Raw genomic sequence first — 56296 nt, 5'->3', positions numbered from 1 at the left:
ACCCGGCGTTGTCGGCGGAGTGACGAAGCCGTTTTCAACGCGGATCGAGCCTTTGATCATCTGATCGTGGAATGGGGTTTCAATGGTTTCGAGCAGCAGCAGGTTCGGAATCGAAGCCGCCAAATGGATGTTTGCTGCCCATTCCACCGGACCCGCATAGAGGTGCGGTGCCATTTGCGCATTGAATACCTCTGCTATCGCGGCCACTTTCTTCATTTCCCATATGCCGCCTGCACGCCCCAGCGCCGGTTGCAGGATTTCCGCAGCACCTGCACGCAGGACCGCACCAAACTCGGCTTTTGTGGTCATGCGTTCGCCGGTTGCGACTGGAATGCGGACGTTGCGTGCCACACGTGCCATGTCTTCGATCATGTCCGGCGGTGTCGGCTCCTCGAACCAAAGCGGAGAGTAGGGTTCCAGTGCTTGTCCAAGACGGATCGCACCCGCGGTGTTGAACTGACCATGGGTTCCAAAAAGCAGGTCGGCTTTGTCGCCGACTGCTTCTCGGATCGCTTTACAGAATGCCACGGACATCGAGATGTCGGACATGGCCGGCATATGCCCGCCGCGCAAGGTGTAAGGGCCTGCCGGGTCGAACTTGACGGCCGTAAAGCCGCGCCGAACCATTTCAGCGGCGCATTCCCCGGCCTGCTCGGGAGAGGTCCAGAAATCCGTCAGATTATGTTGCGGCAGCGGATAGAGGTAAGTGTAGGCGCGAATGCGTTCATTCATCTTGCCGCCGAGCAGAGCATAGACTGGGCGGTCGCGATCTTTACCCAGGATATCCCAGCACGCGATTTCCAGCCCCGAGAATGCGCCCATGACGGTTAGGTCGGGTCTTTGGGTAAAGCCACTGGAATAGGCGCGCCGGAACATCAGTTCGATGTTCTCGGGGTTTTCTCCTGCCATGTGCCGTTCGAACACGTCCCGAATGACGTGCTCCATTGCCTTTGGCCCGACGGAGGAAGCATAGCATTCCCCCCAACCCGTGATGCCGGTATCGGTGGTGACTTTCACCAGTATCCAATACCGGCCACCCCAGCCCGGTGGGGGCGGCGCGGTGACGATGATATCAAGATCCTGCAGTTTCATCGGGTGTCCTCCCCCTGAATGGCGTTAGCCCCGGTCAAACAGGATCACGTTGCGCTTGGCCGATCCGGTTTTGGTGTCTTCGATCGCGTCGTTGATCTGATCCAGCGACCATCGGCCCGAAATCAGTTCATCCAGTTTCAGTCGCCCCTGTTCGTACAGGTCGATCATCCATGGGATGTCGCGCTGAATGACAACATCACCCATTTTCGAACCGATCAGACCTTGTCCGATGGCGGCCAGAATGACTGGCTCATAACTTGCCTGAGCGCCGGAGTGGGGCATGCCGATCATGACCGCCTTGCCGCCGCGCCCCATATAGCGGGGGGCCTGATCATAAGCCGGTATCGCACCGACCGTGATCAGAACCGCATCAGCACCACGTCCGCCAAGTGCCTTGTAAGACGCTTTCCAGGGTTCTTTGAGCGTCGCCAGAACGCCATGAGTGGCGCCGAATTCTTTGGCAATCTCAAGCTTCTCTTCTGTCATATCGACGGCCACGATGCGCCGCGCGCCTGCCAGCCGTGCACCCTGAATGGCGTTCAGGCCGACGCCACCTGCTCCGATCACCACGACATCCTGACCCGGGCGCAAACCGGCGGCGTTGACCGCAGCGCCCACGCCGGTGATCACGCCGCAAGACAATAGGCTTGCCACATCCTTGGGCATGGTTTGTGGGATTTTGACAATTTGTCGGTGACTGACCACAACCTTTTCAGCAAACGCACCACAGGCCATCGCCTGTTCAAGAGGGCCACCATCGGCGGTGCGCAGCGGGCCTTTGACGGTATCGTAAGGTGTTTCGCAAATGGTTGGCTTACCGCTGGCGCACGAGGGGCAGGAGCCACAGGCGCGGATCAGTGTCACAACAACCGAATCCCCAACCTGAAAATCCCCTGCCGCATCTCCGACAGCGGTAATGATGCCTGCGGCTTCGTGCCCGTAAACGGCTGGCAGGAAACCGCCCCACGCGCCGCTGGCATAGGTGATGTCCGAGTGGCAGATGGCTACCGCGTCCAGAGTAACCTCGACCTCGCCCATCCCGGGCGGGGCGATTTGGATTTCCTCAATCACCAGTGGTTCATTAAAGGCGCGGCATACGGCGGCTTTGATGGTTTGCATGGCTTCCCCAAAATTTGCTTTGGGTCACGGTGGCGCGTCGAGCATCAAGCTGCAAGGCGGAAACCGCCATAGATGTGTCGTTGTTACACCTCGGCAGGGCGAGAGCTCAGAAAAAGGACAAATCCGACCAGCATCAGGCCCAGGGCCAGCAGGAACGGTGCCCCGGGGAGGTATATTGGCGCGCTTTCCTTCGCGAATTGGGCGAACACACTGGTCATAACCAGCGGGGAAAGGATCATGGACAGCGCATGAAGGGCTGCAAGAACCCCCTGTAACTCGCCCTGCTGAGAATCGGGCGTTGCACGGGACATCATGGCCTGTAGTGCCGGTGTCACGACTGCGCCCAATGCGGTTATTGGGATTAGCATCAACGCGATTTTGCCACTGGTCAAAAACGCCAGCAGCGCAAAGCTGATGATTTCAAAACCCATACCGGCGAATATCGTTACCCTCTCACCGAGATACCGTGTTGCGGGTCGGATCAGACCACCCTGAACTGCCGCCATGCCGATTCCGTAAATTCCCAACGAGAATCCGATGATCTGTGGGGACCAGCCAAAACGTTCGACCGTGAAATAGGACCAGATTGCCGGATAGACGTAGATCGAGACCGAGTAGAGGAAGTATACCCACAGCATCGGTCGAATGCCCGGCAGCGCCGCGATGGCCTTTAAAGAACCGGCCGGATTGGCACGACGCCAGTTGAAGGCGCGCCGGGTTTTGTCCGTCACGGTTTCCGGCATCACGAGGCAGCCCGCGATAAAGCCAAGTGCAGATAATCCGGCAGCAGCCCAAAAGGGAGCGCGCGTTCCAAATTCGCTCAACAGCCCGCCAAGCAGGGGGCCGAGAACAAAGCCTACTCCAAATGCTGCGCCAAGCAGACCAAAGTTCGCTGCCTTCTCATGTGGCTTGGAGACATCTGCCATGAACGCCGCCGCGGTCGAATGCGTGGCGGCAGTTATTCCACCGACGATGCGGCCGATCAGCAGCAGCCAGATCGATCCCGCAATTGCCATCACTACGTAATCCAACGCCATCACGAATAGCGAGACCAACAGAACTGTCCTGCGTCCGTATGCGTCTGACAGGTTTCCCAGAACCGGGCCGAACAGGAATTGCATGGTGGCAAAAGCCGTGCTCAGCACGCCGCCCCAGATCGCGGCATTGGCCAGCGATCCGCCCTGAACCTCGACGATCAGCTCGGGCATGATCGGCAAGACAAGACCGATGCCCATCGCGTCGATCATCACGGTGCAGAGTACAAACAGAAAAGGCAGGCGCATGGGAACCGGGTTCAAGTATCTTTGGGCGGACCCTAGCCCCGGTCGCATCCGGTTGAAAGAGATGCTTTTGGGCAAATTACCTCTGGTTCACCTGACGTTCCGTAAGTCGCGGAGTGTGGTTACCTGAAATCAGAAATTCCGGGTGATCTGATGGATCATTCCCGCCAGCGTCCGGGGGTGTGAAAAGAACGGAGAGTGTGACCCATCTATGTTCAAGCGCATGTCGGGAGCTGCGCAATGGCTCATTTGTTCTTCGTATTCGGTCGGAATGGTATGGTCATCCAAAGCGCGGATATAGCCTTTTTGCACTGAGGCAAATTTCTCGCTGAGCTGTAGCGGCGTATCCTGAGGCAGGATCGCCTGAGGGCACAATCTGGGCAGAGCGTAAGACGTCACTTCGGGCGGGCAATCGTGGTAGAAAAGATCATGCACGCGATCCGGCAGAACTGTGTAGGATAATCCATCTGCGGACTTTTCAACCGCGCCTTCGGTCAGCTGTCGTGGTGCTCGTTTGCGCATTTCAATCATCGAAACACCGGATTGCGGGACGTAGGCACAGACATAGATCAATGCGCGCATTGAGCCGGGTGAGGCCTCTGCAGCAGCGCTGATCGGATAGCCGCCCCATGAATGACCGACGACGATGGTTTCCGGGCTGGATGCTTTCAGAACCGCATCCCGGCAACTGTCCAATGTAACCTCGGCGATTGGGGTTGGGTCCGATCCATGACTGGGCAGATCAATCGCACGTGCGGTGTGACCGAGCGCCGTCAGTTCGGGTAGCAGATCGCGCCAGCACCAGGCGCCATGACAGGAACCATGAACCAATAAGAAATCGGCCAAAGAAACTCTCCTTCAAATATGCCCAATATCCACTAAAAATTCCTTGAGTATCTCGGCGTACCTGGCCGGCTGCTCAACACAGGGCAGATGCCCGGCTTTGCGCATCAATTCAAATCTTGAGCCGGGGATCAGGTTGATGGTCTCACGAACCAGATCAGGGGGTGTTGATCCGTCATCGCTGCCCGCGATGCCAAGCGTGGGCAGGCGTAAACCGCTGGTGGGGGTGTAGAAATCTGTGCCTGAAATTGCTGAACAACAACCCAGATACCCGTCCAGCGGCTGGCGCACCATCATGTTGCGCCAGAGCTCCATCTCTGGCGTTTCGCGGAAGGTTTTGGTGAACCAGCGTTCCATTGTGGCATCGGCAATCGCCTCGATGCCGCTTGTACGGATCGCATCAATGCGATCCTGCCAGATCGATGGGGTCGCAATTTTTGCGGCGGTGTTCGACAGCACCAGCGCCCGGACCTGATCCATGCGTTTGACGGCCAGTCCCTGAGCGATCATGCCGCCGATGGACAGGCCGACAAAGACGCAATCTCTGACTTGCAAGTGATCCAGCAGGTTCTCGGTATCGCGAACCAATGCGCCCATCGAGTAAGGCGCGGGCGGCTGCGAGGACAGACCATGGCCCCGCTTATCATAGCGGATAATTTGAAGGCCTGCGGGCAGCAGCGGCAGGATCGGATCCCATAGGCGCATGTCTGTGCCCAGTGAGTTCGCGAACACAATGGGTGCGCCATCGGGATCGCCATCGATCCGATAATGCAGTTTTACGTCCCCGAGATCGGCGATGTTCATAAATCGGCCCTTGTCTGCGCTTTTTCCGGTCGGAATGTGTGGTGCCTGTCCAGATTGCACCGGTTTCCGTCCGTTGTCAGGTCAGGAATTCCAACGCTTTAGCAAAAATTTGCGGATCAACATTCCCGCCCGAGGCAACAACAATCACCGCATCCCCCTCGATCTGATCCTTGCGGAACAGAGCCGAGGCCAGCGAGACGGCCCCGCCGGGTTCCAGTACGATTTTCAGGCGCAGGAATGCCAGCGCCATCGCATGCAGCGCTTCTTGCTCGGAAACGGCAAGACCCGGCCCACAGAGACGGTTCAGGATCGGGAAGGTGATCTGCCCGGGCTGAGGCGTCAGGATCGCATCGCAGATATTGCCGGACGTGGCGTTGTTGTTCTGAATGCTGCCTGACGCAAGCGAGCGTTTGACGTCGTCAAAACCTTCGGGTTCGCAGGGGCGGGGCCGCAGGCCGGGGGCGTGTTTGTCCAGCGCCAGCGCGATCCCGGACGTCAGGCCTCCGCCACCACAGCACACCAGAACATCGGCTTCTCTCACGCCCAGTTCCTGCGACTGGCGGGCGATCTCAAGCCCGGTTGTGCCTTGACCGGCTATGACCTGCGGTTCGTCATAAGGGCGGATCAGGGTCAGCCCGCGCTCGGCAGCCAGTGCTTCGCCAATTTCTTCCCGGCTTTCATTGGCGCGATCATAGAGGACAACTTCACCCCCCAGCGCACGGGTATTGTCGATCTTCAGCTGAGGCGCGTCCGATGGCATGATGATCACAGACGCTATCTCGTGTTTTGAGGCCGCCATTGCGACACCCTGAGCGTGATTGCCTGATGAATAAGCGATAACGCCACGCTGACGGGTAGAATCATCAAGGGCTGAAATCGCAGACCACGCACCCCGAAATTTGAAGCTGCCTGTATGCTGCAGGCATTCCGGTTTGATCAGCACTTTTCGACCTGCAATCTCATCCAGAAACGGAGAGGTCAGGATCGGCGTCTCCCGAACATGCCCTTTCAGCCGCTCGGCGGCCGCCTCGATCATCTCAATATTGCTCATGCGGCGTCCAATACTTTGCGAATGAGTTCAAGTGACTGTGGTTCATCCAGAAACGGGACGTGACCCCGATCCGGTATTTCGGCTGAAACAAGGTTGGGATGGCGTATGTGCATCTCTGCCAGTGTTGCGGCCCCCAGTACATCGGAGTTCGCCCCGCGGATCACACCAGTTGGTACGCTGCGCAGTGCGTCGAAAAGGTCCCACAGATCCGGCGGCGCGCCCGCAGCAGCCTGTTCGATTAGCGCAGTTCGCAAAGCGGGATCATAGCGCAGAGCCAGGCCATCTGTGGTTTCGCGATACTGAGCTTCGGCATGCTTGCGCCAGACAGTCAGCGGAACGCCGGGAAACTGGGGCTCCAGCGCTTGTTTCAGAATTTGTGCCGCCTCGTCATAGGTCTTTGAGACGGGTGGTTTGCCAACATATTCCATGATCCGCGCAATCCCGGTGGGCTCGATCACCGGACCAACGTCGTTCAGGATCACGCCAGACAATCGCTCAGGGTGGCTGACGGCAAGCGCCATCGCGATCAGGCCGCCGCGTGAAGTGCCGATGACCAATGCCTTGTCCAGTCCCAGGTGATCAAGCAATTCGATTGCGTCCTGGGCTTCGCGAATGATGTTGTAGTTCATGTAGTCGGGGTCGTAATCCGACTGACCGCGCCCCCGATAATCCATGGCGATCATGCGCAGATCTTTCACATGTGGTGCCAGCGATGCGAAATCCTGCGTGTTGCGCGTCAGCCCGGCCAGGCAGAGAACCGACGTGCCATTGCCGATATCCTCGAAATAAAGGCGCCTGCCGTCAGACGCAGTGAAAAATGCCATCAAAGCCCAGCCAGTTTCGGGATCGTCGTCAGGTCGGACAGTACATGTGCAGGCGTCCAAGGCAAGCGGTCCATTGGCTCACCGGCACGATTGACCCAGGCGGTCACAAAACCATACCCGCTGGCCCCCGCAGCGTCCCATCCGTTTGAGCTGACGAACAGCACTTCATCCCGGGTGCATCCAAATCGGTCCTGCACCAGATCATAAACCTTTGCATGGGGTTTGAAGACGCCGACACTCTCAACTGACAGGACATCGTCCAGCACATCCCCAATCCCGGCAGATTGTACGGCCCCGTCCAGCATTGGCGGTGAACCATTCGACAGAATAGCCGTCTGCATACCGCCCGCTTTCAGTGCCTTTAGCATTTCAGGAACTTCGGGATAGGCTTGCAACTCCCAATACAGATCCAATAGCCGCTGGCGCAGGGTCGCGTCGCCCTGCAGGCCTGTCGCCTCAAGCGCCCAGTCCAGACCATCCTGCGTCACGTCCCAGAAATCGGTATGCGCATCGGCAACGGCCCTGAGCCAGGTATATTGCAACTGCTTCAGGCGCCAGTGATTGGCCAGTTCCGGCCATTTTTTCTGCAGGGCCTCAAACCCCGGCTCTCCCGCGGCCTGACGTGCAGCCGCTGCAACATCGAACAACGTGCCATAGGCATCGAAAACACAAGTCGTGATTGCCATCTGCTTCTCCCCTGATCCGGCGCAGGTTGGCACAAGAGCTGAAGGGGTAAAAGAGCCAAGGGTTTACATTGTCGTGTGAGCCCCTAGGCTTGGCCGTTCCTTTCCTTATGAGGCCGGAGGCCAATATGACCGCAATCAAACAGGGCGACACGGTTCGCATCCATTACACCGGAACTTTGCTGGACGGTAACGTCTTTGACAGTTCCGAAGGACGCGATCCGTTGGAATTTGCGGTCGGGTCCGGGCAGATCATTCCGGGGCTGGATGCTGCGATTCCGGGAATGGAAGTTGGCGAGAAGAAACGTGTCGAAATCCCGTGCACCGAGGCATATGGCCCGATCAACCCGGCGATGCGGCAGGATATCCCGCGCGAGGGTATCCCGGATGATATCCCGCTTGAGCCTGGTACGCAGCTGCAAATGCAAACACCAGATGGGCAGGCCCTGCCGGTGACTGTGGTCGAGGCCAACGAGGCGACCGTTACGCTGGACGCAAATCACCCGTTGGCGGGACAGGATCTGATTTTTGATATCGAGATCGTTTCGGTTAACTGATCAGTCTGACCTACAGGCCCGGCAACTGGTTCAGAAACGGCCCAACCGCGTCACGCACCTGCGGTTGGGTGTAGAAGACGAACAGAATCAGCAGTGTGGAGAGGGTCAGCAGCATGATACGCGCGCGGTTGCTGCGCATCCCTGACTTGCGCCGGGATTGAGCTGCACGCGCGTTGCTTGCGATAATCTGGTCAAGTTTGTTCATAATGCCATCCCTGCCGCTGAAAGATGGTTAAATCTTGGCGGCGACAGGGAAAGATATGGTCACATCGAATCAGGCTGTGGCATGCCCAGAACGTGGAAGCCACCATCGACGCGAATGATTTCGCCCGAGGTGCAGGCGCCAGCGTCCGAAGTCAGATAAACGGCGGTGCCACCGACGGCTTCGAGCGTTGCGTTTGAGCGCATCGGAGCGTTCTGATCGCAGAACTTGTAGGTCTTGCGTGCGCCACCGATCGCAGCACCGGCCAATGTCTTCATCGGGCCGGGCGAGATCGCGTTTACGCGGATACCTTCGGGGCCAAGATCGTTGGCCAGATAACGGGTTGCCGATTCCAGTGCCGCTTTGGCAACGCCCATGACGTTGTAGTTCGGAACAACCCGGTTTGACCCCTGATAGGTCAGGGTTAGAAGCGTGCCGCCATTTTCCTTCATCATCGGATAGGCGCGGCGGGCCACTTCGATGAACGAATAAGCCGAAACGTCCATGGAATGTTTGAAGTTGGCACGGGTGGTGTTCAGGAACCGTCCGGTCAATTCGGACTTGTCCGAATAGGCGATGGCGTGCACGACAAAGTCGATGGTTGGCCAGCGCTCGGCCAGTTCACCAAATGCGCGATCCAGAGATTCGTCGTCAGTGACATCCGCATCAACCATGAAGTCGCTGCCAAGGCTTTGGGCCAGCGGTTCCAGCCGCTTGCCGAATGCCTCGCCCTGATAGGTGAATGCCAGTTCCGCACCGGCCTCGTGCATGGCCTTGGCGATGCCCCACGCAATTGAGCGGTCATTGGCCACGCCCATGATCAGGCCGCGTTTACCCTTTAGAAGATCCGACATCATTTTCACCCGTTATACTTTGACAGAACCATGGATCCGTTCGTGCCGCCAAAGCCGAAGCTATTGGTCATGACACTGTCCAAGCCTGCGTTTTCAACTACTTGAGTTGCAATTTCACCGGGCAGGATGCCTTCGGCAAGTGTGTCGACGTTGATCGACGGAGTAATAAAATCGTTGTCCAGCATGAGCAGGCAGAAGATCGCCTCAAGCGCGCCCGCCGCGCCCTGTGCGTGCCCTGTCATTGATTTTGTTGAAGAAATCGGAGGGACATTACCTTCGCCAAAGATGCGGCGAACAGCTTCGACCTCACCCACGTCCCCGACTGGTGTCGAAGTGCCGTGCGCGTTGATGTAGCCAACCTTACGTCCTTCGGGAACGGTCGAAAGCGCCAGACGCATCGCGCGCTCACCACCTTCACCGGACGGGGCCACCATGTCATGGCCATCCGAAGTAGCGGCATAGCCGGTGACTTCGGCATAGATTTTTGCGCCGCGTGCCAACGCGTGATCCAGATCTTCCAGAACGACGATGCCGCCGCCGCCAGAGATGACAAAGCCATCACGGTTCTGGTCGAACGCGCGGGAGGCCTTATCAGGAGTGTCATTGTATTTCGAAGACATAGCGCCCATGGCGTCGAACAGGCAGGACAACGTCCAGTCCAGTTCCTCACCGCCGCCCGCGAACATGACGTCCTGCTTGCCCAGCATGATCTGCTCGGCGGCGTTGCCGATGCAGTGCAGCGAAGTCGAGCAGGCCGATGTGATCGAGTAGTTGATACCCTTGATCTTGAACGCGGTCGCCAGGTTGGCGGAAATGGTCGAGCACATGCATTTCGGCACGGCAAAGGGGCCGATGCGCTTGGTCGCACCGTTTTTCAGAACTGTCTGGTGCGCGGTCAGCATCGCGCTGGTCGACGGACCGCCGGATCCAGCGACCAGACCGGTACGTGGATTCACAACCTGATCTTCGGTCAAACCTGCGTCGGCAATCGCCTGACTCATGGCGATATGGGCATAGGCCGCACCGGGGCCCATGAAACGCAAGGTGCGCTTGTCCACATGTTCCGTGACGTCGATCTTGAGCGAACCGGCGATCTGGCTGCGGAAGCCATGTTCAACCATCTGCTCATTGGCCTCGATGCCGGATTTGCCTGCTTTGAGCGAGGCGAGGACCTCTTCGGCATTGTTCCCGATGGAGGAGACTACCCCCAGACCGGTGACGACGACGCGACGCATAAGCGTACTCCTGTGTTCCGTTCCCTGTTGCTTGTCCGTCAGTTGGGGTCAGCTCTCGGACAATGCAACCTTCATGTCTTTGACCTGATAGATCACTTCACCATCGGCTTCGACCCGACCATCCGCCACACCCATGGTCAGGCGGCGTGTCTGCACGGCCTTTGTGAAATCTACATAATAGGTCAGCATCTTGCGGTCAGGGCGCACCATTCCGGTCAGTTTGACCTCACCTACACCCAGTGCGTACCCACGCCCCTGCCAGCCGCGCCAGCCCAGGTTAAAGCCTGTCAGCTGCCACAAGCCATCCAGGCCAAGGCATCCGGGCATGATCGGGTTGCCGGGGAAGTGGCAGTCAAAGAACCACAGGTCAGGTGTGATGTCGAACTCGGCCACAACATGACCTTTGCCATGCGCGCCGCCATCACCCGAAATATCGGTGATCCGGTCCATCATCAGCATCGGCGGGGCAGGCAATTGTGCGTTGCCGGGGCCGAATAATTCGCCACGGGCGCATTTCAGCAGATCGTCCTTGTCAAAGCTGCTCGGGAATTGGGCCATTCTGCCGCCTCTCCTGCCAGGGGTCCGTTTATTCAATCTGGCCTCGTCTAGCACCCGTATGCAAGGTCCTGCAAGAGCAGCGGACAACATCGTGTCGCACGTAGTGCATTCTTTGCGAATGAATTTCATTTGAAATTCCCATCAGACCGCACTTATATATATGGTCAGCAAAAACGGGTATCGGATTCATGACGCCTCAGAGCCGTAACATCGCTACAAATTGGTTGGTTGATGCAGGATTGCGTCCCACACGTCAGAGAGTTGCCCTGGCGGAGTTGCTGGTTGGCGACGGACGTCATCGCCATGTGACCGCAGAAAGCCTGTTCGAGTCGGCCAAGAAAAACGGCGACGCGGTATCGCTGGCGACTGTTTACAATACACTGCGCGCGTTCTGTGACGCCGGAGTGTTGCAGGAAATCACCGTTGATGGATCAAAAAGCTATTTTGATACCAACACTCATGATCACCCGCATTTCTTCTGGGAAGACGAAAGCCGCCTGAGCGATGCACCGTCTGATCAACTGGTCATCCAGCGTTTGCCCGAAGCGCCCGAAGGGGTCGAGATTGCCTCGGTTGATGTGGTGATCCGCCTGCGCAAAAAGCCGTAACTACTCAGTTCGCAAACATTCGATAAGCGATCGCTCAGCCGCTGCGATAAGCGAGTCGGTGGGCCCGGTGCCGTGGCGGGCCAGAACCACGGCTTCGGTCGCATCGGGGTCGGCAATGGACAGGCTGACCAAGGGCATGTGATCATAACTGAACTCACTATCCGGACTGGCATAGCTGATGCCTATCCCTTCGCCGTGAGCGGCCAGACTGCGTTGAATTTCAAGCGATTCTGCCCGGTGAGAAACGGTGGGGTTGAGGCCGCGGCTCCGGAACAGCCCAAGTACGTGCTGGGCGGACAATCCTTCTTTGGACAGGATCAGCGGATATGCTTCGAGTTCTGTGAGCGATGTCTGGTGGGACGCTGCCAGAGGATGATCTGGTGCCACAAGTGCGCGCGGACCGCTACTGAACAGTCTTTGACGTGTAAAACCGGCATCCATTCCCAGATCATAAGTGACCGCCAAATCAAACTGACCGTCGGTGAGGCCCGTAATCAGGCCTTCGAAACTCTCGACGCCATGGGTCACCACAACATCGGGGAGCGTGTCCCGAAGTGTGTGGAGGGCTTTGGCCAACAGAAATGGCGCCAGATCCACGAAACACCCAAGCCTCAATCGGCTGGCACCCGTCACTGGTTGCTTCGAATCTTCCAGCAAGGCGGCGCTGTTCAACAGGGCTTCGGCCTCTTCAATGAACTTTCGTCCCTGTGGTGTCAGCGCCATCGCCGCCCCACGCCTGCGTGAGAACAACGGGTACCCCAAATGTGATTCGACACGGGTAAGTGCATTGGACAGGGCAGGTTGTGACACGTTCAGGTGTTGCGCCGCTGAAGACAGGCTGCCATGGCGGCCAATGGCGCACACATATTCGTATTGCCGCAGTGAGATATATAACATGAAGTTAATAGTTAGTTTGAAAGATATGATTTGAACAGTGGTCACAAACATGCGCAGATCGGGTCGAGCTTTCCAAGGAGACCATCATGACCCACCCCCTTGTTTCCCAAGAGATGATCGACACCTACCAGACAGACGGCGTTGTTTTGGTCAAAGGCCTGTTCGCTGATCATGTTGAAGCATTGCGTGACGGCGTCGCCGCCAACATGGCCGAGCCCGGGCCTTATGCATCTGAAAACAAGAAAGAGGGTGAGACCGGTCGTTTCTTTGATGATTACTGCAACTGGTCGCGAATTCCGCAATTCAAAGAGGTCATTGAAACCTCGCCGGCTGCCGAAGTGGCTGCAGACCTGATGAAGTCGCAGTCCGTTCAGATGTTCCATGACCATGTGCTGGTCAAGGAACCCGGGACGTCGATGGCCACGCCGTGGCATCAGGACGGGCCTTACTACTTTGTCGAAGGGCAGCAAACGATCAGCTTCTGGTCTCCGCTTGATGCAGTCAGGAAGGCCACCCTGCGTTGCGTCGCGGGTTCACATCGTTGGGAGAAGGAAGTTCTGCCGACGCGGTGGGTGTCCGAGGAAGGGTTCTTTGCGGATGAAGGCCAGTACATTCCTGTTCCGGATCCTGACGCCGAAGGAATGAAAGTCGTGGAGTTCGAGATGGAACCCGGCGATGCGGTAGCCTTTAACTACAAGACATTGCATGGCGCGCGCGGCAATCAGTCTGACAGCCGACGCAGAGCGTTCTCGCTGCGACTTGTTGGTGATGATGCGCGATATGTAGAGCGTCCCGGCCGCACATCGCCCCCATATCCGGGCCATGACATGCAGCCGGGTCAGCGTCTGCGCGAAGACTGGTTCCCGATTTTGTTGCAGCGCTGAGGCTGATCAGAACCACTGGCCGGGTTCGATCAGACCCAAATCCATCAGCTGGCGCGAATTCCACTGGAACGGAACGGAATTGCGCCAGCGGAAGCTGGGGATATCAAAGGTCGATCCCGCATTGCTTTTCAGCGCCTTGGCTGCGCGGAACGAACAAATCGCTGCGGTCAGGTTATGGTGCCAGGGGCAGGAATAGGTGTTGTATTCCGGTTCATTGAACGTGTGATCCGGTAGCAGGGTGAGGCCCTTCTTTGCCTTGAACAACGCAATCCGATCGATGCGGCGCCGCTCATAAGGAATGTGATCCTCGAACCGCCAACGCAGGCCGCCTGACATGTCCAGCTGGCGCTCCAGCGGTTGTCCTGTCGCATCGTGTCGGGCGTGGGCATAGTAGCCGGTGCCGTCCAGCATCGCGTGATCGACATCCACACCGTTGGGGTGCGTCGTGAGGTCGTCAGCATAAAGGTCGATGACGTGGCTGAGCATCGCATTGCGGCGTTCTTCGGTGTGAAAGGCCAGCATCTCGCCGATGCTGCGGGTCTCGCAGAAGGGAAAGTAGAGATACTCGGCGTTATAGCAGTAGTACATCCAGACACCGGGAGCGGCCTGAATGATCTGGTTGATGATCTCGAAGACGACTGATCTGGGCGCGCAAGTCAGTGTGACCCGGTGAATTTGCTTTGTCACTTCCTCGGACAGTTTGAAATCCAAAGGCATGAAGGTGATCACTGATTTGAAACCGAGATCGATGTGATGTCGTAGCGTATTGTCCAGTTCTACGTCGTCCTCGACAAACACCAGTGCGATTGGCCCCTTGGCCAAGGCGCTTTGGCCGGTTTTCAGAAAGTGATCGAGGGATTCGTACTGCATCTCTTGTATTGTGTTTGAACCTTGCTGGAATTTCCGGCCAAATTCGGGTAATTGCGCCAGCATTGCAAGCGGCGTTCTAAGGGTATAGACGACGCCGACCCAGCGAATGCAAAGGCCCGTTCCATGTCCGAACCGAAAAAGCTGTTTATCAAGACCTATGGCTGTCAGATGAATGTCTATGACAGCGAGCGTATGGCCGAAGCGCTGGGCGGTCAGGGTTATGTCGAGACCAAAAGCCCTGACGACGCGGACATGATCCTGCTGAACACCTGCCATATTCGCGAAAAAGCTGCCGAGAAAATCTATTCTGAGCTGGGGCGCTTTAAGGGGCTGAAAGCTGAAAATCCTGATCTGAAGATCGGTGTTGCTGGCTGTGTTGCGCAGGCAGAAGGCCAGGAAATCATGCGCCGTCAGCCGATGGTTGATCTGGTTGTCGGACCGCAAAGCTATCACCGCCTGCCCGAGATGGAGGCGAAGACGCGCGCGGGTGAAAAGGCACTGGATACGGATTTCCCCGAAGAGGACAAGTTCGAGAAACTCAAGGGCCGTCCCAAGGCCAAGCGCGGCCCCACCGCATTTCTGACGGTTCAGGAAGGTTGCGACAAGTTCTGCGCGTTCTGTGTGGTGCCTTATACGCGTGGGGCTGAAGTCAGCCGTCCGGCAGATCGTATCCTGCTTGAGGCAAATGAGCTGGTTGAACGTGGTGTTCGGGAAATCACGCTGCTGGGGCAGAATGTGAACGCCTATCACGGTGCGGGTCCAAACGGGGATATGACCCTTGCCGGTCTGATCTGGGAACTGAACAAAGTTGATGGGCTGGAGCGTATCCGCTTTACCACTTCGCATCCCAATGACATGGCCGATGATCTGATTGAAGCGCACGCGACCTGCGATAAGCTCATGCCTTACCTGCATCTGCCGGTGCAGTCGGGATCCGATAAGATTCTGAAGCGCATGAACCGCAGCCACACCGCCGAAAGCTATCTGCGATTGATTGAGCGCATTCGCGAAGCGCGTCCGGATATCCTGATGTCGGGTGATTTCATTGTCGGCTTCCCGGAGGAAACCGAAGAAGACTTTCAGGCGACTTTGGACCTCGTGGAAGAGGTCAGATACGGTTATGCCTATTCTTTCAAGTACTCTACCCGCCCTGGAACGCCTGCGGCAGAACGGCCACAGGTGGACCAAGAAGCGGCAGATGACCGTCTGCAGCGGCTTCAGGCAATGATTACGCGCCACCAGCGTGAGATTCAGGATTCCATGGTTGGCAAGAAAGTCAGTGTTCTGTTTGAAAAGCCGGGCCGTTTACCTGGTCAGATGGTCGGGAAATCCGAATATCTTCATGCGGTTCACGTCTCGGGCGGTGAAATTGCCAAGGGCGAGTTGAGGGATGTCATGATCACAGCATCCGGTGCCAATTCCCTTGCTGGTGAGCTGTTGTAAGCTTGTAGTTATTCTCGCTTTAGACACCATACATGGTGTTTGTTTCCAATTTTTACCCTTGATTTGTTGCTTGGAACCATGTTCCGAGAATAGTTAACTTTTTTCCGGGGCGGCGTCAGCGCACAATGCGGGCGGGTCGTCGTGACCGGGTGTTTGTTTGTGATGGAGGGTACGAGTGGCAATCTTTGCGAAGGCTTTGAGGCCGAAGGGCAAGCAAGTTTTGTTCGGGGCGGCCTTGACCGTCTCGTTTGCTGGCGCGACGGTTGCCGGTGATTTGACAACTCCTGTCTCGGATCCGGTGGTTGTTGGCCCTGAACGATATTCTGATGATGTCAGTGCGTTTTATCTTGGTCTGAATGCGGGTTACGGATTTGGTGGAACTGATCGGTTCGGGTTGAGAACCGGCGGCGGTACCTTTGATATCGGAAACCTCAAGCCTTCCGGGGCCTACGGCGGCATTCGAGGAGGATGGCGCGGCGTCGTGCCAGCAACGGGCGGTCGCGACTATGTCTACGGTTTTGAGCTTGGATATGATTTTGGCTCGTTGGAAGATACGGTTTCAAGACAGATCGGTACTACGACTGTCACGGGCGGGTCTGAGATATCGGATGTGCTGTCGCTCAAATTCCGCAATGGCCTGACGAACAAAAGTGGAAGCGTTTTGTACTTCGTGTCATTTGGTCTGGTGCAGGGTGAGGTCGCGACGACAAATAGCACCACCAGCGGTGGGACAACCCGGGCCTTTGAGGAAAAAGGGCGCCGCAACGGGTTGTCTGCCAGTATCGGAGCCGAGCACCAGCTGAATGACAACTGGTCGATCACCGGTGAGTACGAGTATGTCCAGTTCGAGTCGAAAGATGTGGTTTTCGGTTCGGGATTCTCAACGAAGTCTACGCCAAAATACAGCGGCCTGCGGGTTGGCCTGAACTACAAGTTTTAATCCACCACGAGGTTCTTCGGCCTTAAATCGCCTTGTTCCAAGGCGGATTTTTGCGTGCCATTGGCGGTTTTATCATAAGGTGTAAATTTTTAGAAACTGCGGCTTGCGCCGACCCGGTTTTGTTGTCACGCTTGAGGTGAAACGCCAAGACAGGAGAACGGATTGGCCATCGGTGCCCTTACCCCACCGCAAGATGAGATGCCCCAACGCGAGGCGCTTGTAGAATTTCCTGATAATCGGTTGCTGATAGATTTGTGCGGCGAGTATGACCGCAATCTGACTGATATTGAGCAGAAGCTTTCGGTTCAGATCGTGAGACGTGGCAATCAGCTTGTCATCATGGGCGAAGAGGATGCCCAGAAACAGGCCATTGAGGTGTTGCAAGCACTATACACTCGTCTGGAAGGTGGCCGCGATGTTGAGGCCGCCGATGTCGACCGGGAATTGCGGATGGGCAATTCCGAGGTTGGAACAGGATCTCGTGATGGTGATCAGCTTGAGATGTTCAAGGGTGGCACAGTCGAGATCAAGACCCGCAAAAAGCTGGTCGAGCCGCGTACGGACGCTCAAAAGGCTTATGTTCAGTCTCTGTTCAACAATGAACTGGCCTTTGGCATTGGACCAGCGGGCACCGGTAAGACCTATCTGGCCGTTGCTGTTGGTGTGTCGATGTTCATCGGGGGTCATGTTGACCGGATCATCCTCAGCCGTCCGGCGGTCGAGGCCGGAGAAAAGCTGGGCTATCTTCCGGGTGACATGAAGGACAAGGTCGATCCGTATATGCAGCCGTTGTACGATGCCCTGAACGATTTCCTGCCGGGCAAACAGCTTGCCAAGCTGATTGAAGAGAAGCGAATCGAAATCGCGCCGCTGGCCTTCATGCGGGGACGGACGCTGGCAAATGCCTTTGTCGTGCTGGACGAAGCGCAGAACGCCACCACGATGCAAATGAAGATGTTCCTGACCCGTCTGGGCGAGGGGAGTCGGATGGTCATTACAGGCGACCGGTCTCAGGTGGATCTGCCTCGTGGGGTTCAATCCGGTCTAGCCGATGCCGAGCGGTTGCTGAAAACGATCCCGAATATCAGCTTCAACTACTTCACCTCCAAGGATGTGGTGCGTCATCCGCTTGTCGCTGCGATCATCGAGGCGTATGAGGTCGATGCGGGCCGCGAAACAGGTTAGAATGCCGGGCCTCTGATAAGCTGGGGCTTCAAGGAATATAGTGGCATGAACCTGGAAATATCCGTTGAGGACGCACGCTGGACAGACCTGGAGCTTTTGTCCGGGCGGGCGATCGCTGCTGTGTTGGCTCGGTTCGGGATCGATTCCGACGTTTGCGAAATCAGCCTGCTGGGGTGCGATGATACCAGAATTTCTGAGTTGAACGCTGAATTCCGTGAAAAGCCGTCGGCGACAAATGTGTTGAGCTGGCCTGCAGAAGATCTGGCCGCAGAGGAAGCGGGGCAGCATCCGTCTCTGCCGAGCCCTGATTTTACAGGGGAAATTGCTTTGGGTGACATCGCAATTTCGTATGATACATGTGCCCGCGAGGCGGAGGCCGCCGGGAAATCCATGGATGATCACGTGACCCATTTGATCATTCACGCAATGTTGCATTTGCTTGGTTACGATCACATTCGTGACCGTGACGCCACTTTGATGGAAAGCATCGAGGTCGAGATACTTGGCAAAATGGGTATTGATGACCCATATAATGGGTAATGTGGGCAATTCTGCCTGAATAGTTGGAACAGGATAATGGGCGATACAGACGGCAGTTCTAGGGCGGCGCAAAGCGCGCTTCCAGAGAACGGCAACAATGACACCGAAGAGAAAAGCGGATTTTTTACTCGAATAATTGATGCCTTCTCCTCGCATGGTGAGGAAGAGGCCGGGTTGATAAACGGCCATGAAAGCGTGAGCTCTCAGCCTCGGGGCATGATCAACCTGCGCCGGATGCGGGTTGAAGATGTTGCGATCCCGACGGCGGAAATCGTGTCAGTTCCCTCGACAATCGCCAAGGATGAACTTGCGCAGGTGTTCCGCGACAGCGGCCTTTCCCGGATTCCTGTATATGATGGTACATTGGATACGCCTTTGGGATTTGTGCACCTCAAGGATTTCGCCCTGACGCACGGTTTCAATGGCGGGTCGTCCGAGTTCGATTTGCGATCAATGCTCAGAACGCTTTTGTTTGTGCCACCGTCCATGCCCATCGGGGTTCTGCTGACTAAGATGCAGACCGAACGCCGCCATATGGCACTGGTGATCGATGAATACGGTGGTGTCGATGGTCTGTTGACGATCGAAGACCTGATTGAACAGGTCGTTGGTGAAATCGCGGATGAGCACGACGCAGATGAAGATCAGCTGTGGATCCAGGAAAAACCGGGCTGCTATGTGGTTCAGGCCCGGGTCCCGCTTGAGGATTTTGAGGCCGAGATCGGCCGATCATTGACCAGCCACGAAGATGTGGATGAAGAAGAGATCGACACCCTAGGCGGACTGGTCTTCATGTTGTCGGGTCGTGTACCTGCGCGGGGCGAGGTTGTGTTGCATCCTGAAGGACCCGAATTTGAGGTGATCGATGCCGATCCACGCCGCATCAAGCGTCTGCGTGTCATGTTACCGGATATCGCTGCATGAACCCTGCCACAGGCTGGCCCTTTTGGCTGAGACTTGCGTTGGCAGCCTTGCTAGGCGCAGTTGGTGCTTATGGGCTGGCCCCATTCGGCTATTGGGGCGCGACACTGATTGCACTGGTGTTGATTGCCCGACTGTTTCTGGCCAGTGAAACCCGGGCCAGAGCAGCCTGGATTGGATGGTTCTTCGCAACCGGATATTTTGCGCATGCGTTGAACTGGATCATCGAACCCTTTCAGGTCGATGCTGACCGCCATGCCTGGATGGCACCTTTCGCCCTTGTTTTCATGGCGGGAGGGTTGGCCCTGTTCTGGGCACCTGCCTTTTGGATATCGCGAAGGCCAGCGTTTTCAGCATTGCGACAGGGTGTATTGCTTGCTGTAGCTTTATCCATCACTGAATTCGCGCGAGGTTACGTGCTGACCGGATTTCCGTGGGCAGGTGTCTCGCAGGTTTGGGTGAACACCCCGGTCGCGCAGCTGTTATCCCTGATCGGTCCCTACGGATTGGCCGCACTGACCTTTGCCGCGACTTTGCCACTGGGGGCTGCCTTGTCTGCACCCAAGGGGTTACGAGCAGTGGTCTTTCCTTTGGCTCTGAGTGTTGGCTTTGCAGTGCTGGCGCTAGGCTACGCATCGATCCGCCCGGCAGTAGTTGAAACCGAAAACACCGTGCGTCTGGTGCAACCCAATGCGCCGCAGCATCAAAAATGGGATCCGGATTACGCGCCATTGTTTTTCGCGCGACAGATTGAGTTCACCGCAGCAGAGCCACGTCCGGACCTGATCGTTTGGCCGGAAACATCCGTTCCCGCCTGGTTGGCAAGCGCCCAGCCGTATCTCAGCGCTATTGCACATGCGGCAGACGGAACGCCGGTCTTTCTGGGTATTCAGCGCGGAGACGGTCCGCGTATCTACAACTCAATGATCTATCTTGATGAGAACGGGCGACAAGCGGGTCTTTACGACAAGCATCATCTTGCGCCGTTCGGTGAATATGTGCCCTTCGGTGATCTCATGGCGCGGTTTGGGATTTTCGGTCTTGCCGCGACCAGCGGCAATGGCTTCAGTGCAGGACCCGGTGCTGCACTGTTGGATGCAGGTAAGCTTGGTAAGGCGTTGCCATTGATCTGCTATGAGGCAGTTTTTACGCAGGATGTATTGGCGGCCCCGGACAGGGCAGACTTTCTGTTGCAAATCACCAATGATGCCTGGTTTGGGACGCGTTCGGGACCCTATCAGCATCTGGCGCAGGCTCAGATGCGCGCGATCGAGCAGGGCCTGCCGATGATGCGTTCGGCCAATACCGGCGTATCTGCGATGATTGATCCGCTTGGGCGGGTGACACATTCCCTGGCACTTGGTCAGGCTGGATATGTGGACGCGACATTGCCCCAGCCACTGAAACCCACGATTTATGCCAGAATGGGCGATTTTCCGGTATTTCTGATGTTATCCGCCCTGTTTCTGCTGCTTGTGCGCAACGTCCGGAAGGATTGAGGCTAATTTCCGATTGACCCTTTGTTTTTCTGGGCGTATCCCGTCGGGCGCCTGTCACAACGGCTTCCTGACGTGGCAGGGAAATCTCAATGGAGCACTTTCATGTCCAGACAGAACTACACATTTACTTCGGAATCCGTATCCGAAGGGCACCCGGATAAGGTCTGTGACCGTATTTCCGATGCAGTACTCGACGCATTTCTGAATGAAGAACCCGAAGCACGCGTGGCGTGCGAAACCTTTGCTACGACCAACCGGGTCGTCATCGGTGGAGAAGTAGGTCTGTCTGATCAGGAAAAGCTGCATGACTACATGGGCCGTATCGAAGAAATCGCGCGCGCCTGTGTCAAAGACATCGGTTACGAGCAGGATAAATTCCACCACGAAACCGTTGAAGTAACAAACCTGTTGCACGAGCAGTCTGCGCATATTGCCCAGGGCGTTGATGCATCCAGCGATAAAGACGAAGGCGCTGGTGACCAGGGTATCATGTTCGGTTATGCGACGACCGAAACACCTGCACTGATGCCTGCACCGATCCAGTACTCGCACGCGATCCTGCGCCGTCTGGCCGAAGTGCGTAAGAACGGTACCGAGCCTGCGCTGGGCCCGGACGCGAAATCGCAGCTGTCGGTAATCTATCGTGATGGCAAGCCGGTCGGCGTAAGCTCGATCGTTCTGTCGACGCAGCATCTGGATGAATCCCTGACTTCGGACGATATCCGCAAAATTGTTGAGCCCTACATCACTGAATCCCTGCCCGAAGGCTGGCTGAGCGACGAGACCGAGTGGCACGTGAACCCGACGGGTAAATTCGTAATTGGCGGCCCTGATGGTGATGCCGGACTGACCGGTCGTAAGATCATCGTGGATACCTATGGTGGTGCCGCACCTCATGGTGGTGGCGCGTTCTCGGGTAAAGACCCGACCAAGGTTGACCGTTCGGCGGCTTACGCTGCGCGCTATCTGGCCAAGAACGTTGTGGCTGCTGGCATGGCCGAGCGCTGCACCATCCAGCTGAGCTATGCGATTGGTGTTTCCAAGCCGCTGTCGATCTACGCGGACGCACATGGCACAGGTCAAATCGCGAATGCTGAGATCGAAAAGGCAGTTAGCGAAGCCATGGACCTGACGCCGCGTGGCATTCGTGAGCATCTGCAGCTGAACAAGCCGATCTATCAGCGCACGGCAGCTTATGGCCACTTTGGCCGTGAACCGGATGCAGATGGTGGCTTTAGCTGGGAGCGCACCGATCTGGTCGACACCCTGAAAAAAGCAGTCTGACCTGCAAACATTACAAAGCGCGCCCTCCGGGGCGCGTTTTTCGTTGCGGGAGCGTCATGGTTCACTTGACCTCGCCTCTTGCAACGGTACCGGTCTCAAAGTAAGGCCACCGCCATGAGCACCGAGACCCCAAAACGCCCCCGCAGGAATTTCTATGGCCGCTTCAAGGGCAAAACCCTGAAGCCCAGCCAAAAGACCTATCTGTCCGAGGATCTGTCCGATCTTTCGCCGGGTGCAGTGGATTGGGAGACCAACCCCGAACGGACACCGATCGATCTGGATGCACGGTTCGGTGGCAAACCCGTCTGGCTGGAAATTGGCTTTGGTGGGGGCGAACATCTGGTGCATCAGGCGCAGCAGAACCCGGACATCGGAATCATTGGCGCTGAACCTTTCATCAACGGTGTGGCCATGCTGTTGGGCAAAATCCGCAAGGCGGGTGTCGAAAATCTGGCGGTGCATCCCGGCGATGCGCGTGATCTGTTCGATGTGCTGCCAGATGCCAGCATTTCGCGCGCGTTTCTGCTGTATCCCGACCCATGGCCTAAAAAGCGGCACCACCGCCGCCGCTTTGTCACGCCCGAGCACCTTGAGCCGCTGGCCCGGGTGCTGAAGCCCGGATCGATTTTTCGGGTTGCAACGGATATTCCCGACTACGTTCGCCAGACCCTCGAAGAGGTTCCGCGCGCAGGCTTTGAATGGCTGGCTGAACGACCGTCCGACTGGCGCGAGCCTTGGGATGACTGGATCTCAACACGGTATGAGCAAAAGGCGCTGCGCGAAGGGCGGACACCTCATTATCTGACCTTCCGCCGGACCGAGAGCTGATCCCTTTCAGATTTCTGTAATCCTGATCGCTATGCTAGGCTGGGAACGCCACGCGCGTTTCTTTCGCACAAGTATTTTTCAGGAATTGCCATGTCTGATATTCAGATCACAAATTGCCATACCCACTTATTCCACGGGCGGCATGTGCCCGAGGATTATCCTTATCCGGCGCTCAAGCCCTTCAAGAAAATGCCATGGCTTCTAAAGCTGCTGGCATTTGGGGCCCGCCTGATCGGACAACATCCCGTTGCGGAAAAGTTGGATCGGCTGTCGCGTTTCCAACAGGAAACTGCAGAAGACAGCCAACGGGACATTCTCGACAACATGCGGCGACACTATCCGGGCAACACCCGATTTGTCGTTCTGCCGATGGAGCTGTCTGCATTTGGGTACGGCGCACCAGAGGTTCCGCTTAATGCCCAGCATGACGAGTTGGCGAAGCTCGCTGGTGACCCTGAGGTCGGTGGGTCTGTTATTCCATTTGCAACCATTGACCCACGTGCTGACCCGCAGGCAAAGGAGGTGTGGCGCGCAATTGACGGTCTGAAATTCCGTGGCCTCAAGCTCTACCCCCGGCTGGGGTTTGCCCCGGATGACCCGGTATTGATGCAACATGTCTATCCTCGTCTGGAGGAAATGAACTTGCCGGTCATGTCTCACTGCTCACGCGGTGGAGTGCAGGGGCGTTATCTGTCCGATTACTGGGCAGACCGGTACACAGAGCCCGAGGCCTTTATCCCGGTAATGTGGGCACATCCCAAGCTTAGGATTTGTCTTGCGCATTTTGGTGGGCAACGCGACTGGGAAGCCTATGCCAACCCGGATCGGGAAGATCCTCTGGATGATGCATTCAGCCAGAACTGGCAGGTGGAGATCCGGCGTATGATCGGCAGCGGAGATTATCCGGGCCTCTGGACTGACATCTCGTACACGCTGTTTCAGTTCGAGGACTATGCGCCTTTTCTGAGAATGTTCCTGACCGGAGATGATGAGGAAAGCGAGAGATTGCGCTCTCGGGTTCTGTTCGGGTCGGATTATTACATGACCCGTCAGGAAAAGCTGTCGGAGAAGGCAGTATGTATTCGTTTGCGGAATGCGCTGGGGGAAGAAGTGTTCCGGCAGATCGCCGAAGAGAATCCGGCAAAATGGCTGGGAGAGGCCTGACAAACCGCGTCGCGGTCAATGTGCATATCATTGCCGCTGGACCAAGCGGCCCCAATTCGCTAATCGGCCTAGGACTGATAGCGCAAAAGGAGCCCCCATGTCCGGACACGGCACGCCCATCCCGATGACCTCGCATCCCTGCGGCCCGCTGACCGGTACAGCTGAGGTGCCCGGAGACAAGTCGATCTCGCACCGTTCGCTGATCCTGGGCGCCATGGCTGTGGGTGAGACGAAAATCTCGGGCCTGCTTGAGGGCGAGGATGTTCTGGATACAGCCAAGGCGATGCGGGCTTTTGGGGCTGAAGTCACGGATCATGGCGGCGGAGAGTGGACCGTGCATGGTGTGGGTGTCGGCGGCTTTGCCGAGCCTGATCAGGTGATCGATTGCGGCAACTCGGGCACCGGTGTTCGATTGATCATGGGCGCGATGGCGACTTGTCCGATCACTGCAACCTTCACGGGCGACGCCAGCCTGAACAAACGTCCCATGGCGCGCGTCACCGATCCGTTGGCATTGTTCGGAACGCAAGCGGTCGGCCGTTCGGGTGGCCGTCTGCCGATGACCATCGTTGGTGCTGCTGACCCGACCCCGGTACGGTATGAGGTTCCGGTGCCGTCGGCTCAGGTGAAATCGGCGGTGCTGCTGGCGGGACTGAACGCTCCCGGCCAGACTGTAGTGATTGAGAAAGAGGCCACGCGCGACCATTCCGAGCGTATGCTGGCCGGTTTCGGTGCAGAGATCACTGTTGAAGACACGGATGAGGGGCGTGTGATCACCCTGACTGGTCGTCCCGAACTCAAGCCGCAAGTCATCGCGGTTCCGCGTGATCCATCCAGCGCGGCATTTCCGGTCTGCGCGGCGCTTATCACGCCGGGATCGGATGTTCTGGTCCCGGGGATCGGTCTGAACCCGACCCGCGCGGGCCTGTTCACAACCCTGCGTGAGATGGGTGCCGATCTGACCTATGAGAATGAGCGTGAAGAGGGTGGTGAACCTGTCGCCGATCTGCGCGCGCGCTATTCGCCAGACATGAAGGGCATTCATGTTCCGGCGGAACGAGCGGCCTCGATGATTGATGAATACCCGGTTCTGTCCGTTATCGCGGCAAATGCCACCGGGACCACGATGATGGGCGGTGTCAAGGAACTGCGCGTCAAGGAAAGCGACCGGATCGACGCAATGGCGCGTGGTTTGCGCGTGAATGGCGTGACCGTCGAAGAGGGTGACGATTGGTGGTCTGTCGAAGGGCTGGGTATCGGCGGAGTGCCCGGTAACGGCACTTGCGAGAGCTTTCTCGATCACCGTATTGCCATGTCCTTCATGATTCTGGGGATGGGTGCAAAACAGGGCGTTACTGTTGATGATGCAGGCCCTATCGCCACATCTTTCCCGATATTTGAGCCTTTGATGGCAGGTCTTGGCGCTCAGCTGCGCCGGAACAACCGGTAGATCCGATGCCGACAGCCAGCTTCACAGTCGCGATCGACGGGCCGGCAGCTGCCGGAAAGGGTACCATTTCCAAAGGTGTGGCGGCCCGGTTTGGGTTGGCACATCTGGATACCGGATTGTTGTACCGCGCTGTTGGGCGGCGCACGCTGGATGGTGTTGACCCGGTTACCGCAGCGCAATCGCTGACTGCCGAGGAGCTGGAGCAGGGTGATCTGCGTACGGCCGATATCGCTCAGGCTGCATCGAAAGTTGCGGTTATTCCCGAGGTTCGGTCTGCGCTGGTCGACTTTCAGCGCGCCTTTGCCCGCAGGGCAGGCGGTGCTGTGCTGGATGGTAGGGACATCGGGACCGTGATCTGCCCGCATGCCGAAGTAAAGCTGTTCGTAACGGCGAGCCCTGAGGTCCGGGCTGAGCGTCGCTATCTGGAGCTGAACGCCAAAGGCGCGGACGTGACGCGGGAACAGGTATTGGCCGATGTGCAGGAGCGTGATTCCCGCGATGCCGCGCGAAGCGCGGCTCCTATGAAAGCGGCAGATGACGCCGTTCTACTGGATACTTCAGAATTGAGCATTGATGACGCTTTGGCACAGGCAATTGCGGTTGTGCAAAAGAAGCTGCCCGTAGCGGATTAACGCCACGGGCAGAGAGCGGGCGAAATTTAAAGTTCGCCCACAGCGATGCTCTTGATCTTAGACCACTGATCATCTGCAGTTTTTGCCGTGGCGGTTACGTCCTCCAGGAAGCTGGCGCGGGTTGCAGCGTTCAGGAACAGATATAGCTTGCCATCGGCAACAAGATACTGATCCGGATCCCCGTCGAACTTTTTGCCGACAGATACCCCAAACGAGCAAAAGCCACCGTGTTGCGGAAGATAGGCTGCAGGGTTGGCCTCGAATGCCTCGCGGTTCTCGGATGAGGTGAAGTAATAGGATGCACCGTCATACGTGGCCGAGTGGTTGGCAAACCCTTCGACCGGATTGCCGTCCTGAACCAGAGCAACCAGATCGACACCATGTGCCGCCAGCGGTGCACCACCCGCCGAGATACCATTCGAGACGTTGATCTCATCTGCAGCAAAAGCGGGGGCGGCAATCAGGGGCAGGGTTGCGATAAGCGTGGTCAAAACAAGGGATTTCATTCTGTTTTTCCTTTCAATTTGGGTTTGGGTCAGATGCGTTTCCGACCGGTATTGCGAAAGTAGGGGCAGATGGCTGAACGTGTTATCGCAGGAAGGACAGCAAACATTGCAGAACGTTCAGAGTTTAGGATTAGCCGAATATCCCGCTCACTAAGCTTTGTTTGGCCAGTCTAGAACCAGTTGCCTATTGTCGAGGTATAATTTGCAGGAGTGACCCAATGATCCGACTAGTCCTGATAATGATGTTTCTTGCCACAGGGCTTGCCGCACAAGAGGCTGAGCCACCGATGACTTATGAGCGGCTGGGTAAGATCATCTTTGCTCTTGATCCGGATGCGCAGCCGCAAGGTCCAGGGTTTGAGTTTACGGTGTCGGATGTGCCTGTGTTGGTCATCACTGATACAAATGCGGATCGAATGCGGGCCATGGTTGCGATCCGCAGCGCCGAAGAATTATCGAACCAGGACCTTCAGCGCATGATGCAGGCCAATTTCGATAGTACGCTCGATGCGCGTTATGCGATCGCAAACGGAACTCTGTGGGCTACGTATATTCATCCGTTGTCATCTCTGGAAAAGGACCAACTGATCTCAGGATTGGCGCAAACCGTAAATATCGCAAATACTTACGGCACTCTGTATTCTGGCGGCGCCGCGGAGTTTGGCGGGGGTGACAGCCATGATCTTCAGCGGGAACTGATTGAAGACCTCTTGAAGAAAGGCGAGGAAATCTGAGGAACGTGTGGATTTCGCATCTGTTCTGATGGCGCGGAAACCGTTGCGTCACAGGCCCTAGCTGGATGCAGGAAAGCTGCTATAGTCTCTCATAAGCTAAAAGGGAAAGCTGCTCTACAAGCCCAAAAACAAAAAGGGCAAGCGGCTACAAAATCCCTCAAGCCAACAGGGACAAAAAATATGAATAATCGTTTGCGCAAGATCACCATCGTTGGTGGTGGCACAGCGGGATGGATGACCGCGCTAATCTTGGACATGGTGTTTTCTCGCACCTCAGCAGAAAAGGATCGTCCGCGTATCTGCCTGATCGAAAGCCCCAATATCTCTACAGTGGGTGTCGGCGAGGCTACGGTGCCGCGAATGCCGGTCACTATCCGTCAGGCGGGCATTTCAGAGCGAGACTTTTTCCGCGAGACCAACGCGTCTTTCAAGCTGGGTGTGAAATTTTGCAACTGGAACAAGGATCCCAAGGGTAATCGCATCGACTATGTGAACCCCTTTGCCCACGGCCAGATGGTCGAGGGATTGGAGGCCGCCGAGTATTTCCTGCGCTTTGGCAACGGGGACCGGGATTTTACACAATCAATCTCGCCGCACGATCATCTGGGCCGCATGTGCAAAGGCGCACGCCAGCTTGGCCAGCCTGAGTTTGATCAGCGGTTTGGTTATGCCTATCATCTGGACGCTGTTAAATTTGCGGGCATGCTCACCAAGGTCTGCACCAAACGCGGTGTGGAGCATATTCAGGATGAAGTGCAGGCGGTTGAGCTGGATGAGCAGGGCAATGTCAGCCATCTGATGTTAGAGCGCAAAGGTCGTCACGACATCGAGATGGTCGTGGATTGCACCGGGTTCCGCGGGCTGATTATCAATCAGGCCCTTGGTGAGCCGTTCATGGACTACTCGGATTATCTGCCCAACGATCGCGCCATGGCGTTGCAGATCGAGCATCCTGATCCAGATAAGATCGAAAGCCTCACGCGTTCTACCGCGCTAGGCGCAGGCTGGACATGGCGAGTGCCTCTCTACAACCGTGTGGGCACAGGCTATGTGTTCTCATCCGCGCATCGAACGGATGATCAGGCGGCAGATGAATACCTTGAATGGCTGGGCGACAGTGGAAAGGGTGCGACGCCGCGCGTGATTCCGATGCGCGTCGGGCGTGTGCGCAATGCCTGGGTCAAGAACTGTGTGGCGGTCGGTCTGTCCGGTGGGTTTATCGAGCCGCTGGAGAGCACCGCGATCCATATGATCGATCACGCGGTGCGCTGGTTTGCCGAGCACCTGCCAACCCGGGATATCGAGCCGTCGCTGCGGGACAGATATAACCGGCAGATGGACAAGCTGTATAATGAGGTTCTGGAGTTTATCTGTCTGCATTATCGATTAGGCAACCGCACGGATGACCAATACTGGATCGACGCGCGCACCGAGATGAAACTGCCAGACCGGTTGGCCGAGAACCTGGAGCTGTGGCAACACCGTTTGCCCATGGACCACGATATCGAGTTTGCCACGCTCTTTGACAGCCGTGTTTATCAGACCGTTCTTCTGGGCAAACAGGTCTATGATACGGGCTATGGTCCCGGTATCCGGGACCGTCTGCGGCCGTTGAAGAAACCGATTTGGTATCAGGGCATGAAGACTGCGAAAGCGGACCTTGCTCAGATACTCAAAATGATGCCGGACCACAAAACGCTGCTGCGCGATATACGCGGAGAGCTAGAGCAGCCAGCCTTTGGAATGGCGGCCGCAATGCAGCCGACAGTGGCAATGCCGGGCGCAGCACCGGCACCTGTTGCGATCCAGAACATGCCCAACTTTGCAGAAATTCAAAGTGGCGAAAAGGATCTGCAATTGTTCTAAAGGTTCTTTGCGATCCACTTGTTTAGTGGCGGTGACAGGTGTTGCCTCCACCGCGCGCTGATCAAGGGACCGCACAGAAGAGGCTAAAAGAGCTGAGCTAGAGTGCGGGGCCTTCGCGCAGCTTGTCCTGTTCGGACGGAGTTGGGGTGTGATTGAACACGAATGCAGTGCGGCAGGCTTCTTCGCCGCCCAGCTCCTCGATTTTTTTGCGCTGATCAGCGAAGGCACGGGCGTTGACCTCTTCGGGGTCGCAGATTTCGCGTAGGCGCAGTTCACCTTCAATCAGTGCCGCCTGAACCTGTGGATCATTCACCCGATCCATCGCGCGATTGACCTGTTCATGCGGATCAGATGCCAGATCGAACAACTGCGGCGGGTGGCCTACGTAATATACGTATTTCCAACTGCCCCATCGCACCATGAAGCTGCCGGTTTTTGATCCGCCATCATGATATTCGCTGAACCCGGTTCGGTCAGCATCGTCCGGCGCGTTGGCCAATCCAACCAGAGAGGTGCCGGGTTGGTTGGCGTTTCCATCGTCATCTTCTACGCTGCAGACATCGCGGGCGGTGGCGGCTATGTCCGTCAGGTTGGTGCATGTCGTAACGCGTCGCCCCGCCGGGATGCCCGGGCCAGCCGCAATCATCGGAACACCGGCGCTGGCCTCGTACATGACCTGCTTGGTCCAGAAACCCTGATCGCCCATCATATCCCCATGATCTGACACATAGACCACAACGGTATTGTCTGCCTGACCACTATCGGACAGGGCTTTTAGGATGCGCCCGACGCAATCGTCCATCAAAGAGGTCAGGCCGTAGTAGGCTGCCTTCGCCTCTCGCATCTTCTGCTCATCAAAGTAGTCGTCGTAGTTGAAGAACGATGCGATGTTGCGCAGCTCCTCATGATTGGGCAGCCCTTCACCGTAGCCGACCGGCAGATCCATTTTGGCCGGATCATAGAGATCGTACCATTCCTTGGGGCAGGTCAGGGGATAGTGCGGACTGACCAAGGACACGAAGGCGGCCCAAGGTTGGTCTTGTCGCGCCGGATCATTGAGCCAGGTCTCGGACGCCGCAGTGATATCCAGATCATAGTCGGTGTATGTGCTGGAGCCTACGCCTACATCGCCCGCAAGTTCCGCGGCCGAATCGTATTCAGGTGGGTTTTCACGAAGCAGACCGACCGCCCAGCCGACACCGCCAACTACGTGCATCGGCAGGATTTCCTGCGAGAACCCGTTGTCGTCCTCGGCAGACCGGAAGTGCAGCTTTCCGATCGAAACCACCTCGCGTCCGGCGTCCCTCAGCTGGCGCATCCAGCTCCGCGGCTGTCCGGTATAGGGCGTTGCGCTGTCCCAGTTTCCTGTCTTGTGAACCCAGTCACCCGTCGCGAGTGCCGCCCGCGTGGGGACGCACATGGGCGAGGGCGTATAGGCGGATTCGAACATCGTGCCCCGTGCGGCCAGTGCGTCCAGATTTGGTGTTTTGACAATCGGATGGCCGGCGCAGCCCATGGCGTCTTTACGGTGTTCGTCTGAAATGATCACAAGAAAGTTGGGTTGCTGGCTCATGAGGTCCTCCGCTTTTGGCAAAGATGCGCATTGCGGCTGCCTTTTGCTTTTCGAAACGCGACATTCCTCACCGGAAACGGCCGGTTTGGACAGTCTGCCTGAACGCGATCGCGCAATCCGTGTTTCAGCGGGATGCGCGAATTTGGGATCCCAAGGGGTGATCAGGCTGATCGGCAGGATCGCGCCAGAGATGCCCCGGGCCTTGCATAACAGGGCTTTGCTCTTGCACCTGCCGGGGAATCCGCCTATACGCGCGCTGTCGATACAAGGGCGGTCAACGTCCGGATGACGTTTCTGAGCAGGGCCGGGTAACCTCGGCCCTTTGTGTTTGTTTGCTCAGCGGCGCACCGGATCACGCCTGAAGACATCATGAAACAAGACCGGCGGAGACAACCGCTCGGCCAGCAAAAACGTATTGTAAAGGAAAATGACGCCACATGGCTAACGCATCCATGGAGGAATTCGAAGCCCTCCTGAATGAAAGCTTCGAAATGGACACACCCGAAGAGGGTTCTGTTGTCAAAGGCAAGGTTCTGGCGATCGAAGCCGGCCAAGCCATCATCGACGTAGGCTACAAAATGGAAGGCCGCGTTGATCTGAAAGAATTCGCAAATCCCGGCGAAGCTCCTGAAATCGCTGTTGGTGACGAGGTAGAAGTTTACCTGCGTGCCGCAGAAAACGCCCGTGGCGAAGCCGTCATCTCGCGCGAGATGGCCCGCCGTGAAGAGGCATGGGACCGTCTGGAAAAAGCATACGCCGACGACCAGCGCGTCGAAGGTGCAATCTTTGGTCGCGTCAAAGGTGGCTTCACCGTCGATCTGGGTGGCGCAGTTGCGTTCCTGCCCGGCTCGCAGGTTGACGTTCGCCCAGTGCGCGACGCTGGCCCTCTGATGGGTCTGAAGCAGCCGTTCCAGATTCTGAAAATGGACCGCCGCCGTGGCAACATCGTTGTTTCGCGTCGCGCAATCCTGGAAGAATCGCGTGCTGAACAGCGTGCCGAAGTCATCGGCAACCTGTCCGAAGGTCAGACCGTCGAGGGTGTTGTCAAGAACATCACCGAGTACGGTGCATTCGTAGACCTGGGCGGCGTTGACGGCCTGCTGCACGTCACCGACATGGCATGGCGCCGTGTGAACCACCCGTCCGAGATCCTGACGATCGGCGAAACCATCAAGGTTCAGGTCATCAAGATCAACAAAGAGACCCACCGCATCAGCCTGGGCATGAAGCAGCTGCAGGAAGATCCGTGGGATCTGGTTGCTGCCAAGTACCCGCTGGGCTCGGTCCATCAGGGTCGCGTCACCAACATCACCGACTACGGCGCGTTCGTCGAGCTGGAAGCCGGTGTCGAAGGTCTGGTGCACGTGTCCGAGATGTCCTGGACCAAGAAAAACGTCCACCCCGGCAAGATCGTTTCGACCAGCCAGGAAGTCGACGTCATGGTTCTGGAAATCGACGGCGCCAAGCGCCGCGTGTCTCTGGGCCTGAAGCAGACTCAGCGCAACCCATGGGAAGTGTTTGCAGAAACACACCCCGAGGGCACCGAGGTCGAAGGCGAAGTCAAGAACATCACCGAATTCGGTCTGTTCATTGGCCTCGAAGGCGACATCGACGGTATGGTTCACCTGTCCGACCTGTCCTGGGACGAGCGTGGCGAGGATGCGATCCAGAACTACCGCAAAGGCGACATGGTTTCGGCCGTTGTTTCGGAAGTTGACGTCGAGAAAGAGCGTATCTCGCTGTCGATCAAAGCCCTGGGCGGTGACAAGTTCGCCGAAGCCGTGGGCGGCGTGAAGCGTGGCTCGGTCATCACCGTTGAAGTCACCGCGATCGAAGATGGCGGTATCGAGGTGGAATACGAAGGCATGAAATCCTTCATCCGCCGTTCGGACCTGTCGCGTGACCGTGCCGAACAGCGCCCCGAGCGTTTCTCGGTCGGTGACAAGGTCGACGTTCGCGTCACCAATGTCGACAGCAAAACCCGTCGTCTGGGCCTGTCGATCAAGGCACGCGAGATCGCCGAAGAGAAAGAGGCCGTGGAACAGTACGGTTCTTCCGACTCGGGCGCGTCGCTGGGCGATATCCTGGGTGCAGCGCTGAAATCCGGCGACTAATCCGGGGCACATCCCAAAGTGAATTTTCGGCCTCGCACCATGGTGCGGGGCCGTTTTTGTTGCGAATCAATGTGTTCCAAATTCCAGCGTTGAATTTGAATATGTACACGCATTAAGTGTCCAAACCGGGGTTCAACCCCAAAAATTATCGAAGTTTCCTAAAAAAGGGGACCCGGACACACAGAGTTTACGTTCCCCCCCACGGCGTTTTTTCCTATACTGACCAGACCAGTAGACGACGTAACACGGTGACCTGGGAGGGTAGCACGCATGATCCGTTCAGAACTGATTCAGAAAATCGCCGACGAGAACCCGCATCTTTATCAGCGCGATGTCGAGCGGATCGTGAATACCGTTTTCGAGGAAGTAACTGATGCAATGGCACGCGGTGATCGGGTTGAACTGCGCGGCTTTGGCGCATTTTCAGTGAAAAAGCGGGACGCCCGGGTGGGCCGCAACCCAAGAACCGGCGAAACTGTGCAGGTCGAGGAAAAATGTGTGCCGTTTTTCAAAACAGGTAAGTTGCTACGGGACCGTTTGAACGGTAAAGCGTGATCTCATGATGCGCTACATTCGCTATGCTTTTCTTGCGATCCTCGGGATCGTTCTGGTTTCAGTTTCACTGGCCAATCGCCAGATAGTTGAACTGAAACTGATGCCCGACGCTTTGTCCGAGCTATTAGGCTTTAACCCATCCACCTCTCTGCCGCTGTTTTTAGTGGTCCTAGGGGGCGTGGTTGCCGGATTGGTGATCGGATTTCTTTGGGAATGGCTGCGCGAACATAAGCATCGTCGCGACGCCACCGCCAAAACCAGCGAAGTGCGCAAGCTTGAGCGTGAGGTCAAGAAGCTCAAGAAAAAGCAGAATCAGGGACAGGATGATGTTCTCGCCCTGCTGGACGAGGCAAGCTGAGGCCCTCTGATGTCGGACAATGTGAGCGTAAAGATCTGCGGATTGACCGCACCGGAACACGTGTGCGCTGCTGCTGATGCTGGTGCACGCTATGTTGGGTTTGTGTTCTTTCCCAAGTCTCCCCGACATCTGGAGATCTCCAAAGCGGCAGAGCTTGCACATCTGGTTCCGGCCGGGGTTGCAAAAGTCGCGCTCACCGTAAACGCGACAGATGAGGACTTGGACCTGATATTGGCGACCGTTCCGCTGGACATGCTGCAATTGCATGGCAAGGAAAGCCCGGATCGCGTTTCCGAAGTCCGGGACCGATTTGGTCTGCCGGTGATGAAAGCTGTAGGTGTGGCCGAGGCAGAGGATCTGGCTGCCATAGACCTTTATTCCGAGGTCGCGGATCAATTGTTGATCGACGCCAAACCACCGAGGCATTCAGAGTTGCCGGGTGGCAATGGGCTGGCTTTTGACTGGCGGTTGCTGGCCGGACGAAAGTACTGGAGACGACCCTGGATGCTTGCAGGTGGTCTGACGTCCGATAACGTGGCCGAGGCGATCCGCATGACCGGGGCGCGACAGGTTGATGTCTCTTCAGGTGTTGAAAGTGAACCGGGGATCAAGGATCCGATCCGTATCAGAGACTTCATCGACGCGGCAAAGTGATCTGACCAATACCATGCTGCGTATCACTGGTCGGGGAGGATTAGTGATGCTGGCTGCGATTGGTGGAGTTTCCTTAAAACATTGGTACAACGCGCCCGAGTTCTTTTGGCGCGCGGGACGTGCGTTACAGCAGGCAAGGGGCGATGCGCTTTGCCTTCATGCTTCGGTCTTCCCCCATAACGGGCTCTATTTTTCTTACAGTGTCTGGCAGGATATCGAGGCCATGCTGACCTTTTCACAGTCTGGTCCCCATCGCCGGGTGCTGCAGGTGACAACGCGTCTGGCCAGCACTTACAGGTTTTGTCATTTCTCCTGTATCGCCGTGCCGTCCCAGGAGCAGGCCTTGCGTATCTGGAGTGAACGGGGTCTAGCCGCGAAATGATGCGTTTTGCCATGGCAAATCCTGCCGCCACCTCCTATGAACAACGGGCACGACGATGGAGACACCCATGGCCAATGATCTTTTCAACTCCTTCATGTCCGGTCCTGATGAGCAGGGCCGTTTTGGCATCTTCGGCGGACGGTTCGTCAGCGAAACGCTGATGCCACTGATCCTGTCGCTGGAAGAAGAATACGAGAAAGCTAAGGATGATCCGACATTCTGGGCAGAAATGGATGATCTCTGGGCGAATTACGTCGGTCGCCCGTCGCCGCTGTACTACGCTGAACGCCTGACCGAGCATCTGGGCGGCGCCAAAGTGTATATGAAGCGGGATGAGCTGAACCACACCGGCGCTCACAAGATCAACAACGTACTGGGCCAGATCATTCTTGCGCGCCGTATGGGGAAGACCCGGATTATCGCAGAGACCGGTGCGGGCCAGCACGGCGTGGCAACGGCCACCGTCTGTGCCAAGTTTGGTCTGAAATGCGTGGTCTATATGGGTGCACATGACGTTCAACGTCAGGCTCCGAACGTGTTCCGTATGCGTCTGCTAGGGGCCGAGGTCGTGCCGGTGACATCTGGTCGAGGTACGCTGAAAGACGCGATGAATGATGCGCTGCGCGACTGGGTAACCAATGTTCGTGACACGTTTTATTGCATCGGCACCGTGGCTGGCCCGCATCCCTATCCCGCGATGGTTCGCGACTTCCAGTCGATCATCGGTAAAGAAGCCAAGCAACAGATGCAGAAGGCCGAAGGTCGTCTGCCCGACACCATCATTGCCGCGATCGGCGGTGGTTCGAACGCGATGGGCCTGTTCTTCCCGTTCCTCGACGATAAAGAGGTCAACATCATCGGCGTCGAGGCAGGTGGTCGCGGTGTGAACGAAAAGATGGAGCATTGTGCGTCGCTGACAGGTGGCCGCCCCGGCGTTCTGCACGGCAACCGAACCTATCTGCTGCAGGATGATGATGGTCAGATCCTAGAGGGCTATTCGATTTCAGCAGGCCTGGACTATCCGGGTATCGGCCCGGAGCATTCGTGGCTGCATGAAGTGGGTCGTGCGCAGTATGTATCGATCACCGACAAAGAGGCGCTTGAGGCGTTTCAGCTGTGCTGCGCGACCGAAGGTATCATTCCGGCGCTCGAACCCAGCCACGCTTTGGCTCATGTGATGAAGATTGCACCTGATCTGCCCAAGGATCACATCATCTGCATGAACATGTGTGGCCGGGGTGACAAAGACATCTTCACCGTAGCCAAGCATCTGGGCTTTGACATGTCCGATACCGAAGGTCGCGACGCGGACTGAGTCTGCGCGAAGACTGTTCGCCCTAACTGAATTGTGTCAGGTTGCGTTTATGCGCAACCTGTCTTCACCAATCAGCACAAAGCAGCTCGATCAGAAATACGACGCTGCCGCCCCTGGCTGGGCGGACAAGATGCGTTTGCTTGGCTACTTTGATGCCTATCTGGGGTTTCTTTCAGCGGATCAATCCATGGAAATGGGTGGTAATGCGCTGGATGTCGGATGCGGAACCGGAGCGTTTGCCGAAGCGCGCGCAGTCGTGCAGCCCAAGGGGCGCATCACACTGCTGGAGCCGTCGGTGAAGATGCTGCAGCAAGCCAAACATGCTTTGTCCGCCCGTGGCATCGACGCCGACACATCGCTTTCCAGATTAGAGGATTTTCAGGCAAGCAGGCCTTTTGACTGTGTTATGGCGGCACATGTTCTGGAGCATTGCACTGACCCCGTGGCTGCACTGCGACAGATGCGAAATTTGGCAGAGCCGGGCGCCACGCTGTGGCTGGTGGTCAGCAAGCCCCATTGGTGCAATGCCATCATCTGGTTTCAGTGGCGGCACCGGTCTTACCGACCAGAAGCGGTGGCGGAAATGTTGGAGAAGGCGGGATGGCAGCTGACGGCTGAACACTGTTTTCCAACCGGCCCTCCATCGCGTACATCGCGTGGATATAGGGCTCAAGCGGTCTGACCCCAGACGGTGTCAGTGGCGTGTTTCGGAAGGCTGCGGGTCGCATGGCTGCTTGCCAGTTCATTGGCAATAGGGGCAGCGATGAAGTGATGCTGCCCGCTATAACTCATGCGGTTGGTTGCTAACCCTCTTGCAGGACGGTTTCAAACCCTTCGAACTGCGGCGGCCCCATCAACGCAGACTGGGTGTTGCTGTTCCCTGCATTCCTGTGGGCATCGCGAAATTGCTCAGACTTGGTCCAGGCTTCGAAATCCTCGCGCCGATCCCAGATCACATGACTTGAATACAGGCGATATCCATCCCCTTCCGGCCCTTTCAGCAGTCGAAATTCCCGGAAGCCGGGCAGTTCGTTCAGCCGGCTCTGACGTGATTTCCAGACTGCTTCGAAATCTGTTTCACTACCCAGCCGGACTTTGAACCGGTTCATGGCGATAAAGCTCATGGCTTACCTCATTCGTTTGTGGTGCAGCGCTGGCTTAACGGTGGTCTGGCTCGCCTTTTGATAGGGGTGGAGTAATACGTCGTGATCAACCCGTCTGCACGGCATGTTGCCGCAGAATATTCAGGGGTACGATCTCCAGAGCCCTCTGGTGGGTCGCCTCCAGATGGACTTTTGGGGCGCATCCTTCGTCATGGGCTTGGAGGAATCGGCCGGCGCACAGGCACCAGCTGTCACCGGGTTTGAGGCCAGAAAAGTCGAACTCGGGCCGAGGGGTACTCAGATCATTACCGACATACTTGGAATAGGCCAGAAACTCGGCTGTCATGACCGCGCAGACCGTGTGGCTGCCCTGATCCTCGGGGCAGGTATTACAGGCGCCATCACGAAAGAACCCTGTCAGGGGATCGCGTGAACAGGGGGCAAGTACGCCCCCCAGCACATTGATGCTGTCTTGCTTTTGCATGCGAGCACCTTACAGGCTTTGAGCGATCTTGCGGAACATTTCGATATTTTGCTCGTTGACGCCTTGTTCACGGAACTTTCGATCCGCACCAGTCGACACTATCAGGACGCCGCGCGGCTGATCGAAGTAGATATATTGGCCATAGACACCACGCGCCAGAAACTCACCTTCATGCGCGCCAAGCGGGATCCACCATTGGTAACCATATCCGATTTTCCCCTGAGCAGTCGGTGCACTGGGCTGGGTGGATTCCGCGATCCAATCAGCAGGCACCAATTGCTGACCATCATGCACCCCATTTTGCAGGATCATCTGGCCAAAGCGCGCGAAATCGCGGGTTGTGAAGTTCAGCCCCCCGAGTACAAAGGCAACGTCGGCCCCGTCAGTGATGTAATATCCATCGCGTTCCAACCCCAAAGGCTGCACGATTTTCTCTGTCATCAACTCGGATACGCTGCGGCCTGTGGCCCCCCGGATCACCATGCCGATCACATGGGTGTCGATTGAGACGTATTGCCAGGTCTCTCCGGGTGTCGTGAAGCTTTCTTCCAGCGAAGCTGCGAAATCATCCAGCTCTCCACCAAGGGCGACGACACGGCCCATCCGGTTGATGTCTGAGTTGTAGTCCAGATAGTCTTCATCGAAGGTCACACCGCTGGCCATGTTCAGGACATTTCGGATCGTTGCGTCCTGATAGGCACTGCCTTCCAACTTGGGCGCATACTTGGTCACCGGGTCATCCAGCGATGCGATGGCGCCTTCTTCCATCAGAATGCCAAACAATGCGGACAGATAGCTTTTGGCGACCGACCACGAAATCCTTCGGTCATCAGCCCCGGTCCCAAGGTAATACTCTTCGAACCGGATCTGACCGTCCTGCATCACCAGCAACGAGGTGACCGCGCGATCTTCGATCCATTGATCCGTTCCCTCGGGCAGGTCGAATCCGCTTCCGTAAGGAAGCTCCGAGGTCGGTCCATCCCCGCGTGGCAAGTCGATTGTCAGAAAAGCCTCGTTCATATGCGAAAAGTTGTGAACGATCTTGTCCTCGGAGAACAAAGAGTTCACGGCCATCAGCCGCTGAATCTCTTCACGTTTCCAGATCCCTACAACAACTGCCGCCAGTACAAAGACCAATACAATACGCAGCAGCCACTTAAAAAATGTTCGCATCTGTCGCCTCCCTATATGGGCGACATTGGAACGTGACGTGACCCGTTCCGCAATTGATACGTTACGGAAACCTGCGGTCAGATTATTTAAACTTGTCCAACAGCTTTTGCATTGCCGAGCGATTATCAGCTTCTGGTTCCGGCTCTGCCACGGCTTTTGCCGCTGGCTGAGGTTTGGCTGGTGACTTTGAAGAACGTGCGGGGGCAGTTCGCAAGGCAACCGCGTTCATGAATTTACCGCCTTCACCATCGGCCAGTTGACCCGCGCCATCCGAAACGCCGCGCAAGACATCGTCCAGCCAGTCCGCCTCAGATTTGGCAAAGTCGCTCAGGACATAGGGTGAGACCATTTCTTTGCGCCCCGGGTGCCCGATGCCCAGACGCACCCGATCATAAGCGGCACCGATGTGATCATGGATCGAGCGCAGCCCATTGTGGCCCGCATGGCCACCACCGGCTTTAACGCGCACCTTGCCCGGTGCCAGATCGAGTTCGTCGTGAAAAACAGTCACATCGGTCGAGTCGAGTTTGTAAAACCTCATCGCTTCGCCCACGGACTGGCCAGATCGGTTCATGAAGGTTTGCGGTTTGATAAGCAGCACTTTCTCAGCGCCTAACCGACCTTCGGAAATTTCTGCCTGAAACTTGGATTTCCACGGGCCGAACCCATGATCGTCAGCAATCCTGTCCAGAGCCATGAAGCCGATATTGTGCCGGTTCCGGGCATACTTCTGACCCGGATTTCCCAGTCCGACAAACAGTTTCATGGTTCTGCTCCGCGCTTCCTTGTTCGCTTTGCCCTCTCATGCCCCGAATTGGATCGGAAATCCAGCCGGGGCAGGGAACAAAGGACGGTTCTCAGCCTTCAGGCGTGTACCAGATTGGCGAAGTATAGGCGCGTTCGGTCGTCGTCATTGGCACGTTGGAATCCATCTGAACGTTGAACCGTTTGGCCTCGTAAGCCGTCCAGCGCGGTGTCGGTATTTCGATGACGCGGACGTAGTAGAACGCCCGTTGCGACGGATCGAAGTCGGGATCCTGCCAATACGTGATCAGTTCTGGTGCACCTATTGTGTTGGTCCAAGTGGCGTTTTCCACGTCGACGGTGTTGCCGACCGAGGGCAGCTTGCCGTCTGCTCCGGGTGTGCGATCACCGCCCCACGCCACGTCATAGAGCTTTTCGCCGCGTGTCCCGTCGGCGTTCAACCAACCTTTGACGACCTGAACGCGGTCAAGGTTTCCGCTGTAGGGGTCTTTCAGCGCTGCAATCAAGAAATTTGGCGCACCGTCGCTTGGGTTGTTTGGCAGGTCCGATCCCATGGGAACACCCTTGGCATAGCCGATATCGGCCGGCAGTCGGGACAGCGCATCTTCTTCGGCAAAGTCCCAACCTCCGAAGAACCGTACAAGGATACGAGAGCCGGTAGTGCCGTAGACTTCGCGCCGCTCCAGCGCATCAAAGATAGCTTCACGCGTGTTTTCGACGGCCCAAACCGCCGCGTAGCCGCCTGAGGCCTGTTTCCATCCATAAATCGAGAACTCGGGGTCCGGCGCTTCGATCACCAGATGCTCCCACCGGTTTGGTTCAGGTTCAACGCCGGAATGCTTGCCAAAGAAGTTTTCTTCTTCCACAGCTGCCATACCCGTATGTGCATCGGTCGAGCCAATCTGACCGACCTTATAGGGATTGATGCCCAGTTGCTCTTCCAGCATCAGCCCGGTTTTGTAGGCCTCGCGAGAGTATTCGTACTGCAGCATGTCCTGAGTTTTGGCCTCGGTACCGTTCAGGTTCGACGCATCCCAGGTGTCGAAATCGGCAAACTCGTCATCGGGGCTCAGGAATGGATGTGCCTCACTGTCACCTTTGATCTGGGTTGTTTCGATGACCGGTTCGAACCGGGCACGCAAACGCGCGTTTTCTTCTGTCAGCGGGGTTCCGTCGAAATTGGACACTGAAAACAGCCGCCCATTGGACAGGTTCCCGTTATGCGGAATCGCCAAAACGTCGCCACCGGTTCGGTCTTCGTAGTCAGCCAGATGTGCCCAGAGTTCTTCAGGGTTTTTGCTGTCGAATTGCGAGAACGGCAGCACCTGATTGGCCATGGCCGCGCCATCCCTGAAGATCACGTTGCGATGGATGTTGTCTCCACCCTCGGACGTCCATTCATACCCGATCAGCGCTGTAAATACGCCCGGCTCGTTATAGTGATCTGCGAGCGCCGTATAGTTTTGCCAGGCATCCTTGATCGCTCTGGGGTTATCTATCGGCGGTTCATCGCCTGACAATGAGGCGACAATTTCCATTGCGGTCGCAAAGACCAGATCGGAATCGTTGCTGGTCAGCGCATCGTACCAGGCTTTGCCCTGTGGCGTGGACAGGACATTCTGATCGCCTCCAAGCAACTGCGGCATCAATCCGTACATCTCGGCGTGATCCGAGATGACCAGCCAATCCAGCGGTCGAGACAGTTTCGCCTGAAGCCCGTGCGTTGTGGTGACCTCGTGACCACGCGCAAAGCGGAAGGCATCTTCCTGACTTAGCCGGGTCATCGTTCCAGCGTCTACAGATACTTCAGTGTGGAGATGGGTATCACCCCACAGAGGCTGCGTCGGGAAATTTCGGCCCGCATAGGGCGAGAAATGATCAGAAGTGAACCGTTCGGCGACATCGTCCTTGCTGGGCAAAGTGTCCTGTACCTGCGCGTACGCAGCACAGCTGCAAGCAATTCCGCCAATCGTTGAAATCAAGGTTGCTGAAAATCTGTAACGCTTGGTTATCATTGCAGGCTCCGTTGAACTGATCGCTGGCAAGTGACCCTGAACTGAGGTCACTGACGACGAGCCTAGCATAGTTTGCGTTCAAATTCTAAAATTCGCATTTTGTAAAACGAAAACGGGGCTCCGATGGAACCCCGTTTCAAAATCAGAACAGTCGAAACTGAACTTATTCTTCAGCTTCCTGACCGACGACTTCAACTTCGTCTGCGGCCACTTCTGCTTCATCACCTTCTTCGTCGTCGCTGGTCGACAGACCGGTCGGTGCCGAAACGTTCGCGATCACGAAGTCACGGTCGATGGTCGGCTTGGTGCCTGCGGGCAGGTCAACCGACGAAATGGTGACAACGTCGTTGATGTTCATTCCGGTCACGTCGACAACGATCTTCTCAGGAATGTCACCTGCGGTGCACATCAGTTCGACTTCCGGGCGGACAACGGTCAGAACGCCGCCCTTTTTGATGCCGGGAGCTGCATCTTCGTTGATGAACTCAACGGGGATGAACAGCGCGATCTTGGTGGTACGACGCAGGCGCATCAGGTCCAGGTGGGTCGGCAGGTCTTTGACAACGTCACGCTGAACGTCGCGGCAGATGACGCGAACGTCTTCGTGGCCTTCGACTTTCAGGTTCCACAGGGTCGACTTGAACCGGCCTGCTTTCAGGCGCTTGAACAGGACGTTGAACGGGATCTGGATCGGCAGCGGCTCTTTGTCACCACCAAAAACAATGCCCGGAACCATGCCGTCGCGGCGTGCCTGACGAGCGGCGCCCTTGCCTGTCCCCGTCCGTTCCAGAGCTACGAGATCAGGAATCTCTCCAGCCATGATAATTCTCCAATGTTAGGGCGGACATCCTCCAAGGCTGTATGCCCGCGTGAAGGCTGCCGTTTAAACCGGATTGATGAGGTTGAAAAGGCCTAAAATGCTATGGTTTTGGCTGGACGAGCGCAATTGGCTGTGTCAGCGGTAGCATATGCGAATTAAGGACGATCTGTACGCGTCACGACGGGCGCTGGCCGGTTTTGTCGTGATTGGGTTGGGCTGGGCAAGTTTCTCGGCCCAGATGCCTGTGATCAAGGCGCAGGTGGACGTAAGCGATGGGTTCTGGGGTACCCTGGTTCTAATGGGGTCGACAGGGGCCTTGATGGCGATGTGGCTGGCTCCTCTGGTCTATCGGGTGTTGGGGGCATGGGCGATGATCGCCGGTGCCTTCGTGATGGCAAGTGGCTTTGTGTTGGTCGGAATGGCACAGGGGCCGTTCGTCCTGGGCCTGGCGCTGTTCCTTGCCGCGGGTGGGTCAGGTGTGGCGGACGTGTTGGCCAATGCCGAGGTCAGCGAAGCTGAGGCTGAGACAGGTCGAAGCCTGATGAACCTGAACCACGGATGCTTTTCGTTGTTCTACGCCTTCGCCGCTGTTTGTGTAGGTGCAGCGCGAGGCGCTGGATTAGGGCCGGTGATGATATTCACTGGGACCGCGCTGGCGATCGCGATCCTCGCGATCTGGATGAAACTGCCAGATCGTCAAGAGCATGATGATGACCCTGCCGAAGCGAAAGGTATGCCCTACGGGCTTGTCTGGGTCGGTGGCTTGGTCGTGCTGTCTGCATTTCTGGGTGAGGCCGCTTCGGAAGGTTGGTCGGCCCTGCATGTGGAGCGCACATTGGGCGGTGGTCCTGCCGAGGGTGCGATGGGCCCGGCGCTTCTGGCCGCAGGGATGGCCGTCGGTCGGCTTGGTGGACACGTGATCGGGGCAGGCTGGCCGCCAATACGAACGATGATAATCGCCTCGTGTATTGCTGGGTCTGGATTGGCGCTGTCAGGGATCGCGCCAGATATTCCAGTTGCCTATGCGGGTTTCTTGCTGGGCGGGCTGGGAGTTTCTGTTGTAGGCCCCTTGGCCCTGGGCCTTGTCGGTCAGGCAGTGCCGAGGCATTTGCGATTGGCTGCGATTTCGCAAGCCGCAGCTCTGGGCTATGCGGCGTTTTTCCTAGGGCCGGTCTTGATGGGCTATGTGGCAGAAGGTTTCGGACTACGCGTTTCGTTTTATGTAATCGCCGCGGTGATGTTTATTGTCGCTGCAGTGCTTGTCCCATTGTGGGCGCGACTGTTGGCAGGGCAGCGCGCAGGTCGGCACATCCGTTCCTGAAACTGACGCGTGCCGACCAAGAGTGGGCAGGATTATTCCTGCCAGCGACCTTCAAAGTCTTCGGGGACAAGCAGATTGTGGCGTCCCAGATCGCTGACATTCCGCTCTCCGCAGAGCGCCATAGTGGTGTCCAGCTCTTTCTGGATAACCTCCAGCGCTGTGGTCACGCCCTTTTGCCCCATAGCGCCAAGCCCATAAACAAAGGCGCGCCCGATATAGGTGCCCTTGGCCCCCAGAGCGAGAGCCTTGAGCACGTCCTGTCCAGAACGTATGCCGCTGTCGAGATGTACTTCAACGTCGCCGCCGACGGCGTCCATGATCTGGGGCAGCATGCGGATCGAACTCAGCGCGCCGTCCAACTGCCGACCGCCATGGTTGGAGACGACAATCGCATCTGCGCCAAGTTTGGCTGCCATTTTGGCATCTTCGGCATCCAGAATACCTTTGAGGATGACCTTGCCACCCCATTGCTCCATCAGCTTTTCGATCTTGTTCCAATCGAGGCTTGGATCAAACTGTTCAGCAGTCCAGGCGCCCAGCGAAGATGCGTCTGAAATGCCTTCGACATGACCGACGATATTGCCGAATTCACGTCGCTTGGCCCCCAGCATCTCGATACCCCATGCCCATTTGGTCATCAGGTTGGCAATGGTCTTCGCAGTCAGCTTTGGTGGAGCGGACAATCCGTTTTTAAGGTCTTTGTGGCGTTGGCCAAGAATCTGCAGATCCAGCGTAATTACCAGCGCAGAACATTTTGCATCCTTGGCACGCTGGATCAGGCGGCTGACATAATCCTCGTCTTTCATTGTGTAGAGCTGGAACCAGAACGGTGCGCTGGTGTGTTCCGCCACATCTTCGATCGAGTTGATCGACATGGTGGACAAGGTGAAGGGGACGCCGAACTCCTCGGCTGCTTTTGCGGCTTTCATTTCCCCATCAGCATGCTGCATGCCGGTCAGGCCCACAGGCGCCAGGGCCACGGGCATCGATACATCCTGACCAATCATTTGCGAGGCTGTTGATCGGCCTGCCATGTCGACGGCGACACGCTGGCGCAGGCGGATATCTTCGAAATCCGAGCTGTTTTCACGAAATGTCTGTTCAGTCCAGCTGCCGCTTTCAGCATAGTCGTAGAACATGCGAGGCACACGGCGTTCGTAGATACGCTTCAGGTCTTCGATGTTGGTGATAACGGGCATAAAATCAGACCTCGGGGAGTTTTGGTTAAGTTTTCTTACCAATTCAGGGGCGCGATCGCAATGATCTAGCTTGTCGCAGTATTCAGTCACTGCAATTCAAAAAAACCGCCGCAGAATTGGGTTCTGCGGCGGTTAGTCGATTTTGAACTGTTTAGCTTTGTATCATGCGCTGTGTGCACCATCTGAAAGCGATTTTACAAACTCAAGCACTTCGCCAACGGGTTTGCCCGCGCCGATCTGGCTGACGATTGCAGAGCCTACGACTGCGCCGTCAGATACACTTGCGATATTGCGGGACTTCTCTGGCGTGTTGATCCCGAACCCGACAATTACTGGCAGATCGGTTGCTGCTTTGATGCGTGCGACTTCCGGTCCGACATCAGTTGCTTGCGCTTCGGCTGCGCCCGTGATCCCGGTGATAGATACGTAATAAACAAAGCCCGAGGTGTTCTGCAGAACGCGCGGCAGGCGCTTGCCATCGGTGGTCGGGGTGGCCAGACGGATAAAGTTCAGGCCTGCAGCCTGAGCAGGCAGGCACAGCTCTTCATCTTCTTCGGGCGGCAGATCCACAACGATCAGCCCGTCGATGCCTGCATCCTTTGCGTCGGTCAGGAACTTATCGACACCACGGCTGTAGATCGGGTTGTAATACCCCATAAGAACAATCGGCGTGGTGTCATCGGTTTCCCGAAACGCCTTTGCCAGATCTAGCGTACGCTGCAGGGTCATACCGCTGTCCAGCGCCCGCTGTCCGGCAGCCTGAATTGTGGGTCCGTCCGCCATCGGGTCGGTGAAGGGCAGACCCAACTCAATTACATCCACACCCGCGCCGGGAAGACCTTTGACCACCTCAAGAGAGGTTTCATAGTCGGGATCCCCTGCCATGACATAGGCGACAAAGGCTTTTTTCCCTTCGGCTTTCAGGGCGGCAAACTTGGCGTCGATACGGGTCATCGGATGTCCTTGCGATCAGGTTTCGACCTGATGTGCAGAAACTTTGCCCGAAAATCAATCCCGCTCCTGACAGGATAAGTCAGAACCCGTAGTGATACCGAACCAGAAGTGAGTTTACGCCCGGGTTATCATCCTGCGTGCTGGCGTTGGATTTGTGGGTAATAGCCATCGAAATCTTGTTGCCGCTGTTCAGTGTGTAACCGACGCCGAACAGGCTGCGGATCTGAAAGCTGCCACCCAGATCATTCAGAGCGTTTGACTCGTCATAGTAACCGGGCATGACGCTGCCCTCGAGGAACCAGCGATCAGCAAAGGTGTAGATCCCGATCAGGCCAACACCAACATGTGTATCGCCGTCCTTGTCGACCGAAAGCGCACCGCCCCATGTGGCGCTGAAACGGGTGGCTTCGTGAAAGGGCCTGTGCTGATACTCAAGCGAGAAAATCGCCTGATCAACGGATTGGCTGTCGGAGTAGTCCGCATATCCGGCGCCAAAGATTAACGACTGGGCCTGCGCCGCTGATGCAGCGGCCAAAATCGCAACAGAAACGAGTAAAGATCTCATGATGGGGCTTCGCTAATTGTTTGTTCGCAAATCGTTAGGTGGTCATCCTAGGGATCAAATTTCAATGTGCGCAACTGCGCAGGGCGACAACAATTTTGTGATGTTGCCAATTGATCCTAGTTCTGCAGGTCGTTTGTCTGGCTTGCGCATTGACGCTGACCTGCATAGAAGCAGCCGTCGAATGGCTTCAGGAGACCGTCATGGGCTTTAAAATGGGAATCGTGGGTTTGCCGAATGTAGGCAAGTCGACCCTCTTCAATGCGTTGACCAAAACCGCAGCCGCACAGGCGGCGAACTTCCCGTTCTGCACCATCGAACCCAATGTGGGTGATGTGGCTGTGCCCGATGATCGTCTGGATAAACTGGCGGCCATTGCCAGCTCAAAACAGATCATCCCGACCCGGATGACATTCGTGGATATTGCGGGCCTTGTGAAAGGTGCATCCAAAGGCGAGGGGTTGGGCAACCAGTTTCTGGCTAACATCCGCGAAACCGACGCTATTGCCCACGTCTTGCGTTGCTTCGAAGACGGCGACGTAACCCACGTTGACGGCCGCGTCGATCCCGTGGCCGATGCCGACACGATCGAAACCGAACTGATGCTGGCGGATCTGGAAAGCATCGAAAAGCGCCGCGCCAATCTGGTGCGTAAGCTAAAGGGCAACGACAAAGAGGCCCAGCAACAGGACCGTCTGCTGGCCGAAGCGCAAGCGATGCTGGAAAACGGCAAGCCCGCGCGTCTGGTTGAAGTGTCAGACGAAGACGCCAAGGCCTGGAAAATGTTGCAGCTGCTGACCACCAAACCGGTCCTCTACGTCTGCAACGTTTCCGAAGAGGAAGCAGCAGACGGCAACGAGTATTCTGCCAAGGTTGCCGAGATGGCTGCGGCACAAGGCAACTCTCACGTCATCATCAGCGCCAAGATCGAGGAAGAGATCAGCCTGCTGGAAGATGACGAGGCGCAGATGTTCCTTGAGGAGATGGGTCTGGAAGAGCCCGGTCTCGATCGTCTGATCCGCGCCGGTTACGACCTGCTGAAACTGGAAACCTATTTCACAGTCGGCCCGAAAGAGGCCCGCGCCTGGACCATCCGCACCGGCACCGCCGCGCCGCAGGCCGCCGGTGTGATCCACGGCGATTTCGAAAAGGGTTTCATCCGCGCCGAGACCATCGCCTATGACGACTACATCGCCGCCAATGGGGAACAGGGTGCCAAAGAGGCAGGCAAGATGCGGGCCGAGGGCAAGGGATACATCGTCAAGGATGGCGATGTGATGCACTTCCTGTTCAATACTTAAGGGTGCGCGGGGCGCGAACGCCACTCGACAGGCGGGTTTTGCGATACCTATTCTGCAACGGGTCCGTCGATACGTTTCAAGCGGGCTATGAAAACCAGCCGAAGTAGCTACATCATGGGCATGGTGAAGTTCGTATTGGCATTAACTACGGCTGTTCTTTTGTCGTCATTTCCCGTGCTCGCCGACAAAACGGACGAAGCGATTGAGATAGTGTCATGCATCAACACGGCGAATGGGCATTCTGAGCCGGTGTATGGAACGCCTTGGGAACTATCGCAGGCAGTGCTTGAGTTGCCCTTTGAACATGAGTTGGAGCGACTGGCGGACGGGTACTTTTTTGTCGGCGGAAGACGGCTCGGGTATCACGGCACATGGGCCGCGTTTCTTGATCTTACTCTCAGCGACGGGATCGCTTATGAAGTGAGAGATCAGGACGACGACCTTTTGATTTTTGCGTCCAGCTTTGTTCCGCCCGAGGTTGTTTCGGCGTTGGGTGAGTGTGGCGTAGTATGGGGCGGATTTTGGGTTGAAGACTATCCCATTGTGGTTCTCGACCCTCCGCCTGTAACGCCGCTGCCCATGGAACAAAGGCTGCCCGACAACCAATTAAAAAGCGGTGCTGACTTGCTTCCTCCCAAAAGATTATCGGAGTAGCCCCGATGTTCCGTGGCATCCTGTTCAGTCCCACGCCAAATCTGTTTTTTACTGAGGCGATTCTGACATCCTGAACACCTCCGAGCTTTTCTCACAGGCAAATATCCCGCTAGAGTGACATTCGACCCGCCATCCGAGACTTCTCCGCATGATCGAAATCCGCGACCTTCAATTGCTCAGCGCTCTGGCGCGGCATCGACATTTTGCCAAGGCGGCTGAGGAGTGCGGGATTTCGCAGCCTGCGTTCTCGATGCGTATTCGCAACCTTGAGGATCGTCTGGGCGTCTCCATCGTCCGTCGCGCCAATCGGTTTCAGGGTCTGACTGAGGAAGGCGAGATGATCGTCCAGCGGGCACGTCGTATACTGGATGATACCAAGGCACTGGAACAGCAGGTGCTGGCGGCCAAAGGCGAGATCACGGGCACTCTCATCCTAGGTGTGATCCCAACCGCGATTGCATTTACCGGGCGGCTCACCAAGCGATTGCGGCAGGCGCACCCGCGTATTGTGACGCGCATCGAGACGATGTCCGCTTCCGCCATCCAGCATCGGTTGGACGAGGGGAGTCTGGATGCAGGCGTGACCTATGGCGATAGTATAGGGACTGACTTGCGTCAGGTGCAGCCGCTCTACGAAGAGACGTACGTATTGCTTGTTCCGACGCATATGACAGACGAAACCGGGCCGGTTCCCTGGGCGCGTGTGGCCGAGTTTCCTTTGAGCTTGCTGGAGCCTCAGATGCAGAACCGGCGCATTCTCGACCGAATCTTTGCTGATCAGGGGCTGCATCCCGATGTTGTTGCCGAAACCAGCGGATTTACAGCGTCCATGGTCATGGCGCGCGAAGGGTTGGCGGCAACTGTTGTACCTCGTGTACTGGTTCGTGCGCTGGGCGATCTCAAGGGGACGAAAGTGCTGCCTCTGGTCGATCCTGTTGTAAGTAAACCAATTTGTCTGGCGACGCTGACGCGGGATCCGGAATTGCCAACTGTCGAGGCTTTGCGAGCTGTGGTGACGTCTTTACGGTGATAATCTGTCGTTATCGTGCGATTGAGATTTGCGATTTGACGATATGCTACTCTGATGAGAGACGGATGTCTCATACGGAGGAAAGCATGGCACCACTGGATACCAAGCCATCCGACGCAAAGGGCGTTTGGAAGTCAGGTAAAGGCAAAGGGCGGCACACGCCCAAAGGCCGACAGTTTACGGATGAAGCACAGGCCGAAATTGCGCGCCTGCTGGGTGATCGCCCGCGTCGCCGCGACCTGCTGATCGAGTTCCTGCATTTGATTCAGGATGAACATGGCCATATCAGCGCCGATCATATCGCCGCACTGGCCGTTGAGATGCGGATCGGGCAGGCCGAGATTTACGAAACTGCGACCTTCTATGCCCATTTCGATGTGGTCAAAGAGGATGAAACGCCCCCTCCGGCGTTGACGATCCGTGTCTGCGATTCCCTGTCCTGCGAAATGGCTGGTGCCCAGCAGTTGCAGAAGGCGCTGGGAGATGGGCTTGATCCTTCCGAAGTTCGTGTGCTGCGCGCGCCTTGTATGGGCCGTTGTGACACCGCTCCGGTGCTCGAGATCGGTCACAACCACATCGACCATGCGACACCGGAAAAAGTGCAGGCTGCCATAGCTGCCGATGACACCCATGCTCATCTACCCGACTACGAAACCTTCGCGGCCTATGAAGCCGATGGCGGCTATGCCAAGCTGAAAGAACTGCGCGACGGCGGCGACTGGGAAAAAGTACAGGAAGATGTGCTGTCCTCGGGCCTGCGCGGCCTCGGCGGTGCGGGTTTCCCGTCCGGCAAGAAATGGGGCTTTGTTCGCATGAACGAAGGTCCGCGCTATCTGGCCGTTAACGGCGATGAGGGCGAACCCGGTACTTTCAAGGATCGCTACTATCTGGAGCGTACGCCGCATGTCTTTCTTGAGGGCATGCTGATCGCTGCCTGGGCGGTCGAGGCACAGACCTGCTTCATCTACATGCGCGACGAATATCCAGCCGTTCTGGAAATTCTGCGCCGTGAGATTACTGCGCTGGAAGAGGCCGGGATCGTTGAGCCGGGCTACATCGACCTGCGCCGGGGTGCCGGTGCTTATATCTGCGGTGAAGAATCCGCGATGATCGAGTCGATTGAGGGCAAAAAAGGTCTGCCGCGTCATCGTCCTCCGTTCGTGGCGCAAGTTGGGGTCTTTAACCGTCCAACGCTCGTGCACAATGTTGAGACGCTCTATTGGGTCTCGAAGATCTGCCGCGAAGGGCCGCAGATTCTGAATTCTGTTGAAAAGAATGGCCGCAAGGGTCTGCGCAGTTACTCGGTTTCGGGCCGTGTGGCGAAGCCCGGTGTTTACCTGCTGCCAGCAGGGTCGACCATTCTTGACGTGATTGATGCCGCCGGCGGCATGGCCGAAGGTCATGTGTTCAAGGCGTATCAACCGGGCGGGCCGTCGTCAGGTCTTCTCCCCTCCAGCATCGACGACGTCCCGCTCGACTTTGACACACTGCAGCCGTTGGGCACCTTCATCGGGTCCGCCGCCGTGGTGGTTCTGTCAGATCAGGATACCGCACGCGACGCGGCGCTGAACATGCTGCGCTTTTTCGAAGATGAAAGCTGCGGCCAGTGCACGCCCTGCCGGGCGGGCTGCGAAAAGGCGGTAAAGCTGATGCAGGCCGACAAGTGGGATCAGGACCTGTTGGAAGACCTGTGCCAGGTCATGGGCGACGCGTCCATCTGCGGTCTGGGGCAGGCCGCTCCGAACCCGATCCGCCTTGTCATGAAACATTTCGCTGACGAAATCTGAAGGAGACAGAGCCATGCTTGATGCAAGCCCAACCAAGACCGTCACCTTCAACCTGAACGGCGAAGACGTCACCGTGCCCGAGGGCTGGACTATCTGGGAAGCCGCCAAGGGGCAGGGGTTCACCATTCCGCACCTGTGCCACAAGCCGCAGCCGGGTTATCGCCCGGACGGCAACTGCCGCGCCTGTATGGTCGAGGTGGAAGGAGAGCGCACGCTGGTCGCCTCGTGTATCCGTCCTGCAGCAGAGGGAATGGTCGTCAAGACCGACAGTGACCGCGCCGAGAAATCACGCGCCATGGTCATGGAACTGCTGGTTGCCGACCAGCCCGAGGAAGCGCACGATAAATCGAGCCACTTCTGGGATATGGCCAAGCTGAACGATGTCAGCGACAGCCGTTTCCCGGCAAAAGAGGCCGACAAAATCCCGCTGCTGGACGACAGCCACGTTGCAATGCGCGTCAACCTGGACGCCTGTATCAACTGCAACCTCTGCGTCCGTGCATGCCGTGAAGTGCAGGTCAATGACGTGATCGGCATGGCCGGTCGCGGACATACCGCGCAGGTGGTGTTCGACCAGAATGACCCGATGGGCGCATCAACCTGTGTGGCGTGCGGCGAGTGCGTTCAGGCCTGCCCGACCGGTGCCCTGATGCCTGCAACTGTTCTGGACGACAAGCAGCAGGGCGACAGCAAGGACTATGATTCCGAGACCGAAAGCGTCTGCCCATTCTGCGGTGTGGGCTGCAAGGTCTCGCTGAAAGTCAAAGACGGCAAGGTCAAGTATGTCGAGGGCATCAACGGCCCTGCGAACGAAGGTCGCCTTTGCGTCAAAGGTCGCTTTGGCTTTGACTATATCCACCACCCGCACCGCCTGACCAAGCCGCTGATCCGTCGTGAGGATGCGCCAGCGAAGGGTCTGAACGTCGATCCGGGCAATCTGTCGACCCACTTCCGCGAAGCAACGTGGGAAGAGGCGATGGATTTGGCCGCCACCAAACTGAAAGCCCTGCGCGCCGAAGATCCGCGTTCAGTTGCAGGCTTTGGTTCGGCCAAATGCACGAACGAAGAAGCCTATCTGTTCCAGAAGTTCATTCGTCAGGGCTTCAAGCACAACAACGTCGACCACTGCACCCGTCTGTGTCACGCCTCTTCCGTTGCGGCGTTGATCGAAAACGTTGGTTCAGGAGCGGTGACCGCCACCTTCAATGAGGTCGAAAACTCGGACGTGGTTATCATCATCGGGGCTAACCCGATCGAGAACCACCCGGTTGCGGCGACCTACTTCAAACAGTTCACCAAACGTGGCGGCAAGCTGATCGTGATGGACCCGCGCGGCGTTGGCATGCGCAAGTTTGCTGACGAAATGTTGCAGTTCCGCCCCGGTGCCGATGTCTCGATGCTCAATGCGATCATGAACGTGATCGTCGAAGAGGAACTGTACGACAGCCAGTACATCCACCGCTGGACCGAAAACTGGGAAGCCGAGAAAGAGCATCTGCGGCAGTTTACACCCGAGGCGATGGCCCCGATTTGTGGCATCGAACCCGATCAGTTGCGCCGCGTAGCCCGCACCTTTGCACAGGCTAAAGCCGGTCTGATCTTCTGGGGTATGGGCGTAAGCCAGCACATCCACGGTACGGACAACTCGCGCTGTCTGATCTCGCTGGCTCTGATGACCGGCAATGTCGGTAAGCCCGGTGCAGGTCTGCACCCGTTGCGTGGCCAGAACAACGTGCAGGGCGCGTCTGATGCGGGCCTGATCCCGATGTTCCTACCGGACTATCAGTCGGTCACCGATGACAGTATCCGCGCGAAGTTCAATAACGTGTGGGACTCAGATGATTTCTCGAACGAGAAGGGCCTGACAGTCACCGAGATCATCGACCAAGCCTATGCGGGCAACATCAAGGGCATGTACATTCAGGGTGAAAACCCGGCCATGTCCGACCCGGATGTTGGCCACGCGCGTGATGCGCTGGCCAAGCTGGAGCTGATGATCGTGCAGGATATCTTCCTGACCGAGACCGCGAACTATGCGGACATCATCCTGCCGGCATCGGCGCTTTATGAAAAGAACGGCACTGTGTCGAACACCAACCGTCAGGTGCAGCGTGTACGTCCGGCCGTGGCACCTCCGGGTGAGGCACGCGAGGATTGGAAGATCACAGTCGAACTGGCACAGCGGATCGGTTTGAACTGGGATTACACCGATGTGTCTCAGGTCTTTGACGAGATGAAGCTGACGATGAACTCGCTCGACAACATCACTTGGGATCGTCTGAAGACCGAAACGATCACCTACCCCTCGCTCAGCGAGACTGACCCGGGGCAGGCGATTGTGTTTGGTGATGGCTTCCCGCGCGCTGACGGCAAGGCCCGGTTCACTCCGGCCAGCGTCATCCCACCGGATGAGGCACCGGATGAGGAATATCCGATGATCGCCACCACGGGTCGTCAGCTGGAGCATTGGCATACGGGTTCGATGACCCGCCGGTCGAATGTTCTGGACGCTGTTGAGCCGGAAGCGAACTGTTCGATGAACCCGCGAACGCTGAAACTGATGGGGATCGAACCGGGTGAAATGATCCGACTGACAACCCGCCGTGGCTCAATCGAGATCATGGTGCGGGCTGATCGGGCCATTGCCGAGGATATGGTGTTCATCCCGTTTGCCTATGTTGAAGCAGCGGCGAACATCCTGACCAACTCGGCCATCGACCCCTATGGTAAAATCCCCGAGTTCAAGTTCTCGGCGATCCGGGTCGAGAAGATCAAAGACGCCATCGCGGCGGAGTAATACCACTACCACTCACGAAGCAGGATCAGGCGGCCCGAAAGGGTCGCCTTTTTCACTTCTTGACAGTCGCTTACGCGCAGCCAACCCTTAGGTGGAGTGCAGCCGGGGAGGAATTCATGCCGCGCCGTTTTGTCGATCTGTCCGTACCTCTGGAAACCGGTATCGTATCGGACCCGCCGATCATGTTGCCGGAAATTGAGTACATGAGCCATGACCAGACTGCAGAGCAGGTCATGTCATTCTTTCCAGGACTGAAAAAAGAAGACCTGCCCGGTGGGGAAGGTTGGGCCATTGAACGGCTGCAGATCGCGACACATAACGGAACCCATCTGGATGCGCCGTATCACCATCATTCGACCATGAACAAAGGCGAGCGCGCGATCACAATCGACGAAGTCCCATTAGAATGGTGCATGAACCCCGGCGTAAAGCTGGATTTCCGCCATTTCGATGACGGCTACGTCGCCACCGCAGCCGATATCGAAGCCGAACTGAAGCGCATCGGTCACGAGTTGCAGCCGCTTGACATCGTTGTGGTCAATACTGCTGCCGGGACACGCTATGGCGAGGCTGACTATCTGATGAAAGGCTGCGGGATCGGGCGCGAGGCGACGCTCTATCTGACAGAGCGTGGGGTACGTGTAACCGGCACCGATGCCTGGAGCTGGGATGCCCCATTTCCTTTGACCGCGCAGGAATATGCAGAAACGCACGACCCCTCGATCATCTGGGAGGGACACCGCGCCTCGATGGATATCGGGTATTGCCACATCGAAAAGCTGACCAATCTGGAAGACCTGCCACCAACAGGGTTCGAGATTTCCTGTTTCCCTTTCAAGATCAAAGGTGCTTCTGCCGGGTTTGTACGGGCCGTGGCTATTTTTGAGGAATAGGTCTCTTTTCATGTAATTAGGTGTCTGACGCGTCCAATTTGGTCAGCGTACCGAACAACGTTGCGACCCAGATAGCGACGCAGGTTTTCGCGGCGGGCGCTCTGCTGCATCATGAGTGCATGAACACACGGAGGAAGACGTAATTGTCATCAGCTGAAACGACAGGAGCGGGATACGACGGGCCCTATCCCGCGCCGATCGAAGTTCATGGTTTTACCGCAAAACCAGAGTGGATCGATTACAACGGCCATATGAACGTCGGCTATTACGGGGTCGCCTTTGATAACGCGCTCGAGGTATTCATGGTTGACCATCTGGGTCTGGGTGAAGTGCAGGTGGCTCAGTCCGGGCAGGGCCCATACATAATCCAGTCGCATCTGCATTTTGTCCGAGAGGTGCTGGAAGGTGAGGCGTTCTATATCCGAATTCGCCTGCTGGATGCCGACCACAAGCGTGGGCACTACTTCGCAGAGATGTTGACTGAGTCCGATCACAGCCTGTGTGCAACGCAGGAAGCGTTGTTTATGAATGTCTGCCATGAAACGGGGCGCTCCATACCTTATCCTGACTGGGCTGCCGCTCGACTTGCGCAAATGGTGCAGGATCACAGCGGACTGGAGCCGGTATCCCAGATCGGCCAACCAATCGGAATTCGTCGGAAATAGTTGGGCTTAGCGCCCAATCGCATAGGCCTGCATCAGGCGCGGAGTCGCTGCGGCATGCAGCAGGCCGTCAGGCTGTCGGCGCGCCGCCGTCAATCTGCCCACAGTCCAGGGCTCTGCCTGTTCGATTTTGTGGCCGCGGGCCTGAAGGTTAGCGATGGCCTCGGGCCCAAATCCCGGCTCGATCATCAAATGCCCGGGCCTTGTTTCGCGAGGATAGAACGAACTTTGGAAGTGAGCTGTATGGAACAGCGGTGCATCAATAGCTTCCTGAAGGTTCATGCCATGATGAACCAGTCTTAGCAGATAGATGAGCTGCCACTGATCCTGTTGGTCGCCACCGGGTGTGCCAAAGGCAAGTTCGCTGCCATCAGGTGCACGTGCCATGCTGGGCGACAGGGTCGTACGCGGGCGTCGGCCGGGGGCTAGTGAGGTTGGCAATCCCTCCTCAAGCCAGAACATCTGAGCGCGG

Annotated in this window: 58 protein-coding genes and 1 riboswitch (2 of these 59 running past the window's edge); of the genes, 31 read left to right on the top strand and 27 right to left on the bottom strand. The window is 56.9% G+C overall.

From position 1 onward, the window contains the following. The 8 genes from ACR0IO_RS14030 to ACR0IO_RS13995 all read right to left on the bottom strand — a co-directional run. Positions 1 to 1092, bottom strand: the 5' portion of a protein-coding gene (locus ACR0IO_RS14030) for a mandelate racemase/muconate lactonizing enzyme family protein (RefSeq protein WP_480742270.1). The gene continues 141 nt to the left of window position 1, outside the view; 1092 of the gene's 1233 nt are visible here — the first part of the coding sequence; the start codon lies at positions 1090 to 1092; its stop codon lies off the left edge, out of view. 24 nt (positions 1093 to 1116) lie between these two features. Continuing rightward, a complete protein-coding gene (locus tag ACR0IO_RS14025; protein WP_480742269.1) occupies positions 1117 to 2211 on the bottom strand; it encodes a Zn-dependent alcohol dehydrogenase in 1095 nt (364 codons plus the stop codon). 83 nt (positions 2212 to 2294) lie between these two features. Then, complete coding sequence (locus tag ACR0IO_RS14020; RefSeq protein WP_480742268.1) at positions 2295 to 3494, bottom strand: TCR/Tet family MFS transporter; 1200 nt, start codon at positions 3492 to 3494, stop codon at positions 2295 to 2297. 129 nt (positions 3495 to 3623) lie between these two features. Continuing rightward, on the bottom strand, positions 3624 to 4337 hold the full coding sequence (locus tag ACR0IO_RS14015; RefSeq protein ID WP_480742267.1) for an alpha/beta fold hydrolase: 714 nt from the start codon (positions 4335 to 4337) through the stop codon (positions 3624 to 3626). 12 nt (positions 4338 to 4349) lie between these two features. Then, entirely contained in the window at positions 4350 to 5138 is a 789-nt protein-coding gene (pcaD, locus tag ACR0IO_RS14010) for a 3-oxoadipate enol-lactonase (RefSeq protein WP_480742266.1), read from the bottom strand. Between the two features lie 76 nt (positions 5139 to 5214). Next, the gene (locus ACR0IO_RS14005; RefSeq protein WP_480742265.1) at positions 5215 to 6189 is read right to left on the bottom strand and encodes a threonine ammonia-lyase; all 975 of its coding nucleotides are present in this window, start codon (positions 6187 to 6189) and stop codon (positions 5215 to 5217) included. Then, complete coding sequence (locus ACR0IO_RS14000) at positions 6186 to 7013, bottom strand: alpha/beta fold hydrolase (protein ID WP_480742264.1); 828 nt, start codon at positions 7011 to 7013, stop codon at positions 6186 to 6188. The genes ACR0IO_RS14005 and ACR0IO_RS14000 overlap by 4 nt, the downstream gene beginning before the upstream one ends. Then, complete coding sequence (locus ACR0IO_RS13995; protein ID WP_155148910.1) at positions 7013 to 7699, bottom strand: haloacid dehalogenase type II; 687 nt, start codon at positions 7697 to 7699, stop codon at positions 7013 to 7015. The genes ACR0IO_RS14000 and ACR0IO_RS13995 overlap by 1 nt, the downstream gene beginning before the upstream one ends. 125 nt (positions 7700 to 7824) lie before the next feature. On the opposite strand from ACR0IO_RS13995, the gene ACR0IO_RS13990 reads away from it, so the two are divergent. Continuing rightward, positions 7825 to 8253: an FKBP-type peptidyl-prolyl cis-trans isomerase gene (locus ACR0IO_RS13990; RefSeq protein WP_155148912.1), complete on the top strand. Its 429-nt coding sequence runs from the start codon at positions 7825 to 7827 to the stop codon at positions 8251 to 8253. A 10-nt stretch (positions 8254 to 8263) separates the two neighbouring features. Here the strand turns inward: ACR0IO_RS13990 and ACR0IO_RS13985 are convergent, their stop codons facing one another. Genes ACR0IO_RS13985 through fabA form a run of 4 tightly spaced genes read right to left on the bottom strand, consistent with a single transcriptional unit; the run spans position 8264 to position 11102 of the window. Further along, complete coding sequence (locus tag ACR0IO_RS13985) at positions 8264 to 8458, bottom strand: hypothetical protein (protein WP_155148914.1); 195 nt, start codon at positions 8456 to 8458, stop codon at positions 8264 to 8266. A 59-nt stretch (positions 8459 to 8517) separates the two neighbouring features. Beyond that, complete coding sequence (locus ACR0IO_RS13980; protein ID WP_155148916.1) at positions 8518 to 9309, bottom strand: enoyl-ACP reductase FabI; 792 nt, start codon at positions 9307 to 9309, stop codon at positions 8518 to 8520. Positions 9310 to 9314: 5 nt separating this feature from the next. Next, positions 9315 to 10544, bottom strand: a complete 1230-nt coding sequence (gene fabB / locus ACR0IO_RS13975; protein WP_155148918.1) for a beta-ketoacyl-ACP synthase I — start codon at positions 10542 to 10544, stop codon at positions 9315 to 9317. Positions 10545 to 10592: 48 nt separating this feature from the next. Next, positions 10593 to 11102, bottom strand: a complete 510-nt coding sequence (gene fabA, locus ACR0IO_RS13970) for a bifunctional 3-hydroxydecanoyl-ACP dehydratase/trans-2-decenoyl-ACP isomerase (RefSeq protein ID WP_093964585.1) — start codon at positions 11100 to 11102, stop codon at positions 10593 to 10595. Positions 11103 to 11290: 188 nt separating this feature from the next. Between fabA and irrA the strand changes: the two genes are divergently transcribed. Beyond that, positions 11291 to 11710, top strand: a complete 420-nt coding sequence (gene irrA / locus ACR0IO_RS13965; protein WP_155148920.1) for an iron response transcriptional regulator IrrA — start codon at positions 11291 to 11293, stop codon at positions 11708 to 11710. Here the strand turns inward: irrA and ACR0IO_RS13960 are convergent, their stop codons facing one another. Next, positions 11711 to 12607 carry a LysR family transcriptional regulator gene (locus ACR0IO_RS13960; RefSeq protein ID WP_480742263.1) on the bottom strand — a complete coding sequence of 299 codons (897 nt, stop codon included), beginning with the start codon at positions 12605 to 12607 and terminating at the stop codon, positions 11711 to 11713. Between the two features lie 86 nt (positions 12608 to 12693). Between ACR0IO_RS13960 and ACR0IO_RS13955 the strand changes: the two genes are divergently transcribed. Then, a complete protein-coding gene (locus ACR0IO_RS13955; protein WP_155148924.1) occupies positions 12694 to 13491 on the top strand; it encodes a phytanoyl-CoA dioxygenase family protein in 798 nt (265 codons plus the stop codon). Between the two features lie 6 nt (positions 13492 to 13497). Here ACR0IO_RS13955 and ACR0IO_RS13950 read toward each other — a convergent pair whose 3' ends face one another. After that, positions 13498 to 14361 carry a hypothetical protein gene (locus ACR0IO_RS13950; protein ID WP_480742262.1) on the bottom strand — a complete coding sequence of 288 codons (864 nt, stop codon included), beginning with the start codon at positions 14359 to 14361 and terminating at the stop codon, positions 13498 to 13500. 123 nt (positions 14362 to 14484) lie between these two features. On the opposite strand from ACR0IO_RS13950, the gene miaB reads away from it, so the two are divergent. The 11 genes from miaB (at position 14485) to cmk (ending at position 26247) form a co-directional block, all read left to right on the top strand. Continuing rightward, entirely contained in the window at positions 14485 to 15804 is a 1320-nt protein-coding gene (gene miaB / locus ACR0IO_RS13945; protein ID WP_480742261.1) for a tRNA (N6-isopentenyl adenosine(37)-C2)-methylthiotransferase MiaB, read from the top strand. A gap of 175 nt (positions 15805 to 15979) precedes the next feature. After that, the gene (locus tag ACR0IO_RS13940) at positions 15980 to 16744 is read left to right on the top strand and encodes an outer membrane protein (RefSeq protein WP_209016319.1); all 765 of its coding nucleotides are present in this window, start codon (positions 15980 to 15982) and stop codon (positions 16742 to 16744) included. Positions 16745 to 16906: 162 nt separating this feature from the next. After that, positions 16907 to 17929 (top strand): PhoH family protein, encoded by a 1023-nt coding sequence (locus tag ACR0IO_RS13935; RefSeq protein WP_480742260.1) that lies wholly within the window; start codon positions 16907 to 16909, stop codon positions 17927 to 17929. Positions 17930 to 17974: 45 nt separating this feature from the next. Beyond that, positions 17975 to 18469: an rRNA maturation RNase YbeY gene (gene ybeY / locus ACR0IO_RS13930; protein WP_480742259.1), complete on the top strand. Its 495-nt coding sequence runs from the start codon at positions 17975 to 17977 to the stop codon at positions 18467 to 18469. Between the two features lie 36 nt (positions 18470 to 18505). Then, the gene (locus ACR0IO_RS13925; protein ID WP_155148934.1) at positions 18506 to 19393 is read left to right on the top strand and encodes a hemolysin family protein; all 888 of its coding nucleotides are present in this window, start codon (positions 18506 to 18508) and stop codon (positions 19391 to 19393) included. Then, positions 19390 to 20889 (top strand): apolipoprotein N-acyltransferase, encoded by a 1500-nt coding sequence (gene lnt / locus ACR0IO_RS13920; protein WP_480742258.1) that lies wholly within the window; start codon positions 19390 to 19392, stop codon positions 20887 to 20889. Before ACR0IO_RS13925 ends, lnt begins: the two co-directional genes overlap by 4 nt. A gap of 48 nt (positions 20890 to 20937) precedes the next feature. Then, positions 20938 to 20986, top strand: a riboswitch (SAM-SAH riboswitch). Between the two features lie 5 nt (positions 20987 to 20991). Continuing rightward, positions 20992 to 22173 (top strand): methionine adenosyltransferase, encoded by a 1182-nt coding sequence (metK, locus tag ACR0IO_RS13915; RefSeq protein WP_155148938.1) that lies wholly within the window; start codon positions 20992 to 20994, stop codon positions 22171 to 22173. A gap of 114 nt (positions 22174 to 22287) precedes the next feature. Beyond that, entirely contained in the window at positions 22288 to 23001 is a 714-nt protein-coding gene (gene trmB / locus ACR0IO_RS13910) for a tRNA (guanosine(46)-N7)-methyltransferase TrmB (protein ID WP_196223541.1), read from the top strand. Positions 23002 to 23091: 90 nt separating this feature from the next. Then, positions 23092 to 24165, top strand: a complete 1074-nt coding sequence (locus tag ACR0IO_RS13905; RefSeq protein WP_480742257.1) for an amidohydrolase family protein — start codon at positions 23092 to 23094, stop codon at positions 24163 to 24165. A 97-nt stretch (positions 24166 to 24262) separates the two neighbouring features. Then, positions 24263 to 25615, top strand: coding sequence for a 3-phosphoshikimate 1-carboxyvinyltransferase (gene aroA / locus ACR0IO_RS13900; protein ID WP_480742256.1), 1353 nt, complete (start codon positions 24263 to 24265; stop codon positions 25613 to 25615). A gap of 5 nt (positions 25616 to 25620) precedes the next feature. Further along, positions 25621 to 26247, top strand: a complete 627-nt coding sequence (gene cmk, locus ACR0IO_RS13895) for a (d)CMP kinase (protein WP_480742255.1) — start codon at positions 25621 to 25623, stop codon at positions 26245 to 26247. A gap of 26 nt (positions 26248 to 26273) precedes the next feature. On the opposite strand, the gene ACR0IO_RS13890 is transcribed toward cmk, so the two are convergent. Then, the gene (locus ACR0IO_RS13890; RefSeq protein WP_170334134.1) at positions 26274 to 26753 is read right to left on the bottom strand and encodes a YHS domain-containing (seleno)protein; all 480 of its coding nucleotides are present in this window, start codon (positions 26751 to 26753) and stop codon (positions 26274 to 26276) included. A gap of 218 nt (positions 26754 to 26971) precedes the next feature. Between ACR0IO_RS13890 and ACR0IO_RS13885 the strand changes: the two genes are divergently transcribed. Together ACR0IO_RS13885 and ACR0IO_RS13880 are read left to right on the top strand one after the other, a co-directional pair. Further along, positions 26972 to 27487: a hypothetical protein gene (locus ACR0IO_RS13885; RefSeq protein ID WP_170334131.1), complete on the top strand. Its 516-nt coding sequence runs from the start codon at positions 26972 to 26974 to the stop codon at positions 27485 to 27487. Positions 27488 to 27667: 180 nt separating this feature from the next. Beyond that, entirely contained in the window at positions 27668 to 29353 is a 1686-nt protein-coding gene (locus tag ACR0IO_RS13880; protein WP_480742254.1) for a tryptophan halogenase family protein, read from the top strand. A 97-nt stretch (positions 29354 to 29450) separates the two neighbouring features. Here the strand turns inward: ACR0IO_RS13880 and ACR0IO_RS13875 are convergent, their stop codons facing one another. Then, positions 29451 to 30926: a sulfatase family protein gene (locus ACR0IO_RS13875; RefSeq protein ID WP_480742253.1), complete on the bottom strand. Its 1476-nt coding sequence runs from the start codon at positions 30924 to 30926 to the stop codon at positions 29451 to 29453. Positions 30927 to 31363: 437 nt separating this feature from the next. On the opposite strand from ACR0IO_RS13875, the gene rpsA reads away from it, so the two are divergent. The 7 genes from rpsA to ACR0IO_RS13840 all read left to right on the top strand — a co-directional run bounded on the left by rpsA (position 31364) and on the right by ACR0IO_RS13840 (position 36986). Then, positions 31364 to 33040, top strand: a complete 1677-nt coding sequence (gene rpsA, locus ACR0IO_RS13870; protein ID WP_039532111.1) for a 30S ribosomal protein S1 — start codon at positions 31364 to 31366, stop codon at positions 33038 to 33040. A gap of 270 nt (positions 33041 to 33310) precedes the next feature. Further along, positions 33311 to 33595 (top strand): integration host factor subunit beta, encoded by a 285-nt coding sequence (gene ihfB / locus ACR0IO_RS13865; protein WP_050603110.1) that lies wholly within the window; start codon positions 33311 to 33313, stop codon positions 33593 to 33595. A gap of 7 nt (positions 33596 to 33602) precedes the next feature. Next, positions 33603 to 33953: a lipopolysaccharide assembly protein LapA domain-containing protein gene (locus tag ACR0IO_RS13860; RefSeq protein ID WP_170334128.1), complete on the top strand. Its 351-nt coding sequence runs from the start codon at positions 33603 to 33605 to the stop codon at positions 33951 to 33953. Between the two features lie 9 nt (positions 33954 to 33962). Continuing rightward, positions 33963 to 34607 carry a phosphoribosylanthranilate isomerase gene (locus ACR0IO_RS13855; protein ID WP_480742252.1) on the top strand — a complete coding sequence of 215 codons (645 nt, stop codon included), beginning with the start codon at positions 33963 to 33965 and terminating at the stop codon, positions 34605 to 34607. Between the two features lie 46 nt (positions 34608 to 34653). Beyond that, complete coding sequence (locus tag ACR0IO_RS13850; protein WP_155148959.1) at positions 34654 to 34989, top strand: hypothetical protein; 336 nt, start codon at positions 34654 to 34656, stop codon at positions 34987 to 34989. Positions 34990 to 35056: 67 nt separating this feature from the next. Continuing rightward, entirely contained in the window at positions 35057 to 36304 is a 1248-nt protein-coding gene (gene trpB, locus ACR0IO_RS13845; RefSeq protein ID WP_155148961.1) for a tryptophan synthase subunit beta, read from the top strand. A 49-nt stretch (positions 36305 to 36353) separates the two neighbouring features. Further along, the gene (locus ACR0IO_RS13840) at positions 36354 to 36986 is read left to right on the top strand and encodes a class I SAM-dependent methyltransferase (RefSeq protein WP_480742251.1); all 633 of its coding nucleotides are present in this window, start codon (positions 36354 to 36356) and stop codon (positions 36984 to 36986) included. Here ACR0IO_RS13840 and ACR0IO_RS13835 read toward each other — a convergent pair. From ACR0IO_RS13835 to ACR0IO_RS13805, 7 genes are all read right to left on the bottom strand, one after another. Further along, positions 36974 to 37096: a hypothetical protein gene (locus ACR0IO_RS13835; RefSeq protein WP_480742250.1), complete on the bottom strand. Its 123-nt coding sequence runs from the start codon at positions 37094 to 37096 to the stop codon at positions 36974 to 36976. The two genes, ACR0IO_RS13840 and ACR0IO_RS13835, sit on opposite strands and share 13 nt — an antisense overlap. A gap of 11 nt (positions 37097 to 37107) precedes the next feature. Beyond that, entirely contained in the window at positions 37108 to 37428 is a 321-nt protein-coding gene (hmuQ, locus tag ACR0IO_RS13830) for a heme-degrading protein HmuQ (RefSeq protein WP_480742249.1), read from the bottom strand. Between the two features lie 85 nt (positions 37429 to 37513). Further along, the gene (locus tag ACR0IO_RS13825; RefSeq protein WP_170334124.1) at positions 37514 to 37891 is read right to left on the bottom strand and encodes a DUF2237 family protein; all 378 of its coding nucleotides are present in this window, start codon (positions 37889 to 37891) and stop codon (positions 37514 to 37516) included. Between the two features lie 9 nt (positions 37892 to 37900). Next, positions 37901 to 39064 (bottom strand): serine hydrolase domain-containing protein, encoded by a 1164-nt coding sequence (locus ACR0IO_RS13820; protein ID WP_480742248.1) that lies wholly within the window; start codon positions 39062 to 39064, stop codon positions 37901 to 37903. 82 nt (positions 39065 to 39146) lie between these two features. Continuing rightward, entirely contained in the window at positions 39147 to 39830 is a 684-nt protein-coding gene (gene pth / locus ACR0IO_RS13815; RefSeq protein ID WP_480742247.1) for an aminoacyl-tRNA hydrolase, read from the bottom strand. A gap of 91 nt (positions 39831 to 39921) precedes the next feature. Beyond that, positions 39922 to 41844, bottom strand: a complete 1923-nt coding sequence (locus ACR0IO_RS13810; RefSeq protein WP_480742246.1) for a DUF3604 domain-containing protein — start codon at positions 41842 to 41844, stop codon at positions 39922 to 39924. Positions 41845 to 42007: 163 nt separating this feature from the next. Then, entirely contained in the window at positions 42008 to 42664 is a 657-nt protein-coding gene (locus ACR0IO_RS13805) for a 50S ribosomal protein L25/general stress protein Ctc (RefSeq protein WP_155148972.1), read from the bottom strand. Between the two features lie 148 nt (positions 42665 to 42812). On the opposite strand from ACR0IO_RS13805, the gene ACR0IO_RS13800 reads away from it, so the two are divergent. Next, on the top strand, positions 42813 to 43985 hold the full coding sequence (locus tag ACR0IO_RS13800) for an MFS transporter (RefSeq protein WP_480742244.1): 1173 nt from the start codon (positions 42813 to 42815) through the stop codon (positions 43983 to 43985). 32 nt (positions 43986 to 44017) lie between these two features. Here ACR0IO_RS13800 and ACR0IO_RS13795 read toward each other — a convergent pair whose 3' ends face one another. From ACR0IO_RS13795 to ACR0IO_RS13785, 3 genes are all read right to left on the bottom strand, one after another. Next, positions 44018 to 45184 (bottom strand): alpha-hydroxy acid oxidase, encoded by a 1167-nt coding sequence (locus ACR0IO_RS13795; RefSeq protein WP_480742242.1) that lies wholly within the window; start codon positions 45182 to 45184, stop codon positions 44018 to 44020. Positions 45185 to 45346: 162 nt separating this feature from the next. Further along, entirely contained in the window at positions 45347 to 46138 is a 792-nt protein-coding gene (gene trpA, locus ACR0IO_RS13790) for a tryptophan synthase subunit alpha (RefSeq protein WP_480742240.1), read from the bottom strand. A 79-nt stretch (positions 46139 to 46217) separates the two neighbouring features. Further along, a complete protein-coding gene (locus ACR0IO_RS13785; protein ID WP_480742238.1) occupies positions 46218 to 46703 on the bottom strand; it encodes an acyloxyacyl hydrolase in 486 nt (161 codons plus the stop codon). A 200-nt stretch (positions 46704 to 46903) separates the two neighbouring features. Between ACR0IO_RS13785 and ychF the strand changes: the two genes are divergently transcribed. The 7 genes from ychF to ACR0IO_RS13750 all read left to right on the top strand — a co-directional run bounded on the left by ychF (position 46904) and on the right by ACR0IO_RS13750 (position 55827). Further along, positions 46904 to 48001 carry a redox-regulated ATPase YchF gene (gene ychF / locus ACR0IO_RS13780; protein ID WP_480742236.1) on the top strand — a complete coding sequence of 366 codons (1098 nt, stop codon included), beginning with the start codon at positions 46904 to 46906 and terminating at the stop codon, positions 47999 to 48001. An 87-nt stretch (positions 48002 to 48088) separates the two neighbouring features. Continuing rightward, a complete protein-coding gene (locus ACR0IO_RS13775; protein WP_480742234.1) occupies positions 48089 to 48655 on the top strand; it encodes a hypothetical protein in 567 nt (188 codons plus the stop codon). Positions 48656 to 48803: 148 nt separating this feature from the next. After that, on the top strand, positions 48804 to 49685 hold the full coding sequence (locus ACR0IO_RS13770; RefSeq protein WP_155148986.1) for a LysR family transcriptional regulator: 882 nt from the start codon (positions 48804 to 48806) through the stop codon (positions 49683 to 49685). Positions 49686 to 49771: 86 nt separating this feature from the next. Next, positions 49772 to 51472 (top strand): NAD(P)H-dependent oxidoreductase subunit E, encoded by a 1701-nt coding sequence (locus ACR0IO_RS13765; RefSeq protein ID WP_480742231.1) that lies wholly within the window; start codon positions 49772 to 49774, stop codon positions 51470 to 51472. 13 nt (positions 51473 to 51485) lie between these two features. Further along, positions 51486 to 54269 (top strand): formate dehydrogenase subunit alpha, encoded by a 2784-nt coding sequence (gene fdhF, locus ACR0IO_RS13760; RefSeq protein ID WP_480742229.1) that lies wholly within the window; start codon positions 51486 to 51488, stop codon positions 54267 to 54269. A gap of 116 nt (positions 54270 to 54385) precedes the next feature. Continuing rightward, positions 54386 to 55162 (top strand): cyclase family protein, encoded by a 777-nt coding sequence (locus ACR0IO_RS13755; RefSeq protein WP_480742227.1) that lies wholly within the window; start codon positions 54386 to 54388, stop codon positions 55160 to 55162. Between the two features lie 143 nt (positions 55163 to 55305). After that, positions 55306 to 55827 (top strand): thioesterase family protein, encoded by a 522-nt coding sequence (locus ACR0IO_RS13750; protein ID WP_480742225.1) that lies wholly within the window; start codon positions 55306 to 55308, stop codon positions 55825 to 55827. Between the two features lie 6 nt (positions 55828 to 55833). On the opposite strand, the gene ACR0IO_RS13745 is transcribed toward ACR0IO_RS13750, so the two are convergent. After that, positions 55834 to 56296, bottom strand: the end of a protein-coding gene (locus ACR0IO_RS13745) for a gamma-glutamyltransferase family protein (RefSeq protein WP_480742222.1). The gene runs 1322 nt beyond the window's last position; the window shows 463 of its 1785 coding nt (coding positions 1323-1785); its start codon lies off the right edge, out of view; it ends in the stop codon at positions 55834 to 55836.

It is taken from the genome of Ruegeria sp. CE12, from assembly GCF_056537525.1.
Note: the sequence above shows the minus strand (reverse complement) of the source record. Positions and strands in the feature narration are given on the sequence as shown.

Coding starts and splice junctions, on each gene's coding strand:
- ACR0IO_RS13880 (WP_480742254.1), top strand. CDS start 27,668: ATGAATAATCGTTTGCGCAAGATCACCATCGTTGGTGGTGGCACAGCG.
- metK (WP_155148938.1), top strand. CDS start 20,992: ATGTCCAGACAGAACTACACATTTACTTCGGAATCCGTATCCGAAGGG.
- trmB (WP_196223541.1), top strand. CDS start 22,288: ATGAGCACCGAGACCCCAAAACGCCCCCGCAGGAATTTCTATGGCCGC.
- ACR0IO_RS13765 (WP_480742231.1), top strand. CDS start 49,772: ATGGCACCACTGGATACCAAGCCATCCGACGCAAAGGGCGTTTGGAAG.
- ACR0IO_RS13795 (WP_480742242.1), bottom strand. CDS start 45,184: ATGCCCGTTATCACCAACATCGAAGACCTGAAGCGTATCTACGAACGC.
- ACR0IO_RS13860 (WP_170334128.1), top strand. CDS start 33,603: ATGCGCTACATTCGCTATGCTTTTCTTGCGATCCTCGGGATCGTTCTG.
- miaB (WP_480742261.1), top strand. CDS start 14,485: ATGTCCGAACCGAAAAAGCTGTTTATCAAGACCTATGGCTGTCAGATG.
- trpB (WP_155148961.1), top strand. CDS start 35,057: ATGGCCAATGATCTTTTCAACTCCTTCATGTCCGGTCCTGATGAGCAG.
- ychF (WP_480742236.1), top strand. CDS start 46,904: ATGGGCTTTAAAATGGGAATCGTGGGTTTGCCGAATGTAGGCAAGTCG.
- ACR0IO_RS13890 (WP_170334134.1), bottom strand. CDS start 26,753: ATGAAATCCCTTGTTTTGACCACGCTTATCGCAACCCTGCCCCTGATT.
- ACR0IO_RS14005 (WP_480742265.1), bottom strand. CDS start 6,189: ATGAGCAATATTGAGATGATCGAGGCGGCCGCCGAGCGGCTGAAAGGG.
- ACR0IO_RS13820 (WP_480742248.1), bottom strand. CDS start 39,064: ATGCGAACATTTTTTAAGTGGCTGCTGCGTATTGTATTGGTCTTTGTA.
- rpsA (WP_039532111.1), top strand. CDS start 31,364: ATGGCTAACGCATCCATGGAGGAATTCGAAGCCCTCCTGAATGAAAGC.
- ACR0IO_RS13955 (WP_155148924.1), top strand. CDS start 12,694: ATGACCCACCCCCTTGTTTCCCAAGAGATGATCGACACCTACCAGACA.
- cmk (WP_480742255.1), top strand. CDS start 25,621: ATGCCGACAGCCAGCTTCACAGTCGCGATCGACGGGCCGGCAGCTGCC.
- ACR0IO_RS13855 (WP_480742252.1), top strand. CDS start 33,963: ATGTCGGACAATGTGAGCGTAAAGATCTGCGGATTGACCGCACCGGAA.
- ybeY (WP_480742259.1), top strand. CDS start 17,975: ATGAACCTGGAAATATCCGTTGAGGACGCACGCTGGACAGACCTGGAG.
- ACR0IO_RS13995 (WP_155148910.1), bottom strand. CDS start 7,699: ATGGCAATCACGACTTGTGTTTTCGATGCCTATGGCACGTTGTTCGAT.
- ACR0IO_RS13875 (WP_480742253.1), bottom strand. CDS start 30,926: ATGAGCCAGCAACCCAACTTTCTTGTGATCATTTCAGACGAACACCGT.
- ACR0IO_RS13990 (WP_155148912.1), top strand. CDS start 7,825: ATGACCGCAATCAAACAGGGCGACACGGTTCGCATCCATTACACCGGA.
- irrA (WP_155148920.1), top strand. CDS start 11,291: ATGACGCCTCAGAGCCGTAACATCGCTACAAATTGGTTGGTTGATGCA.
- ACR0IO_RS13840 (WP_480742251.1), top strand. CDS start 36,354: ATGCGCAACCTGTCTTCACCAATCAGCACAAAGCAGCTCGATCAGAAA.
- ACR0IO_RS13755 (WP_480742227.1), top strand. CDS start 54,386: ATGCCGCGCCGTTTTGTCGATCTGTCCGTACCTCTGGAAACCGGTATC.
- pth (WP_480742247.1), bottom strand. CDS start 39,830: ATGAAACTGTTTGTCGGACTGGGAAATCCGGGTCAGAAGTATGCCCGG.
- ACR0IO_RS13800 (WP_480742244.1), top strand. CDS start 42,813: ATGCGAATTAAGGACGATCTGTACGCGTCACGACGGGCGCTGGCCGGT.
- pcaD (WP_480742266.1), bottom strand. CDS start 5,138: ATGAACATCGCCGATCTCGGGGACGTAAAACTGCATTATCGGATCGAT.
- ACR0IO_RS14020 (WP_480742268.1), bottom strand. CDS start 3,494: ATGCGCCTGCCTTTTCTGTTTGTACTCTGCACCGTGATGATCGACGCG.
- ACR0IO_RS13775 (WP_480742234.1), top strand. CDS start 48,089: ATGAAAACCAGCCGAAGTAGCTACATCATGGGCATGGTGAAGTTCGTA.
- ACR0IO_RS13805 (WP_155148972.1), bottom strand. CDS start 42,664: ATGGCTGGAGAGATTCCTGATCTCGTAGCTCTGGAACGGACGGGGACA.
- hmuQ (WP_480742249.1), bottom strand. CDS start 37,428: ATGAGCTTTATCGCCATGAACCGGTTCAAAGTCCGGCTGGGTAGTGAA.
- trpA (WP_480742240.1), bottom strand. CDS start 46,138: ATGACCCGTATCGACGCCAAGTTTGCCGCCCTGAAAGCCGAAGGGAAA.
- ACR0IO_RS13850 (WP_155148959.1), top strand. CDS start 34,654: ATGCTGGCTGCGATTGGTGGAGTTTCCTTAAAACATTGGTACAACGCG.
- fabA (WP_093964585.1), bottom strand. CDS start 11,102: ATGGCCCAATTCCCGAGCAGCTTTGACAAGGACGATCTGCTGAAATGC.
- fabB (WP_155148918.1), bottom strand. CDS start 10,544: ATGCGTCGCGTCGTCGTCACCGGTCTGGGGGTAGTCTCCTCCATCGGG.
- ACR0IO_RS13960 (WP_480742263.1), bottom strand. CDS start 12,607: ATGTTATATATCTCACTGCGGCAATACGAATATGTGTGCGCCATTGGC.
- lnt (WP_480742258.1), top strand. CDS start 19,390: ATGAACCCTGCCACAGGCTGGCCCTTTTGGCTGAGACTTGCGTTGGCA.
- fdhF (WP_480742229.1), top strand. CDS start 51,486: ATGCTTGATGCAAGCCCAACCAAGACCGTCACCTTCAACCTGAACGGC.
- ihfB (WP_050603110.1), top strand. CDS start 33,311: ATGATCCGTTCAGAACTGATTCAGAAAATCGCCGACGAGAACCCGCAT.
- ACR0IO_RS13835 (WP_480742250.1), bottom strand. CDS start 37,096: ATGAGTTATAGCGGGCAGCATCACTTCATCGCTGCCCCTATTGCCAAT.
- ACR0IO_RS13770 (WP_155148986.1), top strand. CDS start 48,804: ATGATCGAAATCCGCGACCTTCAATTGCTCAGCGCTCTGGCGCGGCAT.
- ACR0IO_RS14025 (WP_480742269.1), bottom strand. CDS start 2,211: ATGCAAACCATCAAAGCCGCCGTATGCCGCGCCTTTAATGAACCACTG.
- ACR0IO_RS13925 (WP_155148934.1), top strand. CDS start 18,506: ATGGGCGATACAGACGGCAGTTCTAGGGCGGCGCAAAGCGCGCTTCCA.
- ACR0IO_RS13985 (WP_155148914.1), bottom strand. CDS start 8,458: ATGAACAAACTTGACCAGATTATCGCAAGCAACGCGCGTGCAGCTCAA.
- ACR0IO_RS13810 (WP_480742246.1), bottom strand. CDS start 41,844: ATGATAACCAAGCGTTACAGATTTTCAGCAACCTTGATTTCAACGATT.
- ACR0IO_RS13950 (WP_480742262.1), bottom strand. CDS start 14,361: ATGCAGTACGAATCCCTCGATCACTTTCTGAAAACCGGCCAAAGCGCC.
- ACR0IO_RS14000 (WP_480742264.1), bottom strand. CDS start 7,013: ATGGCATTTTTCACTGCGTCTGACGGCAGGCGCCTTTATTTCGAGGAT.
- ACR0IO_RS13885 (WP_170334131.1), top strand. CDS start 26,972: ATGATCCGACTAGTCCTGATAATGATGTTTCTTGCCACAGGGCTTGCC.
- ACR0IO_RS13825 (WP_170334124.1), bottom strand. CDS start 37,891: ATGCAAAAGCAAGACAGCATCAATGTGCTGGGGGGCGTACTTGCCCCC.
- ACR0IO_RS13905 (WP_480742257.1), top strand. CDS start 23,092: ATGTCTGATATTCAGATCACAAATTGCCATACCCACTTATTCCACGGG.
- aroA (WP_480742256.1), top strand. CDS start 24,263: ATGTCCGGACACGGCACGCCCATCCCGATGACCTCGCATCCCTGCGGC.
- ACR0IO_RS13980 (WP_155148916.1), bottom strand. CDS start 9,309: ATGTCGGATCTTCTAAAGGGTAAACGCGGCCTGATCATGGGCGTGGCC.
- ACR0IO_RS13785 (WP_480742238.1), bottom strand. CDS start 46,703: ATGAGATCTTTACTCGTTTCTGTTGCGATTTTGGCCGCTGCATCAGCG.